The organism is Polaromonas sp. P3_B1 (assembly GCF_056402935.1).
This window is the reverse complement of sequence record NZ_JBFUGK010000040.1, coordinates 1-54,839: the sequence shown is the minus strand read 5'-3', so window position 1 is coordinate 54,839 and position 54,839 is coordinate 1. Positions and strand designations below refer to the sequence as shown.

At 64.1% G+C, this 54,839-nt stretch carries 55 protein-coding genes (1 of these 55 running past the window's edge); 38 read left to right on the top strand and 17 right to left on the bottom strand.

The features are described from left to right. Positions 1-954, bottom strand: the 5' portion of a protein-coding gene (locus AC1DXS_RS20375) for a type IV pili methyl-accepting chemotaxis transducer N-terminal domain-containing protein (RefSeq protein ID WP_477739277.1). 330 nt of this gene lie to the left of the window's left edge; only the first 954 of its 1,284 coding nucleotides appear in the window; it begins with the start codon at positions 952-954; its stop codon lies beyond the left edge, outside the window. A 390-nt stretch (positions 955-1,344) separates the two neighbouring features. Here AC1DXS_RS20375 and nirB point away from each other — a divergent pair, with 390 nt between their 5' ends. From nirB to AC1DXS_RS20335, 8 genes are all read left to right on the top strand, one after another. Next, a complete protein-coding gene (gene nirB, locus AC1DXS_RS20370) occupies positions 1,345-3,780 on the top strand; it encodes a nitrite reductase large subunit NirB (RefSeq protein WP_477739276.1) in 2,436 nt (811 codons plus the stop codon). A 14-nt stretch (positions 3,781-3,794) separates the two neighbouring features. Then, entirely contained in the window at positions 3,795-4,181 is a 387-nt protein-coding gene (gene nirD / locus AC1DXS_RS20365; protein WP_477739275.1) for a nitrite reductase small subunit NirD, read from the top strand. Between the two features lie 13 nt (positions 4,182-4,194). Next, complete coding sequence (locus AC1DXS_RS20360) at positions 4,195-7,104, top strand: nitrate reductase (RefSeq protein ID WP_477739274.1); 2,910 nt, start codon at positions 4,195-4,197, stop codon at positions 7,102-7,104. A gap of 55 nt (positions 7,105-7,159) precedes the next feature. Further along, positions 7,160-8,068 (top strand): DNA-binding protein YbiB, encoded by a 909-nt coding sequence (gene ybiB, locus AC1DXS_RS20355; RefSeq protein ID WP_477739273.1) that lies wholly within the window; start codon positions 7,160-7,162, stop codon positions 8,066-8,068. Between the two features lie 5 nt (positions 8,069-8,073). Then, on the top strand, positions 8,074-8,841 hold the full coding sequence (gene cobA, locus AC1DXS_RS20350; protein ID WP_477739272.1) for a uroporphyrinogen-III C-methyltransferase: 768 nt from the start codon (positions 8,074-8,076) through the stop codon (positions 8,839-8,841). A 68-nt stretch (positions 8,842-8,909) separates the two neighbouring features. After that, positions 8,910-9,902, top strand: coding sequence for a hypothetical protein (locus tag AC1DXS_RS20345; protein WP_477739271.1), 993 nt, complete (start codon positions 8,910-8,912; stop codon positions 9,900-9,902). A gap of 95 nt (positions 9,903-9,997) precedes the next feature. Further along, entirely contained in the window at positions 9,998-11,122 is a 1,125-nt protein-coding gene (locus AC1DXS_RS20340) for a sterol desaturase family protein (protein WP_477739270.1), read from the top strand. 32 nt (positions 11,123-11,154) lie between these two features. Further along, positions 11,155-12,411: a BaiN/RdsA family NAD(P)/FAD-dependent oxidoreductase gene (locus tag AC1DXS_RS20335; RefSeq protein ID WP_477739269.1), complete on the top strand. Its 1,257-nt coding sequence runs from the start codon at positions 11,155-11,157 to the stop codon at positions 12,409-12,411. Here AC1DXS_RS20335 and AC1DXS_RS20330 read toward each other — a convergent pair. Continuing rightward, positions 12,408-13,235: a cupin domain-containing protein gene (locus AC1DXS_RS20330; protein ID WP_477739268.1), complete on the bottom strand. Its 828-nt coding sequence runs from the start codon at positions 13,233-13,235 to the stop codon at positions 12,408-12,410. The genes AC1DXS_RS20335 and AC1DXS_RS20330 overlap by 4 nt on opposite strands. 124 nt (positions 13,236-13,359) lie before the next feature. Between AC1DXS_RS20330 and AC1DXS_RS20325 the strand changes: the two genes are divergently transcribed. The 3 genes from AC1DXS_RS20325 to AC1DXS_RS20315 all read left to right on the top strand — a co-directional run bounded on the left by AC1DXS_RS20325 (position 13,360) and on the right by AC1DXS_RS20315 (position 15,455). Then, on the top strand, positions 13,360-14,304 hold the full coding sequence (locus AC1DXS_RS20325) for an alpha/beta fold hydrolase (RefSeq protein ID WP_477739267.1): 945 nt from the start codon (positions 13,360-13,362) through the stop codon (positions 14,302-14,304). A gap of 360 nt (positions 14,305-14,664) precedes the next feature. Then, entirely contained in the window at positions 14,665-14,877 is a 213-nt protein-coding gene (gene rpsU, locus AC1DXS_RS20320; protein WP_007872347.1) for a 30S ribosomal protein S21, read from the top strand. A gap of 128 nt (positions 14,878-15,005) precedes the next feature. Then, positions 15,006-15,455, top strand: a complete 450-nt coding sequence (locus AC1DXS_RS20315; protein ID WP_477739266.1) for a GatB/YqeY domain-containing protein — start codon at positions 15,006-15,008, stop codon at positions 15,453-15,455. Between the two features lie 14 nt (positions 15,456-15,469). Here the strand turns inward: AC1DXS_RS20315 and AC1DXS_RS20310 are convergent, their stop codons facing one another. Both AC1DXS_RS20310 and pmbA read right to left on the bottom strand, forming a co-directional pair. Further along, positions 15,470-16,369, bottom strand: a complete 900-nt coding sequence (locus AC1DXS_RS20310) for a DMT family transporter (protein ID WP_477739265.1) — start codon at positions 16,367-16,369, stop codon at positions 15,470-15,472. Between the two features lie 8 nt (positions 16,370-16,377). Next, positions 16,378-17,793 (bottom strand): metalloprotease PmbA, encoded by a 1,416-nt coding sequence (gene pmbA, locus AC1DXS_RS20305; protein ID WP_477739264.1) that lies wholly within the window; start codon positions 17,791-17,793, stop codon positions 16,378-16,380. A gap of 25 nt (positions 17,794-17,818) precedes the next feature. On the opposite strand from pmbA, the gene yjgA reads away from it, so the two are divergent. The 3 genes from yjgA to AC1DXS_RS20290 all read left to right on the top strand — a co-directional run bounded on the left by yjgA (position 17,819) and on the right by AC1DXS_RS20290 (position 19,442). Beyond that, complete coding sequence (gene yjgA / locus AC1DXS_RS20300; protein WP_477739263.1) at positions 17,819-18,439, top strand: ribosome biogenesis factor YjgA; 621 nt, start codon at positions 17,819-17,821, stop codon at positions 18,437-18,439. Next, on the top strand, positions 18,436-19,029 hold the full coding sequence (gene mog / locus AC1DXS_RS20295; protein ID WP_477739262.1) for a molybdopterin adenylyltransferase: 594 nt from the start codon (positions 18,436-18,438) through the stop codon (positions 19,027-19,029). Before yjgA ends, mog begins: the two co-directional genes overlap by 4 nt. 74 nt (positions 19,030-19,103) lie before the next feature. Further along, the gene (locus AC1DXS_RS20290) at positions 19,104-19,442 is read left to right on the top strand and encodes a DUF4870 domain-containing protein (protein ID WP_477739261.1); all 339 of its coding nucleotides are present in this window, start codon (positions 19,104-19,106) and stop codon (positions 19,440-19,442) included. Between the two features lie 86 nt (positions 19,443-19,528). Here AC1DXS_RS20290 and cysE read toward each other — a convergent pair whose 3' ends face one another. Genes cysE through AC1DXS_RS20275 form a run of 3 tightly spaced genes read right to left on the bottom strand, consistent with a single transcriptional unit; the run spans position 19,529 to position 21,982 of the window. Then, the gene (cysE, locus tag AC1DXS_RS20285) at positions 19,529-20,305 is read right to left on the bottom strand and encodes a serine O-acetyltransferase (protein ID WP_477739260.1); all 777 of its coding nucleotides are present in this window, start codon (positions 20,303-20,305) and stop codon (positions 19,529-19,531) included. A gap of 10 nt (positions 20,306-20,315) precedes the next feature. After that, positions 20,316-21,107, bottom strand: coding sequence for an RNA methyltransferase (locus tag AC1DXS_RS20280; RefSeq protein ID WP_477739259.1), 792 nt, complete (start codon positions 21,105-21,107; stop codon positions 20,316-20,318). A gap of 14 nt (positions 21,108-21,121) precedes the next feature. Then, positions 21,122-21,982, bottom strand: coding sequence for a LysR substrate-binding domain-containing protein (locus AC1DXS_RS20275; RefSeq protein WP_477739258.1), 861 nt, complete (start codon positions 21,980-21,982; stop codon positions 21,122-21,124). 105 nt (positions 21,983-22,087) lie between these two features. Between AC1DXS_RS20275 and AC1DXS_RS20270 the strand changes: the two genes are divergently transcribed. From AC1DXS_RS20270 to AC1DXS_RS20245, 6 genes are all read left to right on the top strand, one after another. Next, a complete protein-coding gene (locus tag AC1DXS_RS20270; protein WP_413329420.1) occupies positions 22,088-22,375 on the top strand; it encodes a DUF1330 domain-containing protein in 288 nt (95 codons plus the stop codon). 129 nt (positions 22,376-22,504) lie between these two features. After that, the gene (locus AC1DXS_RS20265; protein ID WP_477739257.1) at positions 22,505-23,494 is read left to right on the top strand and encodes an inositol monophosphatase family protein; all 990 of its coding nucleotides are present in this window, start codon (positions 22,505-22,507) and stop codon (positions 23,492-23,494) included. Positions 23,495-23,567: 73 nt separating this feature from the next. After that, positions 23,568-25,886 (top strand): FUSC family protein, encoded by a 2,319-nt coding sequence (locus AC1DXS_RS20260; protein WP_477739256.1) that lies wholly within the window; start codon positions 23,568-23,570, stop codon positions 25,884-25,886. Positions 25,887-25,929: 43 nt separating this feature from the next. Beyond that, entirely contained in the window at positions 25,930-28,527 is a 2,598-nt protein-coding gene (mutS, locus tag AC1DXS_RS20255; protein ID WP_477739279.1) for a DNA mismatch repair protein MutS, read from the top strand. A gap of 50 nt (positions 28,528-28,577) precedes the next feature. After that, the gene (locus AC1DXS_RS20250; protein WP_477739255.1) at positions 28,578-29,405 is read left to right on the top strand and encodes a proteasome-type protease; all 828 of its coding nucleotides are present in this window, start codon (positions 28,578-28,580) and stop codon (positions 29,403-29,405) included. Positions 29,406-29,407: 2 nt separating this feature from the next. Continuing rightward, on the top strand, positions 29,408-30,250 hold the full coding sequence (locus AC1DXS_RS20245) for an alpha/beta fold hydrolase (protein WP_477739254.1): 843 nt from the start codon (positions 29,408-29,410) through the stop codon (positions 30,248-30,250). A gap of 104 nt (positions 30,251-30,354) precedes the next feature. Here AC1DXS_RS20245 and AC1DXS_RS20240 read toward each other — a convergent pair whose 3' ends face one another. Genes AC1DXS_RS20240 through AC1DXS_RS20230 form a run of 3 tightly spaced genes read right to left on the bottom strand, consistent with a single transcriptional unit; the run spans position 30,355 to position 32,428 of the window. Continuing rightward, positions 30,355-31,155, bottom strand: a complete 801-nt coding sequence (locus AC1DXS_RS20240) for an IclR family transcriptional regulator (protein WP_477739253.1) — start codon at positions 31,153-31,155, stop codon at positions 30,355-30,357. Then, a complete protein-coding gene (locus tag AC1DXS_RS20235; protein WP_477739252.1) occupies positions 31,155-31,874 on the bottom strand; it encodes an SDR family NAD(P)-dependent oxidoreductase in 720 nt (239 codons plus the stop codon). The genes AC1DXS_RS20240 and AC1DXS_RS20235 overlap by 1 nt, the downstream gene beginning before the upstream one ends. A 26-nt stretch (positions 31,875-31,900) precedes the next feature. Then, positions 31,901-32,428 carry a 2,4'-dihydroxyacetophenone dioxygenase family protein gene (locus AC1DXS_RS20230; protein ID WP_074577186.1) on the bottom strand — a complete coding sequence of 176 codons (528 nt, stop codon included), beginning with the start codon at positions 32,426-32,428 and terminating at the stop codon, positions 31,901-31,903. A 213-nt stretch (positions 32,429-32,641) separates the two neighbouring features. Here AC1DXS_RS20230 and AC1DXS_RS20225 point away from each other — a divergent pair, with 213 nt between their 5' ends. Together AC1DXS_RS20225 and AC1DXS_RS20220 are read left to right on the top strand one after the other, a co-directional pair. After that, positions 32,642-33,922: an MASE1 domain-containing protein gene (locus AC1DXS_RS20225; RefSeq protein ID WP_477739251.1), complete on the top strand. Its 1,281-nt coding sequence runs from the start codon at positions 32,642-32,644 to the stop codon at positions 33,920-33,922. A 1-nt stretch (position 33,923) separates the two neighbouring features. Next, positions 33,924-35,426, top strand: a complete 1,503-nt coding sequence (locus AC1DXS_RS20220; RefSeq protein ID WP_477739250.1) for an acyl-CoA-binding protein — start codon at positions 33,924-33,926, stop codon at positions 35,424-35,426. A gap of 55 nt (positions 35,427-35,481) precedes the next feature. Here AC1DXS_RS20220 and AC1DXS_RS20215 read toward each other — a convergent pair whose 3' ends face one another. The 3 genes from AC1DXS_RS20215 to AC1DXS_RS20205 all read right to left on the bottom strand — a co-directional run bounded on the left by AC1DXS_RS20215 (position 35,482) and on the right by AC1DXS_RS20205 (position 38,030). Continuing rightward, the gene (locus AC1DXS_RS20215) at positions 35,482-35,877 is read right to left on the bottom strand and encodes a DUF3597 domain-containing protein (protein WP_477739249.1); all 396 of its coding nucleotides are present in this window, start codon (positions 35,875-35,877) and stop codon (positions 35,482-35,484) included. Positions 35,878-35,976: 99 nt separating this feature from the next. Then, positions 35,977-37,200 (bottom strand): dienelactone hydrolase family protein, encoded by a 1,224-nt coding sequence (locus AC1DXS_RS20210; protein WP_477739248.1) that lies wholly within the window; start codon positions 37,198-37,200, stop codon positions 35,977-35,979. Continuing rightward, a complete protein-coding gene (locus AC1DXS_RS20205; RefSeq protein ID WP_477739247.1) occupies positions 37,197-38,030 on the bottom strand; it encodes an undecaprenyl-diphosphate phosphatase in 834 nt (277 codons plus the stop codon). Before AC1DXS_RS20205 ends, AC1DXS_RS20210 begins: the two co-directional genes overlap by 4 nt. Before the next feature lie 205 nt (positions 38,031-38,235). Here AC1DXS_RS20205 and AC1DXS_RS20200 point away from each other — a divergent pair, with 205 nt between their 5' ends. The 6 genes from AC1DXS_RS20200 to AC1DXS_RS20175 all read left to right on the top strand — a co-directional run bounded on the left by AC1DXS_RS20200 (position 38,236) and on the right by AC1DXS_RS20175 (position 43,033). Next, positions 38,236-38,646, top strand: a complete 411-nt coding sequence (locus AC1DXS_RS20200; RefSeq protein ID WP_477739246.1) for a DUF2306 domain-containing protein — start codon at positions 38,236-38,238, stop codon at positions 38,644-38,646. 51 nt (positions 38,647-38,697) lie between these two features. Next, positions 38,698-39,723 carry an alpha/beta hydrolase family protein gene (locus AC1DXS_RS20195; protein ID WP_477739245.1) on the top strand — a complete coding sequence of 342 codons (1,026 nt, stop codon included), beginning with the start codon at positions 38,698-38,700 and terminating at the stop codon, positions 39,721-39,723. A 39-nt stretch (positions 39,724-39,762) separates the two neighbouring features. After that, the gene (locus tag AC1DXS_RS20190) at positions 39,763-40,410 is read left to right on the top strand and encodes a DUF924 family protein (RefSeq protein WP_477739244.1); all 648 of its coding nucleotides are present in this window, start codon (positions 39,763-39,765) and stop codon (positions 40,408-40,410) included. A 209-nt stretch (positions 40,411-40,619) separates the two neighbouring features. Continuing rightward, complete coding sequence (locus AC1DXS_RS20185) at positions 40,620-41,171, top strand: DUF3455 domain-containing protein (protein ID WP_477739243.1); 552 nt, start codon at positions 40,620-40,622, stop codon at positions 41,169-41,171. A 455-nt stretch (positions 41,172-41,626) separates the two neighbouring features. After that, entirely contained in the window at positions 41,627-42,217 is a 591-nt protein-coding gene (locus AC1DXS_RS20180) for a DUF3455 domain-containing protein (protein WP_477739242.1), read from the top strand. Positions 42,218-42,451: 234 nt separating this feature from the next. Then, on the top strand, positions 42,452-43,033 hold the full coding sequence (locus AC1DXS_RS20175) for a DUF3455 domain-containing protein (RefSeq protein ID WP_477739241.1): 582 nt from the start codon (positions 42,452-42,454) through the stop codon (positions 43,031-43,033). Between the two features lie 75 nt (positions 43,034-43,108). On the opposite strand, the gene AC1DXS_RS20170 is transcribed toward AC1DXS_RS20175, so the two are convergent. Beyond that, complete coding sequence (locus tag AC1DXS_RS20170; protein WP_477739240.1) at positions 43,109-43,522, bottom strand: hypothetical protein; 414 nt, start codon at positions 43,520-43,522, stop codon at positions 43,109-43,111. A 119-nt stretch (positions 43,523-43,641) separates the two neighbouring features. Between AC1DXS_RS20170 and AC1DXS_RS20165 the strand changes: the two genes are divergently transcribed. From AC1DXS_RS20165 to AC1DXS_RS20130, 8 genes are all read left to right on the top strand, one after another. Then, positions 43,642-45,504 carry a glutamine--tRNA ligase/YqeY domain fusion protein gene (locus AC1DXS_RS20165; RefSeq protein WP_477739239.1) on the top strand — a complete coding sequence of 621 codons (1,863 nt, stop codon included), beginning with the start codon at positions 43,642-43,644 and terminating at the stop codon, positions 45,502-45,504. A gap of 55 nt (positions 45,505-45,559) precedes the next feature. Next, a complete protein-coding gene (locus tag AC1DXS_RS20160; protein ID WP_477739238.1) occupies positions 45,560-45,715 on the top strand; it encodes a hypothetical protein in 156 nt (51 codons plus the stop codon). Positions 45,716-45,718: 3 nt separating this feature from the next. Next, entirely contained in the window at positions 45,719-46,378 is a 660-nt protein-coding gene (locus AC1DXS_RS20155; protein WP_477739237.1) for an ABC-three component system protein, read from the top strand. Continuing rightward, entirely contained in the window at positions 46,372-46,875 is a 504-nt protein-coding gene (locus AC1DXS_RS20150) for an ABC-three component system middle component 5 (protein ID WP_477739236.1), read from the top strand. Before AC1DXS_RS20155 ends, AC1DXS_RS20150 begins: the two co-directional genes overlap by 7 nt. Further along, positions 46,862-48,766: an AAA family ATPase gene (locus tag AC1DXS_RS20145; RefSeq protein WP_477739235.1), complete on the top strand. Its 1,905-nt coding sequence runs from the start codon at positions 46,862-46,864 to the stop codon at positions 48,764-48,766. The genes AC1DXS_RS20150 and AC1DXS_RS20145 overlap by 14 nt, the downstream gene beginning before the upstream one ends. Positions 48,767-48,854: 88 nt before the next feature. After that, positions 48,855-49,442 (top strand): pseudouridine synthase, encoded by a 588-nt coding sequence (locus tag AC1DXS_RS20140; RefSeq protein WP_477739234.1) that lies wholly within the window; start codon positions 48,855-48,857, stop codon positions 49,440-49,442. A gap of 152 nt (positions 49,443-49,594) precedes the next feature. After that, positions 49,595-51,466 (top strand): M48 family metallopeptidase, encoded by a 1,872-nt coding sequence (locus tag AC1DXS_RS20135; protein ID WP_477739233.1) that lies wholly within the window; start codon positions 49,595-49,597, stop codon positions 51,464-51,466. Positions 51,467-51,553: 87 nt separating this feature from the next. Further along, positions 51,554-51,925 (top strand): universal stress protein, encoded by a 372-nt coding sequence (locus AC1DXS_RS20130; protein ID WP_477739232.1) that lies wholly within the window; start codon positions 51,554-51,556, stop codon positions 51,923-51,925. A gap of 73 nt (positions 51,926-51,998) precedes the next feature. On the opposite strand, the gene AC1DXS_RS20125 is transcribed toward AC1DXS_RS20130, so the two are convergent. The 3 genes from AC1DXS_RS20125 to AC1DXS_RS20115 are packed head-to-tail and all read right to left on the bottom strand — an operon-like array spanning position 51,999 to position 53,181. Next, positions 51,999-52,349, bottom strand: coding sequence for a DUF2200 domain-containing protein (locus AC1DXS_RS20125; protein ID WP_477739231.1), 351 nt, complete (start codon positions 52,347-52,349; stop codon positions 51,999-52,001). Positions 52,350-52,373: 24 nt separating this feature from the next. After that, a complete protein-coding gene (locus AC1DXS_RS20120) occupies positions 52,374-52,736 on the bottom strand; it encodes an ArsR/SmtB family transcription factor (protein WP_477739230.1) in 363 nt (120 codons plus the stop codon). Next, positions 52,720-53,181, bottom strand: coding sequence for an SRPBCC family protein (locus AC1DXS_RS20115; protein ID WP_477739229.1), 462 nt, complete (start codon positions 53,179-53,181; stop codon positions 52,720-52,722). The genes AC1DXS_RS20120 and AC1DXS_RS20115 overlap by 17 nt, the downstream gene beginning before the upstream one ends. A gap of 283 nt (positions 53,182-53,464) precedes the next feature. Between AC1DXS_RS20115 and AC1DXS_RS20110 the strand changes: the two genes are divergently transcribed. Both AC1DXS_RS20110 and AC1DXS_RS20105 read left to right on the top strand, forming a co-directional pair. Next, positions 53,465-53,683, top strand: coding sequence for a hypothetical protein (locus AC1DXS_RS20110; protein ID WP_074577239.1), 219 nt, complete (start codon positions 53,465-53,467; stop codon positions 53,681-53,683). Between the two features lie 7 nt (positions 53,684-53,690). Then, positions 53,691-54,575 (top strand): peptidoglycan DD-metalloendopeptidase family protein, encoded by an 885-nt coding sequence (locus AC1DXS_RS20105; RefSeq protein WP_477739228.1) that lies wholly within the window; start codon positions 53,691-53,693, stop codon positions 54,573-54,575. The last annotated feature ends 264 nt before the right edge of the window (positions 54,576-54,839 follow it).

Here is a 54,839-nt window from a genome sequence, read left to right as displayed (position 1 = left end):
CAGCATGCGCTGGCGGCCGGCCAGGTTGAGCACCTGCAGCGGCGGCATGGCGCCGGCGCTTTCAAGGATCGCGGTCATGCGCTCGGCTTCCTGCAGCAGCAGTTCGGCGAGTTCGTCAAGGTGCGCCATCTCGCCGGCGGCCCGGCTTTCCTCCAGGGCGGGCTTCAGGCGCGCCCAGGTCACGCTCACCTGCCCCAGCAAGTCGCCAAAAGTCGGCTTGGACAGGCTTTTACTGAGAGACGCGATATTGGCGTCTATGCGCTGCACCGATTCCGTGAGCAACTGCGCCACGCGCCCGGCCTGCACGCCCGCCAGCCGAAGCAGGGCCAGCTTGACCAGGCGCTGCGACAGCATGCGCAACTGGCCCGAACGGTTGACGTCCTCGGCGAAGCGGGCTGAATGGATGATGTGCTGCGACACCTGGCCCAGGCGCTGGTTGGTGTGCATGGAGGCGGTGCGCAGGATCTGGAAGGCGTCGTCGTCGGACATCTGGCGGGCGCGCATCAGGATCCCCTTGGCGCGGTCCACCACCTTGCGCTCTTCAAGCCGGCCGGCGATGTCCCGCATCTCACCGTGCAAGGCCTGCTCGCGCTTGAAGCGTGCCTGGGCCAGGTGGATCAGCGGCCGCAGGCGTAGCGGGCTGTAGCCGTTGACCACATAAGCGTGCACACCCACTTCGGTGGCGCGCGTGATTTTTTCCGCATCACTGTCGCTGGTGAACACCATGACCGGGCAAGGCGCGGTATCGCCCACCACCTGCAAGAGCTTGAACAAGGCCTCATCGGGCAGTGCATCGTGGCAAACCAGCACGTCGGGCGCCTGGCGCAGCACCTCCTGCACCAGTTTGCTGCGTTCATGGACCACGCCTAAGACCTGGATACCGGCCGCCTCAAGGTCGGAAACCAGCGGGTGAGCGCCGGCGGGGCCGTTCAGGTTTACCAGTGCGGAAGTCATACAAATCAATAGCTTGGGAGGGAAATAAGGCTGGGCAGGATGCAAGTCGCGCGCCATGCGCCGGCTGCGGATTCAGGTCGCAGCTTGCAGCCAATGATATGGCACAAGTTTTGCATCAGCTATCGCGGGCGTAACGACGCGCCCGACCTTAGCGAATGCACTGCGGGTCCTGCGCACAACGACGTGCGTAATGGTGTGCCTCATACCGGGTCTACAGCCCGGATCCCTGTTGACCGGGAGAGAGCATCATGAATTTCACCTTGTTTCCGCCAAGCCAGACCGGCTTGCACCCTCTGACAAGCCGCGTGGACGCGTGCATGCGCGACCTGCGCGGCACGGCCGTGGCATGACGTTTGCACCTGGACACATTGAATCCCCTGGAGTAGCCCCATGAAAAAATCAAAACTGGTAATGGTCGGAAACGGCATGGCCGGCGTGCGCACACTGGAAGAGCTGATCAAGGTCGCCCCCCACCTGTACGACATCACGGTCTTCGGCGCCGAGCCCCATCCCAACTACAACCGCATCCTGCTGTCGCCCGTGCTGGCCGGGGAGCAGACGCTGGACGAGATCGTGCTGAACTCCTGGGACTGGTACAAGGACAACCACATCACGCTGCATGCCGGCAAAAAGGTGGTGGAGGTCGACCGGGTCAAACGCATCGTGCGCGCCGAGGACGGCACCGAAGAGGAATATGACCGCCTGCTGATGTGCACCGGCTCCAACCCCTTCATCCTGCCGGTGCCGGGCAAGGACCTGCAGGGCGTGATCGCCTACCGCGACATCGCCGACACCAACGCGATGATCGAAGCCTCCGAGAAATACAAGAAAGCCGTCGTCATCGGCGGCGGCCTGCTGGGCCTGGAAGCGGCCAACGGCCTGATGCTGCGCGGCATGGAAGTCACCGTGGTGCACGTGATGCCCTGGCTGATGGAGCGCCAGCTCGACGACGTCGCGGGCAAGCTGCTGCAAAAATCGCTGGAAGACCGCGGCCTGAAGTTCCTGATCGGCGCGCAGACCCAGGAGCTCACCGGCAACGAAGAAGGCCGCGTGAAGTCCATCAAGTTCAAGGACGGCAGCGAAGTGGCCACCGACCTCGTAGTCATGGCGGTGGGCATACGCCCCAACACCCAGTTGGCCGAATCCATGCGCCTGCACTGCAACAAGGGCATCGTCGTCAACGACACCATGCAGACCGTGACCGACGCGCGTATCTACTCGGTGGGCGAGTGCGCGGCGCACCGCGGCATCGCTTACGGCCTGGTGGCGCCGCTGTTTGAGCAGGCCAAGGTCGCGGCCAACCACCTGGCGCAGTTCGGCATAGGCCGCTACTCGGGCTCGCTGACTTCCACCAAGCTCAAGGTCACGGGCATAGACCTGTTCAGCGCCGGTGAATTCATGGGTAGCGACGGGGCCGAGGAAATCGTGATGAGCGACCCTTTCGGCGGCGTCTACAAAAAGCTGGTGATCAAGGACGACAAGCTGGTCGGCGCCTGCCTTTACGGCGACACGGTGGACGGCAGCTACTACTTCAAGCTGCTGCGCGACGGCCGCAGCGTGGCCGACATCCGTGACAAGCTGATCTTCGGCGAATCCAACCTCGGTGACACAGGCCATGAAGGCCACAACAAGGCCGCCACCATGCCCGACGACGCCGAAGTCTGCGGCTGCAACGGCGTCAACAAGGGCACGATCTGCAAGGCCATCAAGGAAAAAGGCCTGTTCACGCTCGACGAGGTGAAGAAGCACACCAAGGCCAGCGCCTCCTGCGGCTCCTGCACCGGCCTGGTCGAGCAAATCCTGATGTTCACCGCCGGCGGCGACTACTCGGCCACGCCCAAGCTCAAGGCCATGTGCGGCTGCACCGACCACGGCCACCAGGCGGTGCGCGATGCGATACGCGCCAACAAGCTGCTGACGATCTCCGAGGTCTACAAGTTCATGGAATGGAAGACACCCAACGGCTGCGCGAGCTGCCGCCCGGCCGTCAACTACTACGTGACCAGCACCTGGCCAAAGGAAGCCAAGGACGACCCGCAAAGCCGCTTCATCAACGAACGCAGCCACGCCAACATCCAGAAGGACGGCACTTACAGCGTCATCCCGCGTATGTGGGGCGGTGAAACCACGGCCGACGAGCTGCGCCGCATCGCCGACGCGGTGGACAAATACAAGATCCCGACCGTCAAAGTCACCGGCGGCCAGCGCATCGATTTGCTGGGCGTCAAAAAAGAGGACCTGCAGAACGTCTGGAAAGACATCGGCATGCCCTCCGGCCACGCCTACGCCAAGGCCCTGCGCACGGTGAAGACCTGCGTGGGCAGCGAGTGGTGCCGCATGGGCACCCAGGACAGCACGCAGATGGGCAAGGACCTGGAACGCGCGATGTGGCGCATGTACGCACCGCACAAGGTGAAGTTCGCCGTCAGCGGCTGCCCGCGCAACTGCGCCGAAGCCGGCATCAAGGACGTCGGCATCATCGGCGTCGATTCGGGCTGGGAGATGTACATCGCCGGCAACGGCGGCATCAAGACCGAAGTGGCCCACTTCTTCACCAAGCTCAAGACCGCCGAGGAAGTGCTCGAATACACCGGCGCTTTCTGCGAGCTCTACCGCCAGGAAGGCTGGTACCTGGAGCGCACGGTGCACTACGTGAACCGTGTGGGCCTGGACTACGTCAAGAAAAAAATCCTGGAAGACCACGAAGGCCGCAAGGCGCTGTGGGAACGCCTGCAGTTCGCGCTCGACGGCGAGCCCGATCCCTGGTTCGACTTCAAGGAAGCCGCGGTCGACACCCGGCAGTTTGAAAAACTCACGCCCGCCTGAATTGAGAGACCACTATGTCTGAATGGAAAAAAATCTGCCTCGTCAAGGACATTCCGGTGCTGGGCTCGCGCCGCGTGGCGCGCGAGCGCGGCATCGACGTCGCCGTGTTCCGCAATGATGAAGACGGCGTGTTCGCGCTGCTGGACCGCTGCCCGCACAAGGGCGGCCCGCTGAGCCAGGGCATTGTGTTCGGCACCAGCGTGGCCTGCCCGCTGCACAACTGGACCATAGACCTGGAAGGCGGCTGCGCCAAGGCGCCCGACGAAGGTTGCACGCAGAAATTCAGCGTGCGCGTGGAGGACGGCGTGGTGCACCTCGATGCCACCGAGCTGGCGACGCTGGCACTGGACTTGCAACCCGTGGTGGCCGGCCCCGCGGCCAAAGAACTGACCAACGCCTGAACCTACCGACCCAATGACCCTTGTCGATGCAGCACTGAAAGAAACCCGTTCGACCTGCCCGTATTGCGGCGTCGGGTGTGGGGTGGTGATCGAATCGCAAGGCAACCAGATCACAGGCGTGCGCGGCGACCCCGATCACCCGGCCAACTTCGGCCGGCTCTGCACCAAGGGCTCGACGCTGGCGCTGACCGCCTCGGCGGCCGTCACGCGGCAGACGCGGCTGCTGCAACCGATGCGGCGCGAGCACCGCCATGAAGCGGCCAAACCGGTGTCCTGGGACAGCGCGCTGGGCTTTGCCAGCGAAAGTTTTGCGCAAATCATCCGCGACCATGGGCCCGATGCGGTGGGCTTCTATATTTCAGGCCAGTTGCTGACCGAGGACTATTACGTCTTCAACAAGCTTGCCAAGGGCCTGATAGGCACCAACAACGTCGACACCAATTCGCGCCTGTGCATGAGCAGCGCGGTAGCGGGCTACAAGCAGACGCTGGGCGCCGATGCGCCGCCCGCCTGCTATGACGACGTGAACCATGCGCAGTGCATCTTCATCGTCGGCAGCAACACAGCCTTCGCGCACCCCATCCTGTTCAGGCGCATCGAAGACGCCAAGGCCGCCAACCCGGCGCTCAAGATCATTTTTTGCGACCCGCGCCGCACCGACACGGCCGAGATCGCCGACCTCTACCTGGCGATACAGCCGGGCACCGATGTGTCGCTGTTCAACGGCATGCTGCACATCATGCTGTGGGAAGGCTGGACCAACGCCGCTTACATCGCCGCGCACACCACGGGTTTTGAGGCGCTCAAGGCCACGGTGCGCGACTACACGCCCGACCTGGTCGCCGAAACCTGCGGCATCAAAAAAGAAGACCTGCTGGCCGCGGCCAGGATGTTCGCGACATCAGCCGCGACGCTGAGCCTGTACTGCCAGGGCCTGAACCAGTCCAGCAGCGGCACCGCCAAGAACGCCGCCCTCATCAACCTGCACCTGGCCACCGGCCAGATCGGCAAGCCCGGCGCCGGGCCGTTTTCACTGACCGGCCAGCCCAACGCCATGGGCGGGCGCGAGGTCGGGGGCCTGGCCAACCTGCTGAGCGCGCACCGCGACCTCGCCAACGCCGAACATCGTGCGGAGATCGCCGCCTTGTGGGGCGTTCCCTCCGTGCCGGAGAAGCCCGGCAAAACCGCCGTCGAGATGTTCCAGGCCGCCGCCGACGGCGAAATCAAGGCCTTGTGGATTGCCTGCACCAACCCGGCCCAGTCCATGCCCGACCAAGCCACGGTGCGCCGCGCGCTGGAGCGCGCCGAACTGGTGATCGTGCAGGAAGCCTTTGCCACCACCTCGAGTTGCGATTACGCCGACCTGCTGCTGCCCGCCACCACCTGGGGCGAAAAAACCGGCACGGTGACCAACAGCGAGCGCCGCATCAGCCGCGTGCGCCCGGCCGTGGCCGCACCCGGGGAAACGCGCCATGACTGGGCGATCGTGGTGGACTTTGCGCAGCGGCTGGAGAAGCTGCTCCCCGCCCGCGCGGCAGCTGGTGCTAGCCTGTTCACCTACTCCCTGGCCGACGAAGCATCGGGCGCGGAAACCATCTGGAACGAACACCGCGAATCCACCCGCGGCCGCGACCTGGACATCACCGGCCTGAGCTACGAATTGCTGGAGGACGCGCCGCGGCAGTGGCCCTTCAAGCCAGGCGACAGCGCTGGCAAAGTCCGGCTGTATGAAGACGGCATCTTCCCCACCGCCGACGGCAAGGCGCGCTTTGCCAACACCGTCTACAAGCCGGTGGCCGAGCCGCGCGAATCGCGTTTTCCGTTTTCGCTGACCACCGGCCGCCTGCGCGACCAGTGGCACGGCATGAGTCGCACCGGCACCCTGGGCCGGCTGTTCGGCCATGTGGCCGAGCCGGCCGTGCAGATGAATGCCCAGGACATGGCGCGGCGGCTGCTCAAGGACGGCGACCTGGTGTATGTCACTTCCAAGCGTGGCTCCATCATCGTGCCGCTGCAGGCCTCGCCCGAGGTGGCTGTGAGCCAGGCTTTTATCGCCATGCACTGGGGCGAGGAATACCTGAGCGGACAGTCCACCAGCGGCGCTACGCTGGCCGGCGTCAATGCGATCACTACCTCCGCCTACTGCCCGACCTCCAAGCAGCCCGAACTCAAGCACGCCGCGGTCAAGATCCTCAAGGCCGACATGCCCTGGACGCTGCTGGCCATGGCCTGGCTGCCGGGCGACGAGGTGCTGGCCGCGCGCGAGCAGCTCAAGCCGCTGATGGCGGCCCTGCCCTTCACAAGCTGCGTGCCTTTTTCCAATAACACCGCGCTCACCGACCAGGGCCGCGAGCGCTCCGGCCTGCTGTTTCGCGCAGCCAGCCATGAAGCGCCGCCCGACGAATTGCTGGCAAAGCTCGAGGCCACATTGGGCCTGGGCGGCGCCGAGGTGCTGCGCTACGCCGATCGCAAAAAAGGCCAGCGGCGCACCATGCGGCTGGTACGCAAGGGCGACGCGGCCGAACTCGCCGGCTTTGTGCTGGCCGGTGACACCAGCGCCCAGGCCTGGATCAAAACGCTGCTGCAGGACGAGCTGCCGGCGCAGGCCTACGGCCGGCTGCTGCTGCTGCCAGGCGCCAAGCCGCCGGTGGCGGTGCAGTCGCGCGGCAAGCTGGTCTGCACCTGCCTGAACGTCAGCGACACGGCCATCGACGAACACCTGGCGCTCGTGGCCGGTGGCGGCGGTGCTGCCGGCCACCTGCACACCGACGAGGAGCGGCTGGCCTCGCTGCAGGCCACGCTCAAGTGCGGCACCAACTGCGGTTCCTGCGTGCCCGAACTCAAGCGCCGTGTGCGCTCGGCGCGCAGCGAAGCGCAGGCCAGCGCGCCGCGCGCCGTGATCCCGATCCGCCAGGTGGCCTAGGCCCAGGCTTAAGCTCATAAGAAGAAGTTATCTGCGTTCGCGGACAATCACCTCTATGGGTATTAGCCAATACATCAAGGAAATCGGCCGCGGCAAGGACGGCGCGCGTGCACTGACACGCGAGCAGGCCACCGACCTGCTGGGCCAGGTGCTGGACGGCACGGTGACGGATCTAGAGATCGGCGGCTTTTGCCTGGCCATGCGCATCAAGGGCGAAACCCCCGAAGAAATGGCGGGCTTCCTTGATGCGCTGCACCAGCGTCTGGCGCATTTCCCCGCCACCAAAACCCCCACCGTGGTGCTGCCCAGCTACAACGGCGCGCGCAAGCTGCCGGTGCTCACGCCCCTGCTGGCCCTGCTGCTGGCGCGCGAAGGCGTGCCGGTCCTGGTGCACGGCACACCCACCGAATCAAGCCGGGTGTTTGCTTCGGAAGTGCTGCAGGCGCTTGGCATCCATGCCTTGCAGGCTGTCCGCCCCATCGTCGAAGGCGAGACCGTGTTCGCGCCCACCGAGCTGTTGCTTCCGTCGCTCAAGCGCCTGCTCGACGTGCGCCGCGCCGTCGGCCTGCGCAACCCGGCGCACAGCCTGGTCAAGATCATGAGCCCCTGCCTGGGCAAAAGCCTGGTGGTGAGCAGTTACACGCATCCTGAATACGCCATCTCCATGGCGCAGACCTTCGAGCTGACCGGGGCCAACGCGATGCTGCTACGCGGCACCGAGGGCGAAGGCGTGGCCGACGCGCGCCGCATGCCGCAAATGGAAGCTTTCATTGGCGGAAAGCGCTCGCTGCTGCAGGAAACCCAGGCCGGCACGCTGGCTTCCCTGCCCGATCTTCCCAAGACGGTGGACGCCGCCGCCACCGCGGCCTATATTCAGTCAGTGCTGGCCGGCGACAAACCCGTGCCGGCTTCGATTGCGCGGCAGGTGGAACATATCTTGCAGTTGTTGCCCCATATCCAATGACCACCATGAACCACGGAAAAGTAACCCTCGTAGGCGCCGGCCCCGGCGATCCGGAACTGCTGACCCTCAAGGCCCTGAAAGCCATACAGCGCGCGACCGTGCTGCTGGTGGACGACCTCGTGAGCGACGAGATCGTGGCCTTCGCGCGGCCCGAGGCGCGCATCGTCTACGTGGGCAAACGCGGCGGCTGCAAGTCCACGCCCCAGGCCTTTATTGAAAAGCTCATGCTGATGGCCGCTCGCGAGGGCGAGGACGTGGTGCGACTCAAGGGCGGCGACCCCTTCATCTTCGGACGCGGCGGCGAAGAGGTCGAGCACCTGCGCGATGCCGGCATCACAGTGGAAGTCGTCAACGGCATTACCGCGGGCCTGGCCGCCGTCACCTCGCTGGGCGTGCCGCTCACGCACCGCGAGCATGCGCACGGCGTGGTCTTCGTCACCGGCCATGCCAAACCCGGCGACAGCGGCACCGACTGGAAAGCCCTGTCCGCGACCGCGCACAGCGCACGCCTCACGCTGGTGATTTACATGGGCGTCAGCGGTGCGGAGCGCATCCAGGACGAGCTGCTGTCGGGCCTGCCGGCCGCCACACCGGTCGCCGTGATCCAGAACGCCTCGCTGGCCACGCAGCGCCACATCACCACCACGCTGGGCGGCCTGGCGGCATCGGTTCGCGAGGCCGGCATGGCCAGCCCCTCGGTCATCGTCGTGGGTGATGTGATCAGCGGCGTGGCCCTCGCGACGGCACATCCCGACGCGGCCCGCGCGGCCTGAGCGCAAGCAGGCGTCATACCTCCGTCATACGGCCCGCCTAAGCTCCCGGTCTTTCGACTGGAGCAAAGATGTCTCACCGTTTTCTGGCCGGCGCGCTGCTGGCGCTTGGCATGGCCTGCGCGCAGGCGCAGGGTTTTTCATTCGGCCTGTGGGGCGACATGCCCTACCAAAAAGCCGGAGACGACCCAAAAATCCCCGCGCTCCTCAAAAGCATCAACCAGTCGGACATCGCCTTCTCGATCTACGACGGCGACATCAAGGACGGCAGTTCCAAATGCACCGAGGACATCTATGCCTCGGCGCTGGCCATGTTCGGCGAGCTGAAAAAACCCGTGGTCTACGTGCCCGGCGACAACGAATGGACGGACTGCCACCGCCTCAACAACGGCGGTTATGACGCCCTGGAGCGCCTGGCCTACCTGCGCAAAACCATGTTCCCCACTACCCGCAGCCTGGGCCAGCGCACCATGGCGCTGACGCACCAGGCCCCGCTGGGCGAAAAATTCGTCGAGAACACGCGTTTTACGCACCAAGGCATCGTGTTCGCGACGCTGAACGTGCCGGGCAGCAACAACAACAAAATCCTTGACGAAAAAGACTGCACGCAAAAAAGCGCGCGCACCGCGGCCCAATGTGAGGCCTCCAACGCCGAATACCTGGAGCGCGATGCGGCCAATGTGCGCTGGATGCAGGAGGCCTTCGCGGACGCCAAGGCTCGCAAGGCGCGCGGCGTCGTGCTGGTGATCCAGGCCGACCCGGGTTTTGACCTGCCGGAAACCGAGGGCATTGACGAAAGCCAGGCGCCGGGCGTCAGCGGCTACCGCAACTTCATCGGCCATGTCATCACCGAAACCGAGCAGTTCGCCGGCCAGGTGCTGCTGGTGCACGGCGACACGCATTTCTTCAAGGTCGACAAGCCGCTTTACAGCCCCACCAGGCTGCTGCCCAACCTCACCCGCCTGCAGACTTTCGGCAGCCCGCTGATCCATTGGGTACGCGTCACCGTGGAGCCGAAAAATCCCAATGTATTCGCAGTTCAGCCGGTCATCGTGAAACAGTGACGGAATCGTGGGCTGGCCGGCACAGGCCAGCCCCGGAATCCGGCGTGCGCGGCTACACTCCCAAAGTCAAAAACAACAGCAGAGGGAAAGACGCGATGCTCGACAAACTCAACGAACTGACGGAAAGCCACGGCGAACTGCGACGGGGCAGCGGCATCATGAGCGGCGTGATCGCGCTCAGTCTGGGCGTGCTGTGCTTCCTGGGGGTGCTGGCCTTTCATTTCCCCGAATACCTGACCACGCCGGAGCTGCGCAAGAGCTACAACGTCGACGTGATCCGCATCGTGATGTTCACCTCGCTGGTGATTGCCGGCGGCATCTCCCTGGTCAACATCATCTTCAACCGCTCGCGCTGGCTGGCCGGCGCCGCGTTTTTGCTGGTGGTGTCCACCGCGCTGCTGGGCGGCCACAAGGTGCCGGTGAATGATTTCGCCGACAACACGCCCTACATCGGCCTGGACTGGTTCATCCTGGACCTGCTGGGCTCCTCTCTGATCTTCATCTTCATTGAAAAGCTGTTCGCGCTGCGCAAAGACCAGCCGGTGTTTCGCGCCGAATGGCAGACCGACCTGCACCACTTCATCGTCAACCACATGATCGTGGGCTTCGTGCTGCTGGCCACCAACCTGCTGGTGCACAAGTTCTTCGGCTGGGCCGCCAACGACGGCATTCGCGGCTGGGTGCAGGGCCTGCCTTTCTGGGCCGGCGTGCTGCTCATCGTGCTGGTGGCCGACCTGGTGCAGTACTGGACGCACCGCGCCTACCATGAGGTGCCCGTGCTGTGGCGCCTGCACGCGGTGCACCACAGCGCCAAGAGCATGGACTGGCTGGCCGGCTCGCGCCAGCACATCCTGGAGCTGCTGCTCACCCGCACGCTGATCCTGGCGCCCATCTACGTGCTGGGATTTTCCAAGGAAGTGATTGACGCCTACATCGTGATCGTCGGCTTCCAGGCGGTGTTCAACCATGCCAACGTGAGCGTGCGCCTGGGCCCGCTGCGCTATGTCATCGTCACGCCCAACTTCCATCACTGGCACCACAGCCAGGACCAGGAAGCGCTGGACCGCAACTATTCGGCGCACTATGCCTTCATCGACTACATCTTCGGCACCGCCGTCAAAAGCACCAAGCTCTGGCCCGAACGCTATGGGGTGCTGGGCGACTACGTGCCCAATGGTTTCTTCAAGCAGCTCAAGTTCCCGTTCACCTGGAAACAGTGAGCGCGATGCAATGGCATTGATCAGGGACCGGTTTGACCCATCACTTTGACGCCGTAGTGATTGGCGCGGGCGCCGCCGGGCTGTTCTGCGCGGCCCAGGCGGGCCAGCGCGGCCTCAAGGTGCTGCTGCTGGACCACAGCGAAAAAGTCGCCGAAAAAATCCGCATCTCGGGCGGCGGCCGCTGCAACTTCACGAATCGCGACACCACGCCCGCGCAGTTCCTGAGCGAGAACCCGCATTTTTGCCGCTCGGCGCTGTCGCGCTACACGCCGCAGGACTTCATCGCCCTGCTGCAGCGCCACAACATCCCTTTCCACGAAAAGCACAAGGGCCAGCTGTTCTGCGACCGCTCGGCCGAAGACGTGATCAACATGCTGCTGGCCGAATGCCAGGCCGGCCAGGTGACACGCTGGCAGCCCTGCGGCATCCAGAGCCTGAAAGGCCCCCAGGAAGCGGGTGAAAACTACGAGCTTCAGAGCGACCGGGGCCTCATCACGGCGCCGCAGGTGGTGATCGCCACCGGCGGCCTGTCGATTCCCAAGATTGGCGCCACCGATTTCGGCTACCGCATCGCCAGACAATTCGGCCTGCGCCTGGTGGAGCCACGCGCCGCGCTGGTGCCGCTGACGTTTGATGGTGAAGCCTGGGCGCCCTATGCCCAGCTGTCCGGCCTGGCGCTGCCGGTGCTGATAGAAACCAGCCCAGCGGATGCCACGCCCAAGCAACGCAAAAAAGCCGTGGTGTTTTCAGAAGACCTGCTGTTCACCCACCGGGGCCTGAGCGGCCCGGCCGTGCTGCAGATCTCCAGCTTCTGGCGCGAAGGACAGCCGATACGCATCAACCTCGCCCCTGGCGTGGACCTGCCTAACCTGCTACTGCGCGCCAAGGCCACGTCCAGAAAACTGATCGCTAACGAACTAGCGACCCTGGTGCCCAGCCGCCTGGCCGACGCCTGGGTCAGCCAAGACCCTGCTCTGCAGCGCCCCATCAGCGAAGCCACCGACAAGGCCCTGCTGGCCCTGGCCCAGCGCCTGGCCGGCTGGGAACTCACACCCAACGGCTCCGAAGGCTACAAAAAAGCCGAAGTCACCGTGGGCGGCGTAGACACCCGCGACCTGTCCTCCCAGACCCTGGAATCCAGGCAGCCGGGCCTCTATTTCATAGGCGAAGTCGTCGACGTCACCGGCTGGCTGGGCGGTTACAACTTCCAATGGGCGTGGGCTTCGGCGCATGCCTGTGCCGAGGCGCTCAGTGCAGCGCACCAGCCCGCTCGCCAGGAAGCGCACTAGCCCGGCTGGGCCAGCTTCCACTCGCGCGGTGTCTGGCCGCATTGCGCCTTGAAGGCGCGCGAAAGCGCCGCTTCGCTGCCGTAGCCGACGTCTGCGGCGATGAGCTTGAGCGGCTGTCCCCGCCGCAATGCCTGCTGCGCCAGGCCCACCCGCCAGCGTTGCAAATACACCCCCGGCGTACAGCCGACCGCGTCGCGAAACTGATTGGCAAATACGCTGCGAGACATGCCCGCGCGATCAGCCAGGGCCTCCAGGCTCCATTCCTGCGCGGGGTGCTGGTGCATCGCGACAATGGCGTTGCGAAGGCGCGGATGCGAAAGCCCCGCCAGCATGCCGGAGCGCGTTTCGCCGTTTTCCATGAGGTGGCGCAACACCTGGATCAGCACCACGTCAAACAGCCGGTCCAGCAGCGCCTGCCGCCCGCAGCGCTGCTCGAATGCCTCTTCGAACAGCAGTTGCAGCACGCCGGCGGCGCCTTCGACCTGCGCCAGCGGCAGATGCACAAAGGCCGGTAAAGCGGCCGCGATCGGATTGGCCGCCCCGCCCTCAAAGCGCAAGTGTGCGCAGACGAAATCAGCGCCATGGGCCGCATCGGTGATAAACCGGTGCGCCAACGGCCTGGGGTAAAGCAACAGGCAGGGGCCGCTGACGCGCACGACTTCGGCGCCGCCATGGCTGACGCCAACTTCCCCGCTGCGCACCAGGTGCAGTTGCCCAGCGCCCTCCTCCTCGCCGAGTTCGTTCACGCCGCAGAGCGCGCCCGAATGAAAAACGTTCGCGCTCACCGAGAAATGCCTCAACAAAGTCTCAAGTCGATCAACCAATGAAATTCTCCATTTGATACTTACGATCAATTTTTTAAGATTATTAAATACTTATCGTATTTTTCAAAGCGTAAAGTTCGTACTGTCGATTCCGACTTGACTTCAACCACCGCAAAGGACAGACATGAACGCTCTTACCCGCATCGCCGCCGCAGCAGCATTGGCCACCGCCGCCCTCACCGCCAGCCCGGCCATGGCCGCTGGCGAACCGCAGCAGCCCGCTTCCGCGGCGCGCAGCGCCAGCTACATCACCACCTCCGACGGCGTGCAGATTTATTACAAGGACTGGGGCCCGAAGAATGGCCCCGTGGTGAGCTTCAGCCACGGCTGGCCGCTCAACTCGGACAGCTGGGAATCGCAGATGATTTTCCTGGCCTCCAAGGGCTTTCGCGTGATCGCCCATGACCGGCGCGGCCACGGCCGTTCCAGCCAGCCCTGGGACGGCAACGACATGGACCACTACGCGGCCGACCTGGCGGCGGTGATCGACTCGCTGGGCGTCAAGGACGTGACCCTGGTTGGCTTCTCGACCGGCGGCGGTGAAGTTGCCCGCTATATCGGGCGCTACGGCACGGCAAAGGTCAAAAAAGCAGTGCTGGTCAGCGCCGTCCCGCCCCTCATGCTGAAAACCGCGGCCAACCCGGGCGGCCTGCCGATCGAGGTGTTCGACGGCATCCGCCAGGGTGAACTGGCCAACCGTTCGCAGCTCTACCTCGACATCGCCTCGGGCCCCTTCTTCGGCTTTAACCGTCCCGGCGCCAAGGTCTCACAAGGCCTGATCCAGTCTTTCTGGGTGCAGGGCATGCAGGCCGGCCACAAGAACACCTATGACTCCATCGCCGCGTTCTCCGCGACCGACTTCACTGAGGACCTCAAGCGCTTTAACGTGCCGACCCTGGTGATCCACGGCGACGACGACCAGATCGTGCCCATAGACGCCTCCGGCCGCGCCGCCGCGAAACTCGTGAAAAACGCCAAACTGATCGTCTATCCCGGCGCGCCGCACGGCCTGACCGATACCCACAAAGACCGGCTCAACCAGGATTTGCTGAATTTCATCAGTAAATAGGCCCACCCCCGTCCAGGCTCACTGCGTGTAGCCTGCTCCCCCAAGAATTGGTACACCCCTGTCCAAGCTCACTGCGTGTAGCTTGTTCCCCCCTCAAGGGGGCGGCGCCTGCGGTCTGGCAAAGCCAGTCCCGCGGCCCCCGCTGGTTGTTGTGCCCCTCTTTTCAGGCCAGCATGAGCCGCGGAACCGGCTTTGCCGGGCCGGAGGGCGGGCGGCCCCCTCGGGGGGCAGGGAGCTACAAGCAGTGAGCGACCGTGGGGGCCACGTCCAGTGCTATAATCTCAGGCTTTGCTAGCAAACCCGCGCCTGGCCTGATCCTGATCAGATCAATTAGGGCGCACCTTTTGGATCAACTGAACAATGACCACCATCCGTGTAAAAGACAATGAGCCCTTCGACGTGGCTCTGCGCCGTTTCAAGCGCACCATTGAAAAACTCGGCCTGCTGACCGACCTGCGCGCCCGCGAGTTTTACGAAAAGCCAACGGCAGAGCGCAAGCGCAAGAAGGCAGCCGCCGTCAAGCGCAACTACAAGCGCATCCGCTCGATGCAGCTGCCCAAGAAGCTGTACTAATCCCTTAGTACCGCCTCACGGCAACAAAAAGCCCGCACGAGGACGCTCTGCGGGCTTTTGTGCTTTTGGCGCCCGCCCCGCGCCATCTTCCTCTATCCCGCCCTATTCCCGCCCTTCAGGAGCCTCGAATGTCAGCCCTCAAAGAAAAAATCACCGAAGACATGAAGATCGCCATGCGCGCCAAGGACAGCGAGCGCCTGGGCACCATACGCCTGCTGCTGGCGGCCCTCAAGCAAAAAGAGGTCGATGAGCGCGTGGTACTCGATGACGCGGCCGTGGTCGCCATCGTCGACAAGCTGATCAAGCAGCGCAAGGATTCGCTGGAAGCCTTCCAGAAGGCCGAACGCAAGGACCTGGCCGACAAGGAAGCCGCCGAACTGACCGTGCTGCAGGCCTACCTGCCCGCACGCCTGAGCGCCGATGAAGTCACCGCCGCCATCAAAGCCATCGTGGCCGAGCTGGGCGCCAGCGGCCCCGGCGACATGGGCAAGGTCATGGGTGCGGCCAAGGCCAAGCTGGCGGGCAAGGCCGACATGGGCCAGGTCTCGGCCGCCGTCAAGGCCGCGCTGGCCGGTTAAGTCCTGTTTGCGCCTCAGTGGCGCAGCAGGATCAATACGCAACCCGCGACGGTCAGCAGCGCGCCGCACCAGCCGCCCAGGGCCGGCCGGCGGCGGTACACCCACCACAGCAGCGGTAGCAGCAGCACCGGCGTCACGGACGACAGCATGCCCACCATGCCGGCGCTGCCCTTGTGCAGCGCCTTCAGGATCAGCGTCATGCCCAAAGTCATGCCCAGCGCGGCGCTGGCGAAGGTGTAGCCCAGGTCCACCCAGCGCGGCGACTGCGTGGCCTGCACCACGCGCCAACCCGAAAACAGCAAAACGGCGTGAGCGGCCAGGCCGCTGCTCATGCGCACCGCCGAGGCCGCCACCGGGTCCATGCCGGTCTGCATCAGCGGCTTGAGCATGAGGGTGGCCACCGACTGGCCCAGCGCAGCCACCAAACCTAACGCAATGCCGACGGCCAGCCGCCCTTTGGTCGACTCCCAGTGGTGCAGCTCGGTCTCGCGCCGGCCGAAGGCAATCGCCGTCATCACGCCCGCCACCAGCAAGGCGCTGCCCAGCAGGCCCCATCCCGAGAGTGTTTCACCCAGGAACAGCCAGGCCAGTACGGCAGAAAACAGCGCATGGGTGGCAAACAGAATGCCGGAGCGCCTAGGCCCCAGGCGCCCCATGCAGGCGAACAGCGCGGTGTCGCCGACAAAAATGCCGATCACGCCCGACAGGGCCAGCACGCCCGTGCCGTCCCATTGCAGGCCGCGCCAGCTGCCGGTGGCAAAGGCCAGGGCCCACAACATCGCACAGGCAAACGCCAGGCGCCAGCGGCTGAAGGCAAAAGCGCCCATGCGGGCCACGGCGGAGGCCGACAGCAGGCTGGAGCAGGCCCAGGTGGCCGCTGCGGCCAGCGCCAGGGTCTCGGCGGGCAGGATCATCGGGAAGGCTAGCTGCCCGCCACCTTCATGCGGTTGACCAGGATGGAGCCCACGGTTTTGGCGCCGTAGTTGTAGGCATCAGCCCCCACGGCATCAATGCCCATCAACATGTCTTTCAGGTTGCCGGCAATCGTGATTTCCTCGACCGGGAAGGCGATGCGGCCGTTTTCGACCCAGAAGCCCGAGGCGCCGCGCGAATAATCGCCGGTCACGTAGTTCACGCCCTGGCCCATCAGTTCGGTCACAAAGAGGCCGCGGCCCAGTTTGCGCAGCATGGCGTCCAAGTCGTCCCCGGGGCGCGTGTTGCGGCTGGACAAGGTGAGGTTGTGCGAGCCGCCGGCATTGCCGGTGGTGCGCATGCCTAGCTTGCGGGCCGAATAGGTGCTCAAAAAATAGCCCTCAACGCGGCCGCCGGCCACCACCTTGCGCGCCTGGGTCTTCACGCCTTCTTCGTCAAAAGGCGCACTGCCCTTGCCTTTGCGCTGGTGCGGGTCTTCGTCGATGTCGATGTGCCTGGGAAAAGCCGCCTTGCCCAGGCTGTCGGCCAGGAAGGTGCTTTTGCGGTACAGCGCGCCGCCGCTCACGGCTTGCACAAAACCACCCAGCAGGCCCGCGGCCAGCGGCGACTCGAACAGCACCGGGCACTGCGTGGTCGGTATCTTGCGGCTTTTCAGGCGCGCCAGCGCGCGCTCGGCGGCGTAGCGTCCCACGGCCTCGGGGCTGGCCAGTTCACGCGCGTCGCGCATAGAGCTGTACCAGGCATCACGCTGCATCTGGTCGCCCTTGCCGGCAATCGGCGCCACCGAGATGCTATGGCGCGAACTGGCATAGCCGCCGCGAAAGCCCTTGGTGTGGGCGCTGAAAAAATGGCTTTGCTGGGCCGACACGCCCGCGCCTTCGCTGTTGGTGATGAGGCGGCTGGTGCCCAGCGCGGCGGCCTCGCACTTCAGGGCCAGCTGCGCGGCCTGTTCGGAGTCTATGGACCAGGGGTGGAAGAGATCCAGCTCCGGGTGCACGCGCGCGATGTCCTGCTCGTCGGGCAGGCCCGAGGTTTCGTCTTCGGCCGTGAAACGCGCGATGTCGTAGGCCGCTTTCACGGTCTGCTCTATGGCCGCCTTGGAGAAATCGCTGGTCGCGGCATTGCCGCGTTTTTTGCCGATGTAGACGGTGATGCCCAGGGACTTGTCGCGGTTGCGTTCCACGTTTTCCAGCTCGCCCTTGCGCACGCTGACCGACAGGCCGCAGCCTTCGGAAGCTTCGGCCGCGGCATCCGTGGCGCCCAGTTTTCTGGCGTGGCCGAGGGCGGTGTCAACGAGGTCTTCGAAAAAATCGCGGTGGTAGCTGAAGCCGCTTTGGGGCTGGTGGGAAGCACGGGAAGCGCCGCGGTTTGCGCCGCTGGCGCGAGAGGAAGCTTTTTGGGTCATATGGGTAGCTATGATACTGACTGCCATGAACAACAAGACTCCCAAGGCCATCAAGGGCTACTGGTCCAACGGCCGCTTCGTCAAACCCGAGGAAATCGCACTCGAGGAAGCCGGCCCGCCCAGCAAAACCCAGCTCAAGGCCGAGGCCGACGAAAAACAGGCGCTCGGTGAAGCGCTGCTGACCCTGCGCGCCGACCTGATGGCGCGACTGGACCTGCCCGACAAGCTGCGCGACGCCATCGCCGACGCGAAGAAGATCACCAACTTCGAAGGCAGGCGCCGCCAGATGCAGTTCATCGGCAAGCTGATGCGCCCGCTGGACCCGGAACCCATCCGCGAGGCCATCAACGAGCAGCTCAACGGCTCGGCCGACCTGACGCTGGCCCTGCACCAGGCCGAGCAGTGGCGCGACAAGCTGATCGGCGACGACGCCGCGCTGGGCGACTGGCTGCAGGAATACCCCGGCACCGATTCGCAACAGCTGCGTGCGCTGGTGCGCCAGGCCCGCAAGGACGCCAAGCCGGAAAAGCCCGGCGAAGCGCCGCGCCACGGCAAGGCCTACCGCGAAATTTTCCAGCTGGTGCGGCAAGCCATGGCCGAGGGCCCGGGTGCGGCTGATGAGGCCGATGAGGAATCCCAATCGTGAGCGAGGTTTTTGAGGCCGTCAAAATCGGCATCGTCTCGGTCAGCGACCGGGCCTCCACCGGTGTCTATGTCGACAAAGGCTTGCCGGCGCTCAAGGAATGGCTCACGCGCGCCCTGCGCAACCCCATCACCTTTGAAGAGCGACTGATTCCCGACGAGCAGGCGGGCATCAGCGCCGCGCTGATCGCTTTGGTGGATGCCGGCTGCTCGCTGGTGCTGACCACCGGCGGCACCGGCCCCGCGCCGCGCGACGTGACGCCCGAAGCCACGCTCGCCGTGGCCCACAAGGAAATGCCCGGTTTCGGCGAACAGATGCGGCAGATCAGCCTGAAATTCGTACCCACGGCCATCCTGTCGCGCCAGTGCGCGGTGATACGCGACAAAAGCCTGATCCTCAACCTGCCCGGCCAGCCCAAATCGATCGCCGAAACGCTGGAAGGGTTGAAAAACCCCGACGGCTCGCAGGCCGTGGCGGGCATCTTCGCCGCCGTGCCCTATTGCATAGACCTGATAGGCGGCCCCTACCTCGAAACCGACCCGGCCGTGTGCCAGGCCTTCAGGCCCAAAAGCGCCCAGCGCCCGCCGCGCTGAGCCTTTGCCATGTGCTGGTTGGGCAGACCGGGTTTCTCACGTAGTATTCGGGCTTTACAACACGAGGAGCTGAGATGGACGAGTTGATCGAAACGCCTAGCAAAGAATCGAAAAACACCGCTGTGCTGATCTGGATAGGCACCCTGTTTCTGGGCTTCATCCCGGGCCTGATCGTTTACCTGGTGAAAAAGGATGACGCCTACATCCTGGACCAGTCCAAGGAAGCGCTGAACTGGTCCATCACCGCGGCCATCGGTTATGTGGCGGCGATGATTCTGACCTTTGTGCTGATCGGCTTCCTGGTGTTCGTGGCGCTGGGCATTTGCCACCTGGTGTTCTGCGTACTGGGCGCAATCGGCGCATCCAGCGGCAAGGCCTTCCGCGTGCCCTTCGCGCTTCGCCTGATCAACTGAAGCAGCAGGCAACCCACAAAAAAGGAAGGGCTCGCCCTTCCTTTTTTATTGCCTGCCGCCCGCCGCCTGCCATCCTGCCGTACGACTTACTTGCCCACCAGCTGGTTGAGCTTGTCGGCTTCGAAGGTTTCCGTCAGCGCCGCATCCTTGGGCACGCAGTCCTTGCTCATGGCCGTCTGCGGGCCTGAGAGCTTTTCAATCGCCTGCCAGAGCAGCGCAATCTGGTGCTCCTGCGATGAGGCGTTATCGATCAGCCCCTTCATGGCCTGCCCGAGCGGGTCGTCGTCCAGCGTGATGCCGTAGGCGGAGAACTTGGGCGATGTGGTGACGTCGGCGCTCTCCCCCACCTTGGACGGGATGATGCGCGCCGGAATGCCGACCGCGGTGGCCCCGGCCGGGACCGGCTTGATGACGACCGCATTGCTGCCAATCTTGGCCCCATCGCCCACCAGAAAGCCGCCCAGCACCTTGGCGCCGGCGCTCACCACCACATCACGGCCCAGGGTGGGATGGCGCTTTTCGCCCTTGTAGAGCGAGGTGCCGCCCAGCGTCACGCCCTGGTAAATCGTGCAGCCGTCGCCGATCTCGGCGGTTTCGCCGACGACAACGCCCATGGCATGGTCGAAAAACACCCGCTCGCCGATTTTGGCGCCGGGGTGGATCTCAATGCCCGTCATCCAGCGCGAAACATGCGAGATAAACCGGCCCAGCCACTTGAGGCCGTGGTTCCAGCACCAGTGGGCCCGACGGTGCAAAACCAGGGCGTGCAGGCCCGGGTAGCAGGTCAGCGCTTCCCAGGCCGTACGGGCGGCGGGATCGCGGTCGAGGATGCACTGGATGTCGGAGCGGAGTCGGGAAAACATGGGGGGAAGTTTAGTGGCCGTCCGCCGACCCTGCTGGCGTGCTGTCTTTAGGCGGCATTTGGGCGGCTGTGTGCAGCATGGCCTTGGCCACGCCACGCAGGATGTGGATTTCCTCGGGGCTCAGCTGGGCGCGATTGAACAGCTGGTTGAGCCGCGGCATCAGTTTTTTAGGCGAAGCCGGGTCCAGAAAGCCTATGCCGGTGAGCGCTTCTTCCCAGTGCTTGAGCATGCCGGCCACCGCCGCCGCGTCGGCCTGCGCGGGTTCGGCCGTCGCCGGCTGCACGCTGAAGCCGCCCAGCGCCTGGCGCCAGTCATAGGCGATCAGCTGCACCGCCGCGCCCAGGTTGAGCGAGCCGAACTTCGGGTCGGTCGGGATGCTGAGCGCCACATGGCAGCGGTAAACGTCCTCGTTTTGCATGCCAAAGCGTTCGGAGCCGAACAAAAAAGCCACCGATTCGGGCCTGGCGACTCCTTCCACGGCTGCTGGCCCCTGACCCAGCAAGGCGGAAAAATGCTCGCGCGGCGCCCGCGTAGGCGGGCCGAAGTCGCGCGGCGTCATGGCCGTGGCGCACAGGTGGGCCATGCCGTCCAGGGCCTCGTCCAGCGTGGCGACGATACGGGCGTTCTTGAGCACGTCCAGCGCGCCGCTGGCCCGCTGTATGGTTTCCTCGCGGTTCAGCACATTGGCCCAGCGCGGCGCGACCAGCACCAGGTCGTCAAAACCCATGGTTTTCATGGCGCGGGCGGTGGCGCCGACATTGCCCGCATGGCTGGTGTTGATCAGGATGAATCGCGTATGCATGGGAAAGGATTGTCCTATGCGGATGGTTTCAGGACCTGGATCAGGGCCCTGATCTTGGGCGACATCGCGCCTTTGCGCCAGATCAGCTCGGTTTGCGCCCGGTCGCTTCCGGGCGGCAGCGCATGCACGCTCAGGCGCGCGCGCTCGGGAAACGTCGCCAGCACGCTGAGCGGCACCAGCGAAATACCCATGCCCACCACCACGCAGCCCAGCATCGCGTGATAAGACGTGATTTCTATGGTCTGCACCGGCATGCTGTTTTTGCCGGCGTACCATTGCTCGAGCCGGGCCCGGTGCGGGCAGCCCTGTTCAAAGGCGACTATGCTGCGCGGGGGCTCGGCGCCTGCGGAGGTGATGGCGGCGTGCCCTGCGCTTGCCACGATCACCAGTTCCTCGCTGAACACCGGTTCGCGCTCGAAAGGCCCCTCGACGATGGGGCCGGTCACCAGCGCGGCGTCCATGGCGCCGGCCAGCACTGCCGCCGCCAGCTGCTGTGGATTACCGGTCTTGAGCGCCAGCTTCACTTCCGGGTAAAGGCGCACAAAGTCACTGAGTGGGCCGGGCAGGCGCACGGCCGAGGTGCTTTCCATAGCGCCGAGCGCCAGGGCGCCGCGCGGGCTGCCGTCGCGCACCGCATCGCGCGCCTCGTCGGCCAGGTCCAGCAGGCGCTGGGCATAGTCCAGCAACACCTGCCCGGCCGGCGACAAATGCAGGCGCTTGCCCTCGCGGATAAACAGCGGCGTTCCGAGTTTCTCCTCCAACTGCCGTATGCGCGTCGTGATGTTGGACTGCACCCGGTGCAGCCGCTCGGCCGCGCGTGTCACGCCGCCGGCCTCCACCACCGCCCGAAAAATCGCCAGGTCGCTGAGCTCCATGCATCTCCATTAAAGATATAAATTATCTTTATTATTCATTTTTCAGAATACATTGTCACGCGTATCGTCCAGCCCTTGACCACTTCACAACACCCAAGGAACAACATGCCAAAGGCTTACTGGATCGTGCGCGTCTCGGTGCGCAACATCGACGAATATCCCCGTTATCTCACGGCGGCGCGGCCCGCCTTCGAGAAGTTCGGGGCCAACTTCCTGGTGCGCGGCGGCGCTTACGAGAGCATGGAGGGCAGCTCGCGCGAGCGCAACGTCGTTGTGGAGTTCGCCGACATGGCGACCGCCCAGGCCTGTTACGCCAGCCCCGAATACCAGGCGGCGCGGGCCATACGCCAGCAGTACGCGGACGCGGATTTCCTGATCGCGCAAGGCGCTTAGGCCTGTTCAGGTGCGATATAGCCCTCAGGAGACCTCAGGAGGGGGCCGTATCGCGTTTATGGGAAAATACCGCCATTGCCCGCCGCCCGCATCGCCGGCGCCGGTTTATCCCGTTCTTCCCTACAAGTTATGTCCAGCAATCTCCATCCCATGCTCAACGTGGCCATCAAGGCTGCGCGCGCTGCCGGCGCCATCATCAACCGCGCGGCGCTTGACGTCGAAGCGGTCCGCGTGTCGGTCAAGCAGACCAACGATTTCGTCACCGAAGTCGACCAGGCCGCCGAAGCCGCAATCATCGAAACCCTGCTGAGCGCCTACCCCGGCCACGGCATCCTGGCCGAAGAATCGGGCAGCGAGCATGGCGCCAAGGACTCCGACTACGTCTGGATCATCGATCCGCTGGACGGCACCACCAACTTCATCCACGGCTTCCCTGTCTATTGCGTCAGCATCGCGCTGGCCGTCAAAGGCAAGGTCGAGCAGGCCGTGGTCTACGACCCCACCCGCAACGACATCTTCTGCGCCACCAAAGGCCGCGGCGCCTACATGAACGACCGCCGCATCCGCGTGGCCAAGCGCACACGCCTGCAGGAATGCCTGATCTCCACCGGCTTCCCCTACCGCCCCGGCGACAAGCTCAAGGCCTACCTCAACATGCTGGGCGAAGTCATGAGCCAGTGCGCCGGCGTGCGCCGCCCCGGCGCCGCGGCGCTGGACCTGGCCTATGTGGCCGCCGGTTTCAGCGACGGCTTTTTTGAATCCAACCTCAAGCCCTGGGACGTGGCGGCCGGCTCGCTGCTGGTGACCGAGGCCGGCGGCCTGATCGGCAACTTCACGGGCGAGGCCGACTTCATGGACCACGGCGAATGCGTGGCCGGCAACCCGCGCGTCTACGGCCAGCTGGTGGCCACCCTGGGCAAATACAGCAAATTCGCGGGCGCCGGCGACAAGGCCGTGGTGCGCCAGGCCCTGCAGGACACGCCCGCCGCGGAGGAGCCTGAAGAAGGCGCCGAAGAAAACGCGGCACCCACCGCCCCGGCCGAAAAGCCCACGCTCAAAGCCAAGCGCATCAAGGCCGGCGAGAGCGCGGCCCCCAAGGCGCCCGACGCGCCCTTCTAAGCAAAGCCCGCCTCGCGGGCTTTTTCTTTTGGGAAAGGTTCATGCGTTTCGTTAAAGTGTGCTCTGGCACACCATGAACCGGCCCGACCTTACCCCCCCAGCCGCGCTGACGACCCGCCTGCAGCGCCGGGCGCGGGACTGGCTGCACAAAAGCCTGCACGTGCTGCTGAGCCAGTACGTCACCAACGGCCTGACGGTGTCGCTGGGCCTGGTGCTCATCATGCTGGCCATCTTCGAGGCCGCCGGGCTCGCTGCAGCTTCCACCGCCGCGGTCGGCGTGATGATCACCAGCCTGCCCGACGTACCGGCGCCTCGCAGGCGCAAGATCATGCAGATGCTGCCCGCGCCGCTGCTGGGCGCGCCGCTCTTCATGCTGGTGCAGCTGGTGCGTCACGACGAGCTACTGCTGGGCATCGTCGTCGCGGCCGCCACCTTCCTGGCCGTGATGATGATGGCCTGGGGCAAGCGCGGCGGACCCATCTGTTTTTCGCTGCTGTTTTCCACGCTGTTTTCCATGGCCGCGCCGCCGGTCGCCTCGCTGGGGCAGATCGCGCTGCACGGCGCCTGGTTCATGGCCGGCGCCGGGCTGTACCTGCTGTGGGCCGTGTTCACCACCCATTTGCTCAACCAGCGCTTTCGCGCGCAGCTGCTGGCCGAATGCCTGCACAGCTTCGCGCAGATTTTGCGCACCCAGTCCCAGCGCTTCGGGCCCCAGCCCGACCACAACGCACTGCTGGCGCGCATGCTGCAGCAGCAGGCCGCGTTGGCCGACCATTTGCAGAACACCCGCGACGTAGTGCTGGAGTCACCCACCACACCGGAACGCCAGCGCCTGGCGGCCATGCTGCTGAGCCTGCTGGAGGCGCGCGACCACCAGCTCGCCTGCGACCTGGATCTGGATTTTTTGCTGGAGCACAGCACCACAGTGGCCGTGCTGCCCGCCCTGCAGCTCGCGCTGGACAGCACCGCCGCGCGGCTCGAAGCCCTGGGCATGGATTTGCTGCTGGGCCGGCGCGGCGCGGCGATTACCGCCATCACCGACCTGCGGCCGGAACTCGCCGGCGCCCTGCCGCCGCGCACAAAGCGCGCCGATCCACTGGCGCCCGACCCGCTGCTCGTCGACACCACGGATCCGCTGGCGCTGCTGCACAACATGGCCGACCGCATAGGCCATATCAACGACGAGGCCGTGAAGATGGCGGCGCTGGCGCGCGGCGACATCCCGCCCGGGCTGTCTGCCGTGCGCACCCAGTGGCAGCTCTTCGTCAGCAGCGTCCACTGGTCGTGGAAGCCGCTGCTGGGCCAGTTGAGCTGGAGCGCCCCCATCCTGCGCTATGCCCTGCGCTGCACGCTGGCCGTGGCCACCGGCTATGCCGTGTCGCTGCGGCTGCCCTGGGTGGCGCACGAGTACTGGATATTGCTGACCATCGTGGTCGTGATGCGCGGCAACCTGGCGCAAACCGTGCAGCGGCGCAATGCCCGCGTCGCCGGCACGCTGCTGGGCTGTGCGCTGGTCATGGCCATCCTGGCCCCGCACCCGGGGGCCCGCACCATCTTCGGCGTGATCGCGCTCAGCATGGGCCTGGCGCACGCCTTTGCATTGCGGCGCTACCTCTACACCTCCATCGCGGCCACCGTGGCCGGCCTGCTGCAGGCGCATCTGTTGCTGGCCGGCGTGCAGCCCGGCTTCGCCATGGCCGAGCGCCTGGCCGACACCCTGCTGGGCGCGCTGATCGCCTGGCTGTTCAGCTATGTGCTGCCGGCCTGGGAACGCAAGCAGCTTCCGGCGCTGGTGCGGCGCAGCGCCGACGCCCAGGCCAGGCATGCGGAGCTGGCACTCGCGCTGCTCGACGAGGCCCGCGCTTCCGACCTGCCCTGGCGGTTGGCGCGGCGCGAGGCCTACAACAGCCTCTCGGACCTCACCCTGGCCGCCCAGCGCAGCCTGGCCGAGCCCCACAAGGTGCGCCCGCCCCTGGAGCCGCTCGAGGCCCTGCAGGCGCGCAGCTACCAGTTGCTGGCCCAGCTCACGGCCGTCAAATCATTGCTCTCGCTGCACCGCGCCCAGCTGAACCTTGAGGTGGTCAGACCCGCGCTGGCAAGGGCCCGCGGCTGCATAGACGCAGAGCTGTCAGGGGCCGGGGGCGCCGCACCCGCGGCCGGCCCTGTGATTGCAGGCCAGCCCTTCCAGCCCCGGCCCGACCCGCTGATGACCCTGGACCTCACACCCTGGCTGCTGCGCCGGCTGGACCTGGCTTGCGCCATGGCCCGCGAGCTGCGCTTGAGCCAGGCGCGCGTGCTGGCCGAACCCCTTAAACCCGATCAACCGGCCGCCATTGATAATGCTGGATTGGCCCCGGCGCCCGCCGCCCCTTCCCACCCAACGCATGAGTGAAAACGCCACCGTGAGACCCGAACTCGCCAGTCCCGCCAGCCCCATGAGCCCCGTCAGCCCCGCCATGTCGCTGGCAGGCCACACGCCCATGATGCAGCAGTACCTGGGCATCAAGGCCCAGTACCCCGACACGCTGGTGTTCTACCGCATGGGCGATTTTTATGAAGTCTTTTTCGCCGATGCCGAGAAAGCCGCGCGCCTGCTCGACATCACGCTGACGCGGCGCGGCCAGTCGGCCGGCGAGCCGGTGGTCATGGCCGGTGTGCCCTTCCATGCGCTGGAAGGCTACCTGGCCAAGCTCATCAAGCTCGGCGAATCGGTGGCGATCTGCGAGCAGGTCGGCGACGTCGCCACCAGCAAGGGCCCTGTCGAGCGCAAGGTGGTGCGCGTGGTCACGCCCGGCACGCTGACCGACACCGAGCTGCTCAACGACAAGAACGAATCCATTTTGCTGGCCGTGCACCAGGGCGCGCGCAACACCTGCGGCCTGGCCTGGCTCAGCGTGACCCAGGGCGAGATCCACCTGGCGCATTGCGCCGGCGACGAACTCGAGGCCTGGCTGGCGCGCGTGGCGCCCAGCGAGCTGCTGTACAACATCGACGTGACGCCGGCCTTCGAGCAGCGGCTCAAGACCCAGCGCTGCGCCTCCACCGCGCGCCCGGCCTGGCAGTTTGACGCCGCCTTGGGCGCGCGCCGCCTGCTGGACCAGCTCAAGGTCGCCTCGCTGGCCTCGTGGAACGCCGAAGCCTTGAACGAAGCCCATGCCGCAGCCTCCGCGCTGCTCGGGTACGCTGAACACACGCAGGGCCGGGCGCTGTCGCATGTGCAGGGCCTGCAGGTAGTGCGCTCCGGCGAGCTGATCGAGCTGCCGCAAACCACGCGCCGCAACCTGGAACTCACTCAGACCCTGCGCGGCGAGGATTCGCCCACGCTGTTTTCGCTGCTGGACACCTGCACCACCGGCATGGGCAGCCGGGCGCTCAAGAGCTGGCTGCTCAGCCCGCGCCGCGACCGCGCCCAGGCCGCCGCCCGGCTGGACGCGATCACGCATTTGCGCGGCGGCTCGCAGCAAAGCCTGCGCGCCAAGCTCAAAGGCTGCAGCGACGTGGAGCGCATCACCGCCCGCATCGCGCTGCGCCAGGTACGGCCGCGCGAGCTGGTAGCCCTCAAAGACACCTTGCAAAAAGCCGAGCTGGCCGCGCCCACGGGCAGCGATTTTCCGGAACTGCTGACCCGCATCTTTGAAGACCTGCAGCCGCCCGCCGGCTGCGCCGCGCTGCTGGGCCGCTATGTGCTCGACGAGCCGGCCGCGCTGATACGCGACGGCGGCGTCATCAACCACGGCTGCGACGCCGACCTGGACGAGCTGCGCGCCATCCAGACCAATTGCGACAGCTTTTTGCTGGACCTGGAGGTCCGCGAAAAAGCCCGCACCGGCATTGCCAACCTGCGCGTGCAGTTCAACAAGGTGCACGGCTTTTACATCGAAGTGACGCAGGGCCAGGTCGACAAGGTGCCCGACGACTACCGCCGCCGCCAGACGCTGAAGAACGCCGAACGCTACATCACGCCCGAACTCAAGGCCTTTGAAGACAAGGCCCTGTCGGCGCAGGAGCGCGCCCTCGCACGCGAGAAATGGCTGTACGAGCAACTGCTGGACCAGCTGCAGGATTTCATTCCCGCGCTGAGCCGCCTGGCGCGTGCCCTGGCCTCGCTGGATGCGCTGTGCGCGCTGGCCGAGCGATCGCTCACGCTGAACTGGGCCGCGCCGGTGTTTGTGCGCGAGCCCTGCATAGACATCGTCCAGGGCCGGCACCCGGTGGTGGAGGCGCGCCTGGCCGAAACCGGCGGTGGCTCCTTCATCGCCAACGATTGCGTCATGAGCGGCAAGCACCGCATGCAGGTCATCACCGGCCCCAACATGGGCGGTAAATCGACCTATATGCGCCAGGTGGCCCTCATCGTGTTGCTGGCCAGCGTGGGCTCCTACGTGCCGGCGGCCAGTTGCCGGCTCGGGCCCATAGACGCGATCCACACCCGCATAGGCGCGGCCGACGACGTGGCCAATGCGCAATCGACCTTCATGCTCGAGATGACCGAGGCCGCGCAAATCCTGCACGCCGCCACGCCTCATTCTCTGGTGCTGATGGACGAAATCGGCCGCGGCACCTCCACCTTCGACGGCCTGGCGCTGGCCGGCGGCATTGCCGCCTACCTGCACAACAAGACGCAGGCCTTCACACTGTTCGCCACGCACTACTTCGAGCTCACCGAATTCCCGGCCCAGCACCACGGCGCCATCAATGTGCACGTCAGCGCGGTCGAGTCCGGCGCCGACATCGTGTTCCTGCACCACATCGAGCCCGGCCCCGCCAGCAAAAGCTACGGGATTGCCGTTGCCAAGCTGGCCGGCGTACCCGCCGCCGTGGTCAACCACGCGCGCCACGCGCTCAATGCGCTCGAAGCCCACCAGAACGAAGCGCGCGCCCAGGTCGACCTGTTCGCCGCGCCGCCCGAAGCGGCCGCACCCGAACAAAGCGCGGTGGACAAGGCATTGGGTACCATAGACCCTGATGCACTGACGCCGCGCGAGGCGCTGGACGCCCTGTACCGCCTCAAAAAGATGTCTGCCTCGCCGTGAACCAGCGCAACCCGACCTCCCCCAATATCCCCACTTCCCCAAAGCAGCTCATGACCTACTGCGTCGCCGCCAAACTCAACGCCGGGCTGGTGTTTTTGTCAGACTCCCGCACCAACGCGGGCTTGGACCACATCAGCACCTTCCGCAAGATGATCGTCTATGAAAAAGCGGGCGACCGCTTCATGGTGCTGCTGTCGGCCGGCAACCTCTCGATCTCCCAGTCGATACGCGAGATCCTGCAGGTCGAGCAGCTCAAGGACCACGAAGGCGGCGAGCCCATCACCATCTGGAACGCCAAAAGCATGTTCGATGCCGCGCGCGTGCTCGGTTCGGCCATCCGCCGCGTCTACGACCGCGACGCCGAGGCGCTCAAGAATGCCGATGTGGACTTCAACGTCTCGCTGGTTTTCGGCGGCCAGATTCGCGGCGAGAACATGCGCCTGTTCCAGATGTACTCGGCCGGCAACTTCATTGAAGCCACCGACGAAACGCCCTACTTCCAGGTCGGCGAGTCCAAGTACGGCAAGCCCGTGCTGGACCGCGTGCTGACCCCCGCCACGCCACTGGCCGAAGCCGCCAAATGCGTGCTGGTGTCCATGGACTCGACCATGAAGTCCAACCTTTCGGTGGGCCTGCCGCTGGACCTGGTGGTCTATGAGGCCGACACCTTCAAGAGCGACAAGATCGTCTGCATCGACAACGACAACCCTTATTACCGCATGATGCACAGCAGCTGGGGCCAGAAGCTGCGCGAAGTTTTCGACAGCATCGAAGACCCGGTCTGGGACGACGCGCACACCGACATTCCGCTGAAGATGCCGGCCACGCGGCATGAACCCCTGAAGAAGATCAGCACGCCCGACGAGAAACTAATCTGACCGTGCCCTCTTCTGCCAAACCCCTGGTTATTTTTTCCCACGGCAACAGCTTTCCCGCCAGCACCTACAACGCGGTATTCCAGAGCCTCAGGGCTCGCGGTTTCCAGGTCAAGGCCGTCGAAAAATTCGGCCACGACCCGCGCTACCCCGTCACCAGCAACTGGCCCCACCTGGTGCAGCAGCTGGCCGACTTCACGACCCGCGAGGTTGAAAAAGCCGGCCAGCCGGCATTCCTTGTCGGCCATTCACTGGGCGGGTTTTTAAGCCTGATGTGCGCCGCCCGCCATCCGCAGCTGGGCGGCCAGCCCGTCAAAGGTGTGGTGCTGGTCGACTCGCCCATCCTGGGCGGCTGGCGCGCCCACGCCGTCAACGTCGCCAAACGCGCCCAACTGGTCGGCGCCATCTCACCCGGCGCCATCAGCCGCAAACGCAAAAACCAGTGGCCGGGCAAGGACGAGGTGTTCGAACATTTCCGAAGCAAAAAAGCCTTTGCCGCCTGGGACGAACAGGTGCTGCGCGACTACATCGCGCACGGCACCTATGAAGGCACGGGCGAGGACGAAGGCAAACAACTATTGAGCTTCGATCGCGACGTCGAAACCGCGATCTACAACACCCTGCCTGACAACCTTGAAGGACTGCTCAAGCGCCATCCCTTGAAATGCCCTGTTGCGTTTATCGGTGGACGGCAGTCGGTGGAGATGAAGCAGGTTGGGATGGCCATGACTGAAAAGGTGACCAAGGGGCGCATCATGATGCTGGACGGCAGCCATCTGTTTCCGATGGAGAAGCCTTTGATGACGGCGGCTGCCGTCGAGGCGGCTTTAAGGAATTTTCTTGATTAACTTTTTCTTGTTCCAGCGGAGTGCTTTCTTCTGAGTTTTGCTGGCCGGGGGTTGCCCGGCCAGCGGGATTAAGAGAAGGGCGCACCGCCGGAGTAAGAACCCGGCTAAAAGACATCAGTTCCAATCACCCCTTCCCCAACCCTCTCAGAAATCACCCGGCAAGCCTCCAGCAGCGGCGCCACATAGGCCTGCTCAGGATCAGCCTTCTGCCGGAACATCAGCGTGCTGACACTGATGGCGGCAACAGGCGCGCCACGGCCGCCGCGTATCACTGCGCCATAACAATAAATCCCTGCCTCATTTTCCTCGCCATCCACAGACCACCCCCGCTCCCGCGTGATCTGCAACTGCTTGCGCAAGTCGGCCAACTTCACCAAAGTGTTGCCGGTGTAGCGCTGCAAGGGCAGCCCCTGCAGCAGCGGCTCCAGCACGGCAGGCTCCAGCGCCGCCATATAAGCCTTGCCGACCGCCGTCGCATGCAAGGCCACGCTGGTGCCAATGCGCGAGGCCATGCGCACAGCACTCGGGCTTTCGAGTTTTTCGATGTAGACCATGGTGCTGCCGTTGGGCACGGCCAGGTGCACGGTTTCGCCGGTGATGTCGCGCAGGCGCTTGAGTTCGTCGACCGCCGCCAGGCGCAGGTCCGAGCGGCCCCAGCTGCAGCTGGCCAGCTGGATCAGGCGCGGGCCCAAAGCCAGCAGCGCGCCGCGCTCGTTCTCGACCAGCAGGCGCTCGGCCACCAGGGCCGCGACGATGCGGTGCACCGTGGGCCTGGGGTAGCCGCTGGCCTTGACCAGCGCGCCGACGTTGGGCGGCTGCTCCGCGTCGGCCACCAGTTGCAGCACGTGCATGAATTTCGAGAACGCGGCCGTGCCGGCCACCTGCGATGCGGCGGGCTGGACCATCACGACACCATGTAGCCGCCATCCACCGGCAGGATCACGCCGGTCATGAAAGCGGCTGCGGGGGTGCAGAGAAACATCGCGGCCTCGGCCACGTCCTTGGGTGTGCCCCAGCGGCCCATGGGGGTGCGCGCCAGGATGGGGCCGGCGCGCGCCGGGTCGTCCTGCAGGGGCTTAGTGAGCGGCGTGGCGATCCAGCCGGGCGCGATGGCGTTCACGCGTATGCCGTCGGGCGCATAGGCAATCGCCAGCGATTTGGTGAGCTGGGCAACGCCACCCTTGCTGGCCGCATAGCCGGGCACCAGGCCGCCGCCGAAAAAGCTCAGCATGGAAGCCGTGTTGACGATGCAGCCTCGGCTGGCTTTGAGGCGCTCGCGTGTGGCGGTGCATACGCGCATGGTGCCGGTGAGGTTGACGGCCAGCACTTTTTCAAACACCTCGATGTCGTGCTCGGCGCCGCGCTGGATGATGCCGGCGCAGTTGAAAACAATGTCCAGCGTGTCGATACCCGCCAGCGCAGCGTCAAGGCTTTGGGTGGATGTCACGTCGGCCTGGCGCACTTTCACCGCTGCATCCAGTGTGCCGTCGCCGCTTCCGAGCCCCAGTGCCGTCACCTCGGCGCCCAGCGCCGCGAGGTGGTTGGCGATGACGGCGCCTATGCCCTGGGTGGCGCCGGCGACCAGCGCGCGTTTGCCTTTGAAGAGTCCGGCCTGGTAAGTCATCAATGGTTCCTTCAATAAAACCGCGATCAGCGGATAAATTGTTTTGTGTAGTCGGCGCCCAGGCCAACCGCCTCGAAGTGTTTGTTGCACATCTCAATCTTGGTGAACACGTCCTCATAGCCCATGCCCTTGCCATAGGGGTCGGTGTAGTACATGACGCCATTGACCTGGAAGTAGGTGATCATTTCCTCGACGTCCTCGGGCACGTAGAGCGTGTGGGTTTCGCCGGGCGGCTCGAACACATAGCTGCCCTCGGTGGCTTCCCAGTCGTGCTCCAGGTAGCGCCAGCGGCCCTTGAGCACAAAGCCGTGCACCGCCTGCGGATGGCGATGCCGGCTCAGCACGCCGGACTTGCGCACGCGCAGCAGATTCATCCAGTAGCCCTGGCTGGCATTGAGGCACAGCGGCCGGAACCAGACGTTCTCGGCCTGCGGCACCCAGAGCCGCTCATCGGTCGGGATGGCATGCTGCACCACGATTTCCGGCCTGGCATCGGGCGGGTTGGGGTACTGGTAGGGCATCAGCGGCGTCTGGTCGGGGGTGTCTACGGGCATGGGGTTTGTCCATATTGTGGATATACGTCCATATTATAGATCTCAAGGCCACGCAGGGGCCGCGGGACTGGCTTTGCCAGACCGCAGGCGCCGCCCCCTTGAGGGGGGAACGGGCTACACGAAGTGAGCCCGGACGGGGGTGTTTTAATTAAACTAGCCCAGACCATCCGGCCCCGTGCCGAGCAATAACACGACTTCCCGAGGAGCACTCCCATGGCCCTGCCCTTTATCGTCACCCTCGCCGTGACCTTTCTCGCCTGGGCCGTCGCGGCCATCGTGTCCCAGAGCATGGGCGATGCGATGACGCTGAGCGCCTCGGTCTGGCTGGCCACCGGGGTGACCTTCGGCGCGCTGCTGGTGGTCAAGCCCATCAAGCGGCCCGCCGTGCTGGCCGGCGCCGCGCTGGCGGCCGTCGTGCTGTCGCTGCTGGACGGCCTGGCGCTGTTGCCCGCGCTGGCCTTCGGCGCCAACGAGGCACTGGCGGCCAGCCTGGGCGCCTGGGTGGCTCGCCTCTTGCGCGCACCCCGCCCCGACGGCCGCGTCGAACCCGGCAAGGCTTACGCGGGCTTCCTTCTCGGCGCGCTGCTCACTTCAGCGCTCGGCGCCAGCATCGCCATCGTGCTCTGGAGCTGGGCCCTGCCCCAGCCCATCCCCCTGCTGACCGAGTGGCGCGTCTGGGCCTGCACGACCTTTGTCGGCATCCTGCTGATTGCGCCGCTCATCACTTCCTTCGCGGGCTTCAAGGTCAAGCGCTCGGGCGGCATGGCCAGCAGCCAGTTCCTCGCGGGCGCCGGCACCTTTGTGCTGTTCTTTGTGGTGGCCGCGCTGATTTTCTCAAGCGATGTGTCCGACCGCTTCGGCGCCTCGCTGGGCCCCACGCTCGCCTACCTGCCGCTGCCCTTCATGGTCGTTACCGCCATCCTCTGGAAGGAGCGCGGCGCCACCGTGGCCACGCTGCTGGGCGCGCTGGCCCTGATCGCCTGGACCAACGCGGGCGGCGGCCCTTTCGCCGAGGTGGAAGGCTTCCCCGGCGAGGCCGTGATCGAAGTCCAGGGTTATGTGGCCGTAATGGCTCTGCTGGTGGGCGTGGTCAATGCGCTGGGCGCCACCGCCGCGCAGGCGCTAGCGCTGGCGCAGGACTGGCGTACCCGCTACCGCCAGGTGCTGGAATCCAACCGCACGGTGGTTGCCAACTTCGACGCCAAAACCGGCGCGGCCGAATGGGGCGAAGGCGCCAGCGAGTTGCTGCGCACCCATGCCGCGCTGCTGCTGAATGTGCAGGACTTCATCACCCATGCCGACCCCCAGGAGCAGCCCGCGCTGCAGGCCGACTGGCGCGACCTGGCCCAGGGCCAGCGCGAGCATGTGCTGTGGAAGAACACCCTGCGCTGGGGCGACGGCCGCGTGGCCGCCGTGAACGCCCGCCTCTCGGGTGTGCGCGGCGCCGACGGCCAGGTCGAACAGGTGGCCGTGCTGCTGGAAGTCGAGGCCTGAGGTGGCAGCGGACACCGCACTCCAACCCGCCGCTGCGGCGGGGCCCGCCGTGGACAAGAGCACGCCCGCCGTCTTCCTGATCCACGGCCTGGGCGGCACGCAGTATGACCTGGGCTCCATGCACAAGCGGCTCAAAAACGCCGGCTTCGTCACGCACTCGCTGACCCTGCCCGGCCACGGCACCACACCCGAAGACCTGGTCCACGTGACGGCCGAGCAATGGATGGAAGCCGTCACCGCCAAGTACCACGAGGTGGCCGCGCAGCACGACAACTTCCACATCATGGGCATGTGCATGGGCGCGCTGCTGGCCACCGAGCTGGCCAAGCGCCAGAAGCACACACGCGGCAAGTTGATCGCGCTGGCGCCGCCCATCTACATCGACGGCTGGGCCACCGCCTGGTACACACCGGCGCGCCACCTGATGTATTACGTGCCCGGCGTTCCGGCGCGCATGCGGGTCGAGGAAGAAGACCCCTTCGGCATCAAGAACGAGCAGCTGCGCGCCATCGTCAAGGCCAAGTTCGCGCGCGGCGAGAACTTTCACTACCGCTGGGTGCCGCTGGCCTGCGTGCGCCAGGTCGACCGCCTGCGCCGCTGGGTCATGACGGGCCTGAAAAACATGGCCAGCGAAACCCTGGTCATCCACGCGCGCGAAGACGAGCTCACCAGCCTGGCCTCGGCCAACTACCTGGTCGAGCAGATCGGTGGCGCCAAGGCGCGCATGATCGTGCTGGAGAACAGCTACCACATGATCTGCGTCGACAACGACCGCGAGCAGGTGGCGCGCGCCGTGCTTGAGTTCTTTGGCGCCAGCAGCGCCGCCTCGCTGGGCATGGCGGTGGACGACCCCAAGATGAGCCCCGAGGCCCTGCAGGCTTTTGCGCAATCGCTGCGCGCGGCGCTGGAGGCCGGCGACTTCAGCGGCGTCTTCGCCCGGGGCGCGTCCGACATGGGCTGGTTCCAGCCCGGCAACAACCGCGCCAGCGGGATTTACCGCGGCAACAAAGGCCTGCAGGCCATGCTGCCCTGGGCCGCTGGTGTGAAGTTCACCGCCTTCGGCCAGCCGGTGTTCAACGCCGGCATCGCGGTGCTGCCCGCCACCCTCACCGCCGCGGGCCTGATGTCGCAAGGCGTGCTGGCCTTTGCCGTGCGCTCGGGCCGGCTGCTGGACGCGCGCTGGTTCCCCGACGACGTGGCGCTGGAAGACGCGCACTTCGGCGCGCCCGTGGCGCCCGCCGGCCCCAGCGCGGCCGAACGCGCCTTCGAAGCCGCCGGCGTTGCCGTCAAGACACTCAGCAAACCGCCCGGCAATGACGAGTTGCTGGCGCTGTACGCCCTCTACAAGCAAGCCACGGTAGGCGACGCGACGGGCGAGCGCCCCGGCATGATGGACGTGACCGGCCGCGCCAAATACGACGCCTGGGCCGGGCGCAAGGGCATGGGTCGCGAGGAAGCCATGGCGGGCTACGCGGCCCTGGTGGAAAAGCTCAGGTCCGCCTGAGCTTTTTCCCGCAGGCCGGCCCCCTCAAGACCTGGGTTGGCGACCCGCTACAGCCTTAGTCCATCAGGTCGGCTGGCACCTTGCCGCCGTTGGCGGCCAGCTTGTTCATGACCTGCTTGTGCAGCCAGATGTTCATGGCCGCGCTGTCATTCATGTCGCCGGTGTAACCCAGCTCCTTCGCCAGCTCCTTGCGTTCGCCCAGGCTGCTGTCCAGGTGCAAGAGTTTCATCAGGTCGACGATGGACGTCCTCCAGTTGAGTTTTTCCGGATTTTTGCTGGCCATGCCGTTGAGCAGGGCTTCAACATCCACCTGCTGCATGGGCGGCGCGGCGGGTGCCGGGGCAGGCGCTGCGGGCGCTGCGCCCGCCGGACCGGCTGCAACCGGCGGTGCGGCCTCAGGCGTCTGCAAGGAGGGAAATATCTTGCCGAAAATTTTGCCGAGAATACTCATGGTGGGCCCCTGTGTGGATGAAAGAAAACCCAGCCTAACACCGGCACATGACAACGCTTGTCGGACGCGACGCCAATCGCCGGCATTGCAGCGCGGCGCTCAGCGGGCCGGCATTCCCACGCGCTTGAGTCCCGCTTCGCCGGCCCGGGCTGCCACGTCGGCCTGCCACACCACCTGGTCGTCCACTGCGTAAAGCCAGCATTTTGATTTCGCCCTCGCGCACTGCTGGAAGGTGGTGGCCATGGCCTCGGGTTCGCCCGCGTTGAAATACCAGCCGCCTTTTTCCGTCACCGCAAAGGCCTTGGGAGACGGCAGGCTGCGAAAGTGGGCATAACGCGCCTTGCCGGCCTCGCTGAGCGGCACGGCGTTCATATCATCGGCAGCCGCAAAGCCTGAAGCCGGCGGAACCACATAGTGATGGCCCTTGAAGCGCTGCGCATGCGACAGCAGCAAGGGCTGGCCCAGCTGCGCCGACAGGAACTCGAACATGCGCGCATGCGAGGCCTCACGCGCCGCCGGGTTGCCGCCCACCATGGCCGTGCCGCTCTTGGTGTTGCCCAGGCCTACCATCTGCTTGACGGGGCCGGGGCCGTCAAAGCCATGGTAGCTGCCTGGGTAGACCTCCAGCTCCACCGTCGCGTTGGCCTTGTTCTTGCGCAGCCGCTCCTGCAGCGTGACGCATTCATGCGCCAGCGTCCAGTCGTCGAGCTCGCCGATCATGATCAGCAGCGGCTGGTGGACTTCATAGTTCCACATCTTGTTGTTCACCAGGCAGCCGGGATAGAACGCCACGGCGGCCCGCGGCTGCACCTTCTGCGCCTGCACATAGGGATCGGTGGCATCCACCGTGCTGAGCACGGTCTGCGCGCCGTGCGACCAACCCATGACCACGATGCGTGATGGGTCCACCGAAGGCTGCTTCAGCAGCCAGGCGATGGCCGCGAATACGTCTTCGCGGCGGTCGGCTTCGTGGATGGTGCGAAGTTTGTTGGGCGTTTCGCAGATCGACTTCTGGCCGCGCGGCGTGAAGCTGTCCAGCGGCAGGAAGTGGATGCGTTCGGCGTTGAAATAACCCGCGTAACGGAAAAAGCGCTCGGCAAAATTGCCCTTGCTGTCGAGCCCACCGCCGCAGCCGTGCAGCCCGATGATGGCCGGCTTGGGCTCGCTGCCTTCCGCTTCAAACCAATAGCCCGGGATCTGCAGCTTGCCATCCAGCGAGGGGATGCTGACCGGGCCGGCCGCGTACGACAGCGAAGCCGCCAGCACCAGGCCGCCCAGCGCGCAGAAGCGCGCCATCCATCGCACCACTGCTAGCCCCCTCATTCCGCCCAGACCACCAAGCCGCTCCAGGCCGTGGCCAGCACCACGATGCCGAAGGCGATGCGGTACCAGGCAAAGGGCACAAAGCTGTTGGTCGAGATATAGCGCAGCAGCCAGCGCACGCACAGCCAGGCGCTCAGGAAAGAAAACACCAGGCCCACCCCGAACAGCGGCAGGTCCGCCATGGACAGCAGCGCGCGCTCCTTGTAGAGGCTGTAGACGCCGGCGCCTATCAGCGTGGGCATGGCCAGGAAGAAAGAAAAATCGGTGGCCGCCTTGCGCGACAGCCCCAGCAGCATGCCGCCAATAATCGTCGCGCCGCTGCGGCTGGTGCCCGGGATCATCGCCAGGCACTGCACCAGGCCCACCTTGAGCGCATCCATCACCGTCATGGCTTCGACCTCCTGGATGCGCGCTACGGCCGGGTTGTTCTGCTGGCGCTTTTCAGCCCAGAGGATGATGAAGCCGCCGATGATGAAGGTGCTGGCCACCACGACCGGCGTGAACAAATGCGCCTTGATGGCCTTGCCGAACAGCAGGCCCAGAACCACGGCCGGCACAAAAGCCACCAGCACATTGAGCACAAACTGTTGCGCCTGTTTCTCGGTCGGCAGCGCCACCACCGTCGCGCGTATCTTTTGCCAGTAGACCAGGATCACCGCGAAGATGGCGCCGGTCTGGATCGCGATGTCGAACACCTTGGCCTTGTCGTCGTCAAAACCGAGCAAGGCGCCGGCAAGGATGAGGTGGCCTGTCGAGGAGATCGGAAGGAATTCCGTCAGGCCCTCGACGATGCCCATGATGGCGGCTTTGATCAACAGTGCGATATCCAATGCTGGCTCCAAAAAAATGTAGTGGAGATTATGGCCTCCGCTGGCTTGGGCCACGGAGACTCGTTATCCAAGCAGGGGCCGCGGGACTGGCTTTGCCAGACCGCAGGCGCCGCCCCCTTGAGGGGGGAACAGGCTACACGCAGTGAGCCTGGACAGGGGTGTTTATCTTGATCACAATTCGTTACCTGCATCGTCCGCCACCACCATGCAACTGACCCCACTGATCGCCATTCACCTGTTTGCCGCCAGTGCCGCCATCGTCATCGGGCCGGTCGCGCTGTGGGCGCGCAAGGGACGCATCCAGCGGCCCAAGCTGCACCGGGCTTTTGGCTATGCCTTTGTGACGATGATGCTGGTCACCGCCGCGACGGCGATTTTCATCCGTGACTACGACTATCCCAACATCGCCGGCTACACCCCCATCCACCTGCTGGTGCCTTTCACGCTGTTCAGCCTGTTTGGCGCGTTCCGGCATTTGAGCCGCGGCAACATCGCGGGCCACCGGGGCGCCATGCAGGCGCTCTATATTGGCGCATGCCTGATCGCAGGCGTGTTCACGCTGATGCCCGACCGCTACCTGGGCAAGATGCTGTGGGGACAGCTCGGCCTGCTCTGACTCGGTCTGCTCTAATCAAGGGAGGACAAAAAAGGGAAACAGGGATAGCCCATGAAGAAATATTTCCTGAGCAGCCTGCTGCTGCTCGCCGCAGGCGCACACGCCGGCATGGGCTTTACCCAGGTGCCGGGCCTGCAGGACGACAGCGCCATCAGCGTTTTTTATCCTTCGGCCGGCGAAGACCGCCCCCTGCAGGTCGGCTCCTATTCCCTCAAAGCCGATAAAGACGGCCAGCCGGTGCGCGGCAACACCCGCCTGGTCGTCATCTCGCACGGCTCGGGCGGCTCGCCCTGGACGTATACCGACCTGGCGCGCCGCCTGGTTGAAGACGGCTTTGTCGTCGCCTTTCCCCTGCACCGCGGCGACAACGCCAGGGACCCTTCTTCTCCCGGCCCCGACAGCTGGAAGCAGCGGCCCGCCGAGGTGTCGCGCGCCATCGATGCCGTCGCGCGCGATCCGCGCTTTGCGGCGCTGCTGTCGCTCGACAAGGTCGGCATGTACGGCATGTCGGCCGGCGGGCATACGGCGCTGACATTGGCCGGCGGACGCTGGTCGCCGGCCCTGCTCACCCGGCACTGCGAGGCCCATATCGCCGAGGACTTCCAGACCTGCGCCGGGCTGACCACCCGGCTCACCGGCGGCATGCTGGACGGCCTGAAAAAAACCGTGGTGCTGGCGATCATCCGCCAGAGGTTCAGCGACGCCATCTGGCAAAGCCATCACGATGCGCGCATCCAGGCCGTGGTTGCCGGTGTGCCGCTGGCCGCCGATTTCGACATGGACTCGCTGGCTTCGCCGGCGGTGCCGCTGGGCCTCGTCACGGCGCGGCAAGACCGCTGGCTGGTGCCGCGTTTTCACAGCGACGTGGTGCTCGCGGCCTGCAAGCCGCGCTGCGAGCTGCTGGCCGACCTGCCCGACGGCGGCCACGGCGCGCTGCTGTCACCGCCGCCGCCGGCCGAGGGCATGTCGGACCTGGCCAAAGACCTGCTGCTGGACCCGCCCGGCTTTGACCGCGGCCAGCTCCCGGCCCTGGACCGCAAGATCAGCGCCTTTCTGCGCAAGCACCTGCTGCCCTGAACCCCCTGCCAAATCCACCTGGCCAAGCTCACCATCCACATGACTGAATCCGCCCCTTCTTCTATTTCCACGGCCACTTCCAGCCCCACCACGCCCGACCAGGTCCTTGATTACTGGCTGGGCGACGGCATTGAAAAAGACTGGCCCACGCAGGACCTCGGCAAACGCTGGTTCGGCGGTGGCGCCGAGCTTGACGCCGAGATCAGCGCGCGCTTCGGCGCCGCCGTGGAGGAAGCCCTGGCCGGCGGCCTGCAGAGCTGGGAACAACCGCCCCTGCACCGCCTGGCGCTGATCATCCTGCTCGACCAGTTCACCCGCAATGTGTTTCGCGGCGACGCCAGGGCCTTTGCCGGCGATGCCCGCGCCCAGCAGCTGGTGCGCCAGACCATTGCCGCCGGTGAAGACCTGCAACTGCCCTGGGCCGCGCGGATATTCCTCTACATGCCGCTCATGCATGCCGAAAGCCCGCCGCTGCAGGACGAATGCGTGGCACGCTTTACCCGCCTGGTCGACGACGCCCCCGAAGCCCTGAAGCAGCGCCTGCAGGGCAACCTCGACTACGCCCACCAGCACCGCGACATCATCAGCCGCTACGGCCGCTTTCCTTACCGCAATGCGGTCCTGGGGCGGGCCGATACGCCCGAGGAAAAAAACTTCCTCGAAAAAGGCCCTCGCTTCGGGCAGTGAGAATCACCCCTGTCCAGGCTCACTGCGTGTAGCCTGTTCTCCCCTCAAGGGGACGGCGCCTGTGGCCCGGCAAAGCCGGTTCCACGGCCCCCGCTGGTGGAATGCCCTCCAGTGGTTAGCCACTTTTTTGAATCCAGCCTCCTACCTGCTGCGTACCAGCAGCAGGACGCGCCGCGCCGGCCGGTCCACAACCACCGAGGAGTTCAACCATGCCCCGTTCCTTCACCGCTTTCGCCCCCCTGCTTGCCGTCTCCCTGCTCACCGCCTGCGGCAGCATGTCGCCCATGAAGCCCATGTATTCGCAGGCCGGCCTGCCTGCCGCCGTGCAGGTGCCGGCCGGCAACAAGGTCGCCATGGAAACCGTGGGCGTGGGCGAAATCACCTACCAGTGCAGCCCCAAAAAAGACATGGCAGGCCAGTTTGAATGGGTGTTTGTCGGGCCCGACGCCAAGCTGAACGACCGCAGCGGCAAGCAGATCGGCAAGTACTACGGCCCGCCCGCTACCTGGGAGAGCATGGACGGCTCCAAACTCACCGCCACCCAGGTCGCCGTCGCCCCCAACGGCACGGGCAACATCCCCACCCAGCTCGTCAAGGGCAACCCGGCCATGGGAAGCGGCGCCATGAGCGGCGTGACCTACATCCAGCGCGTCGACACGCGCGGCGGCGTCGCCCCCGCCATGCCCTGCGCCGCCGGTAATGCGGGCGCGAAACAGGTCGTGCAATACCAGGCGGACTACATCTTCTACAAGGCGATGTAAGGCGCGGTAGCCACCGCCCGTTCGCCGCTGTCCCTGCGAAGGTGAGCGACCGGCCCCGGACAGTCAGGCGGGCCCGGTTTTCAGGCCCGCAGGCGTGCCCTGTGGGCTTTTTTGCGCTTGGCCCGCCTTCTTTAGAGCAAACGAAGAACTGGTAGTCACGAACAAAGGTGAGTTGTTTTGAGGCCGTTGGCCCCCACCCCCGCCCTCCCCCAGCGGGGGAGGGGCAAGAGCGGCGCGAAGAGGAGCGCCAGATGACTCCTTCCCCCGCTGGGGGAAGGTTGGGATGGGGGCTGGCAGCGATTGATCTGAGTCCGCGCGTAGAGAGGCGCTGGCAGCAAGCCTGCGCGGCGTCCTACAGCGCTTTTCCACCGCCCGCGTTTTACTGGCATGCAACAACAGCAGGAAGCCTGACAAGGCAACCACACAAGGCTTCAGGGCCAGAACCGGGGGTTTCAATGAAAAGCACGCACAACGTCATTTGGGCTTACAGCAAAAGCGCTGCCGTCACCGTGGCCATGGTCACCGGCACCGCCGCGCTCATGGTCGCATGCTCCGGCGTCGCGCCCCTGCCCAAGGAATACACCCAGGACCAGCTTGACGCCACCATCACGGTGCCGCCCGGCAACGTCGTCGCGCTGGAAACCACCGCCAGCGGCCTGCTGCACTACGAGTGCAAGGCCAATGCCACCACTGCCGGCACCATAGGCTGGGTGCTGGTGCGGCCCGAAGCCGAGCTGGTGGACCGCACCGGCAAGACCGTCGCCCGCTACGCCGGCCCGCCCGCCACCTGGACGCATATCGACGGCTCCAGCGTCGTCGGCACCCAGGTCGCGCTGGCCCCGCGCGTGGGCGCCACCAACCTGCCGCAGCAGCTGTCCACCGGCGCCTTCAGCGCCACCCCCGGCGTGCTGCAGAACATCACCTACATCCAGCGCATCAAGACCAAGGGCGGCCAGGACCTCAGCAAGGCCTGCACCCAGGCCGATATCGGCGACAAGCTGACCACCTCTTACCAGGCTGACTACATTTTCTGGAAACCCGCTTAAGGCGGGCTTCCGGCGCGCCTTGAAAGCGCGCCAGTCCATGGTTGTTCAGCAGCCATGGAAACAAAGCCCGCAGGCGTGGCCTGCGGGCTTTTTCTTTTTCTGCAGTGGCCTGCACAGGCCTGCCGATGTTTGCCCGCACTTGATCCCTCCGGCCACCTACAGACGGCCTTCCGTGTCAGGGATTTACTGGTTGTGACACTATGACCCCACCGCCCGTCGCCATTGGAGCCCTTTGTGAACATCCAGACCCAAGCCTTTTGCGCCTTCCCCGGCCTGCTGCGACGCACGCTGCTACTGGTAACCGTGGCTGGGCTAGGCGCCTGCGGCTCACGCCTGCCCAACCTTCAGCCATCGCAGCTAAGCCTGCCCGAATCCCTGCGCGTTCCCGCAGGCCACACGGTGGTGCTCGAAGCGCAAGGCCGGGGCGACCTGCTCTACGAATGCCAGGCCGTCAAACGCGCCCCCTATGAATACGCCTGGCTGATGCTGTCCCCCGGCATCAGGCTTACGGACGGCGCGGGCAACGCCGTGACCTACTATCCCGGCGCACGTGCACGCTGGACGCACAGCGACGGCTCCAAAGTCAGCGCAAAGGAACTCATTGAGGTACCCGGCGACGGCAAAAACCTGCCCCTGCTGCGCGCCTTGGCAAGTCCCTCAGACACCCCAGGCATGCTCGCCAACATCAGCTACATCCAGGCCCGCCGTACCGTGGCCGGCATCGTGGCCAACCCGCCTTGCACCTCCGCCACCCTGGGCATGCGCGTCTCCGTGCCCTACGAGGCCGACTACGTCTTCTGGCGGCCGGCGGCCTGACTTTTTCGCCGCCCACAAAAAAGCCCGCAAGATGCGGGCTTTTTGCTGCCTGGGCTGGTTTAACAGCTTGGCGGCTTAGCGCTGGTAGTACACCGGTGCCGCACGGTAGCCGGGGCCGTAGCCATAGCCTGGGCGTGGCGCCTGCACGTAGTACCCGCCATGGTGCCTGTGGCCGTGGCGCGGGCCGTAATACACGGGCTGCGGATAGTAAACCGGGGCCGGCCTCACATACACAGGGCGCGGTTGGTAATAGACCGGAGCGGGCTGGTAGTAAACAGGCGCGGGCTGGACATACACCGGTTGCTGGTACACCGGGTAGGCGTTGGTGACACCTACCGCCACACCCGGGGCGGCGATGCCCACGGAAAACGACACGTTGTCGCGGGCCTGGGCAGCACCTGCAAAGCCCAGCGAGGCCACGGCCAGCGTGGCGGCGGCGCCTGCCAGAGCGAGGGAGCGGGAGCGGTTTGCTTTGATGGCTGTCTTCATATGGTTCTCCTTAACAGGGCAGGAAATGCCCATGTGCTTATTAAACGCAGGCAAGCTGTAATGGCATACCGCACGCCCCGTGAAGAGCGTAGCCAAACGTAACCCCCTAAAATCAGCCAATGACCTCTCCCGCCCCCGCCTCAGCCCCCGCCGACAAAGAAACCCACAAGCCCAGCAACTTCCTGCGCCAGATCATCGAAAAAGACTTGGCCGAAGGCACTTATGCCAGCCGCCGCTGGGGCGGCAGCCCCGGGGACGCCGCCCACCACGCCGCCGGCCAGCCCGACCCCGCCAAGGTGCGCCTGCGTTTTCCGCCCGAACCCAATGGTTACTTACATGTGGGCCACGCCAAAAGCATCTGCCTGAACTTCGGCCTCGCGCGCGACTACGGCGGCGTCTGCCACCTGCGTTTTGACGACACCAACCCCGAAAAAGAAGACACCGAATACGTCGACAGCATCATCGACGCCGTCAAATGGCTGGGCTACGACTGGGCGCAGATCGGCAGCGCAAAAGGTAACGACAAGCCCTACCAGGCCAGCGACTACTTCGACTTCATGTACCGCGCCGCCGAGTATTTAATCGAAAGCGGCAACGCCTACGTCGACGAACAAAGCGCCGAAGAAATGCGCCACAACCGCGGCGACTTCGGCCACCCCGGCACCAACAGCCCCTTCCGCGGCCGCACGCCGGCAGAGAACCTGGCCCGCTTTCGCGAAATGGCGGGCGGCAAGCTCGCCGACGGCGCCGCCGTGCTGCGCGCCAAGATCGACATGGCCTCGCCCAACATCAACATGCGCGACCCGGCGATCTACCGCATACGCCGCGCCCACCACCACAACACCGGCGACAAATGGTGCATCTACCCCATGTACACCTTCGCCCACCCGGTCGAAGACGCGCTGGAGCAGATCACCCACAGCATCTGCACCCTGGAGTTTGAAGACCAGCGCCCCTTTTACGACTGGCTGCTCGACCGCCTGGCCGAAGGCAAGCTCATCGCCACGCCGCACCCGCGCCAGTACGAATTCGCTCGCCTTAACCTCAGCTACGTGCTCACCAGCAAACGCAAGCTAGCCCAGCTCGTCAATGAAAAGCGCGTCAGCGGCTGGGACGACCCCCGCATGCCGACAATAGTCGGCCTGCGCCGCCGCGGCTACACGCCCGAAGCGCTGCAGCTGTTTGCCGAACGCATAGGCGTCACCAAAAGCGACAGCTGGATCGACTACAGCACCCTCGAAGGCGCACTGCGCGACACGCTCGATCCCATCGCCCCACGCGCCATGGCCGTGCTCGACCCCGTCAAGCTCGTGCTCACCAACTGGGATGAAGTCATGGGCGCCGGCAAGCTCGACGACTGCAGCGCCCCCGTGCATCCGCACCACGAAGACATGGGAAAACGCCAGTTCAAGATCGGCAAGGAAGTGTGGATTGAACGCACCGACTACGAAGAGACGCCTCCCAAAGGTTTCTTCCGCCTGTTCCCGCCCCACACCAACGCCAGCAAACAGGCCATTGCCGGCAGCAAGGTCCGCCTCAAATACGGCCACGTCATCGAATGCACAGGCGCGGTGAAAGATGCCAACGGAAAGGTCACCGAAGTCCGCGCCACCCTGATCCCCGACACCAAGAGCGGCACCCCCGGCTCCGACAACATCAAGGTCAAGGGCGTGATCACCTGGGTGGGCGTGAACGACGCCGTTGAAGCCGAAGTGCGCCTTTATGACCGCTTGTTCACCGTTGAGCATCCCGGCACTGGGGACAAGGATTTTCTGGATGAACTGAACCCCAACAGCCTCAAGACCGTGACGGCTTATGTCGAGCCTTCACTGGCCAAGGTGCCTGCCGGTACGCGCTTTCAGTTTGAGCGGCATGGGTACTTCGTGACGGACTCGAAAGATCATGCACCCCCTCTAAATGGAGGAGAGGGTAAGCCCGTGTTTAATCGAGTCGTAGGGATGAAGGATAGTTGGGCAAAATAGCACAACCAAGCAGAGGTTGGCGACCTTCACGGATTTTCTAAACCAAGAGGCTCAGATGGACATTTTTACGCACTTAATTTCATTCTTGGTAGGACTCGGCGCCGGCTGGACTCTTAAGATCTACATAAGCACCAAGGCGACGAACATTCGCCAAACGGAAAATGTTGTCGGCGGCGATATGGCCGGCGGCAACATACAAAAGCGCAAATAAACGATGGCCACGGGCACAGACCTCATATTGACGTCTGAATCGCCGTTGGACAAGAAGGCAAAACTATCCGCTTTGTCGATCGATTTGCACCAAAAAATAGACGCCGAGCAAACTGGAAACTACGTCACAGGTGACCTCGCTGCGGGAAATATTGACAAGCGCGTCACATACGTCAGCACGGCGGTTCAGCTGACAGCGATGACTCGGGTAATTCAAGAGTTTGCACTTGAGAGAGCTCAAGATGCGCGTCTGAATTCAGTCATCGCCAATCTCGAGCATTACCTCAATGCAACGACAAATGGTGACATCCGTGGATTGGATGAAAAACTGAATTCGGCAGGGCGAGCATCTCAACTGCAGAACGCCCGAATACGTAAACATGAAGCTACGCAATTCATCCTAAGGTATCAATCCTCAGTCGCCGCCCAAAAAATCATAAGCTTTCTTTTAGGGAAACTTTTAACCGCATTTGAAAATCACGTTTCCCCTCTCATCAACGCAAGTGCCCCGTCGACCCAGATTGATCACGCGATTCAAATTCATGTGCTCGACGCAGCTTGGACTTTCTTGGAATCAAATCCACTGGAAATAGATCATCGGTTGCTCACTGGGTTACTCTATTTTCTCGGTGGGAACTGTCATATTAGGTGGGACCCGTGCTGATCTACGATCCGTCCCGGGATCCATATCATGCAGCTGTACGCGTGCTGTCGATCTTGCACATAGTGAACAAACCACTGGAACTCGAAGCAGCACAAATCTTTGATCTGTTGCTTCTCTATCCCGGTCTTGTCGTTACATCAAAGCTCCCGCGGAGTGCTACTCGCTTAAAGAAATTGGCAGCAGAGCGCCAATCTCCCTTTCGCCAGGCGCCGTTGGGCCGCGGGATGCTAGACGCAATTAAAGCCATTCAACAAGCTGCTGCCGCGACGCTAGCGTCCGTGGATGTGCTTAGTGCAGATTCCTTGAAGAAGAGAGTGCTTATGCGTACAACGTTAGCATTGCCTCTTGCGCTCGCTTCAGCCGTCGAGATGTTTTTAACAAAGGACTCAGAATATACGAAGCTTCTTGTTCACGAGTTGAGCGAGATACAACTTACCGGAAAAGATGGCCTGAAAGCCAGAACAGGCCTCGCGGAGTATCGCTATGACTCGATTTGATCCCAGTTTATTCATTCGAAGACTTGTAGTTTTGCGTGATGGAAATATCGTTGCAGATCTAAAATTTAAACTCGGACTGAACGTAATAGCGGGAGAGAATTCTTCAGGTAAGACCACGCTAATTCGCTTCTTAGCGTTCGCACTTGGCGCAGAGAACATTAAATTCAATTCAACGGCCCTTCTGTGTGACGCGACCTTGTGTGAGGCCGAGTTGAACGGCGCCGTAATAACGCTGCGTCGCGCAATATCCGATAGAACTCAATCGGCCCTCTCTATCTTCTGGGGACTTATGGAGGCTGCGCTCTCTGGAAGTGTGACCGAATGGCAAACGTTTAGTTTCCGTAGAACCGAGAGCAAGCCGAGTTTTTCCCAAGTTCTGTTTCAAGCTCTTTCGCTACCTGAACTACGTGGCGAAGCCGGAAACAATATAACAATGCATCAAGTCATGCGGCTTGTGTATTCCGATCAAGAGACACCAGGCGCAGATCTATTTCGGACTGAGCGATTTGATTCGCCGATAACCCGTCAGGCCGTTGGGGATTACTTGCTTGGAATCGATGACAACGATTTGTACGACCTTCAGCTACGTGCCGTGACGTTGGAGAAAGAAGAAAGTGCCCTAGGAACTGCACTGAAGGCTGTGTACAGCGCGCTGGGAAAGGCGGGAACCAATATTTCTATGGACTTTATAGAAACTCGGCTCCGTAGTTTAGGTCTTGAATTACAGCAGTCGCGCGATCAGCTTCACGGCGATGAGATCGCTAGTACGCCAATTCAAGGCGATGGAGCTCAAGAGAATGATCGCATTCGGACTGCTCTAACTCAAACACACCGAGATCTTTCCGCACTCAAGGATCGCCGGTTGAGAGTTGAACAACGAATATCTGACGCGGAGCTGCTAGTCGTTGAATTGACAATTCGCAGCCAGGAAATTGAAGAATCAATTTCCGCAGCTGACTACTTAGGCGCAGTTCGATTTTCTGTCTGCCCTTGCTGCTTGAGCGATATCGGAGGTCGTCCACCGACATCGGGGATCTGCAATTTGTGCAACTCCCCTATTGAGGAATCGGCAGCCAAAACACAACTTGTTCGGATGAAAAATGAGCTTGCGCTGCAAGCTCTCGAATCGAATCAGATTAAGCGTGATCTGCACGATGAACGGAATGAACTCTACCGAGAAGTTGAAGCAGCTCAGGAAAAACTTCAGCTTCTGGAAAGTCAATTCGCCACGTCTTCAGCTAACTGGAGAAGCAGCTTCGATATTCGCAGAGACCAACTTCTGACTGCCGTTGGTCGCATTGAAGAGGAGATCCGGCAACTGCTGGATTACCGAAAGCTCGCCCAAAGCCTAGATGAGCAAAGTGCTACGCGTGCGAATATTGCCTCCGAACTGAAACGGATACGCGATACTATTTTTTCCTTAAGGCAACTTCAAGTAAATCGAAAGGAACACGCATACGAGGCAGTCGCCCGGAATTTGCAGATGATTCTCAAGGGTGATATCCCGCGTGCAAAAGAGTTTTCCAATCCAAGAGAAATTTCATTTGAATTCGCATCAAATAGTATTTCTATTGATGGAGAACGACAGTTCTCTGCGAGCTCTATGGTTTATTTGCGGCACTCTTTTCGGCTTGCGCTTTTATTTGCCAGTTTAGAGAAGGCGTATTTCCGTTTCCCACGATTGCTAATAATTGACGGCGTTGAGGACGGCGGAATGGAACTCGAAAGAAGTCACAATTTCCAAAATCTCATTTCCAGGAGCTCCATAGCAAGTTCCGTAGATCACCAGATAATCTTTGCGACCTCTTCAATTTCTGCTGAAGTAGATGGTCCAAGCACCGTTGTGGGCCGAAAGTTCAGTCACCAAGAGCGCTCGCTCCAAATTCTTTGAGCATTGATCTCGCGCAAGCGCCAAGAGGGCGAGGTGGAAATCGCCGCAATCGCGATGCACCACGAGTGCAGCCCCACGCAATCACGACATGCACCACCAGCCTACCTCCACCGACGCAACACCCCGCCTCATCTGCTTCAACAAACCCTACGGCGTGTTAAGCCAGTTCACGCCCGAAGGCCGCTGGCGCGGGCTCAAGGACTTCATCGCCCTGCCCAGCGTCTATGTGGCCGGGCGGTTGGATGCCGACAGTGAGGGCTTGCTGCTGCTGACCAGCGATGGCCAATTGCAGGCGCGCATCAGCGACCCGCGCTTCAAGATGCTCAAAACCTACTGGGTGCAGGTGGAGGGCGAACCGAGCGATTCGGCGATGGCCGCGCTGCGCGGCGGCGTGCAACTGAACGACGGCCCCACACGGCCCGCCAGCGCTGAGCGTATGGACGCCCCGCCAGGCCTGTGGGAGCGTGAACCGCCTGTGCGGGTGCGCAAGGCCATCCCGACCTTCTGGATCGCGCTGGGCATACGCGAAGGCCGCAACCGCCAGGTGCGGCGCATGACGGCGGCCGTGGGTCACCCGACCTTGCGGTTAATTCGCTCCTCCATCGGCCCCTATGCGCTGGATGGCATGGCTCAGGGCGTCTGGCGTGAAACCGCAGAGCTGGCAGACGCCGACTGAGCATTCAGCGAATTCGAACGCCGGCGAGGTCTTCGAAACAAACTGCAACAGCACCCGTTTTGGTGAATTGTTGCCTGCCAAGTCATCGGCCAAACGCATGGCCGCCCGTATGATCGGCCGGTTCAAATTTAAAACTCAAAAGGACGTTCCCCATGGCTGCTGCGCGCACGATCCACGCCGACCTCTGGCGGGTGTTTTTGCTGACCCTGGCCTCGCTCTTTCTCATTCCGGCGGTCACGCTGGTTTTCACGCACTACGCGCTGCAGTCTGAAGACAAGGACTTCATTCAGCGCGTCAGTTCCCAGATCAATGCCGCCACCAACCTGACGCCGGCGCAGAAGGCGGACGAGATTGCGTTTTACGACACGCACAGGCTGTCGATGGCCTGCGCCGCCACCGGGCCGGAGAACCAGGTCTTTCACGACAAGGTGTGCAGCCCGTATTCCATGCACTGGTGGTTTCACTGGGCCGAGCGCACCGCCTTCTGGACCTTGATCCTTGGAGCCGCGATGCTGGTGGCGGCCGGCGTGCTGGGCGCGCTGGCCTTTGTCAACCGCGGCTTGCGTTATGCGAGCTTCGTGGCGGGTTGGCGGCTGATGACCATTTCAAGCGCGGTTGAGGTCACCTTGCAAAGCGCCATGCTGGTGTGGCTTTCCTTCTGGCTCACGGCTTATTTCTGGCACAGCTACTACATCAAGCTGGTGGGCCTGGCCGGCATCATGGCGGCCCTGGCGGTTTTCTATGCCATCTACACGCTGTTCAAAAAATTGCCATCGGGCAACACCATTGAAGGCGAGTTGCTGCTTGAGGCCGACGCCCCGCGCCTGTGGGACCGCATTCGCCAACTGGCGGGCCGCGTCAAGACATCCCCGCCGGACCAGATTATTGCGGGCATTGACAACAACTTTTTCGTGACCGAAGCACCCTGCACGGTGGCCGGCCAGACCGTGACGGGCCGCACGCTGTTTGTGAGCATTCCGCTGCTGCGGGTGCTGGACACCGCCGAGGCCGATGCCGTGCTGGCGCACGAGCTGGCCCACCTGGGCGGCGGCGACACGCGCAGCAGCGCCGCGCTGGGCCCCAAGCTCAACCAGTTCGACCTCTACACCTGGCAAATGCGCAGCGGCGGGCTGACCATCGTGGCGCACTACCTGCTGCGCCTGTACCGCATGGTGTTTGAATTTGCGCTGGCACGCGACAGCCGTGAACGCGAATACACCGCCGACCGCGTGGCCGCGAAGCTGACGGCGCCGCAGTCCATCGTGCAGTCGCTGATCAAGATCTCGGCCTATTCGAGCTACCGCAACACGGTGGAGCGCAAGCTGTTCCAGCAGGAGCAGCAGCACACCGGCGCACTGGGCATTGCCGGCTTTGTGGCGGAAGGCCTGCACCCGTATGCCCGCTCCGGCGAATTTGTGACGGCGATGAAAACCGCCGCCGTGCCGCACCCCTACGACACGCACCCGCCGCTGGCCGAGCGCATGCGCAATGTGAAGCACAAGGTGGATGAAAGCAGCTACGCCGCCATCGTCACCACCGTGCCGCAAGCCACCTGGGCCGATGAAATATCGACCGCCGCCGCCATCGAGCAACGGCTGTGGACTGACTACGAGCAGCGCTTTGCCGCCGCGCATGAGCAAAGCCTGGCCTACCGCTACGAGCCGGCCACCGAAGAAGAACGCGCCATCGTGCTGCGCTACTTTCCGCCGGTGTCGTTTGACCTGGGCAATGGCAAGCGCATTGACATCACCTACGAAGGCCTGCATGCCACGGCGGACGACGGGGTGCCGGTGTCGTGGGACGAGGTCAAGGGCATGACCTTCAACAACAGCAGTTTTGGCAACACGCTCACCATCACCCACTTTGACAAGGGTGTGATCGGCGCGCGCACCAGCAAGGTCAAGCTCAAGGGCCTGGCCAAACAGGAAGAGCGCTTCAAGGCGGTGCTGGGCCACTACTGGGAGCGCCACCAGATCATGCGGGCGCAGCAAAAAGCCCGGGCCGCTGAAGCCGAAACGGCCTGAAGCACGCCGTTGCGGCAGGCTGAAGTCCCGGACCGCGACATCAGGGTCTACCGCGCGCAGTGTCTGCGCCACGCACAGGACCGGATGGTGCGGCTTACCGATTCCTACGACACAAGGCGCAACCGCGTGCAGACGGCCTTCGGGCGCGGAGACCCTTCCTTGCAGGCGCTGGTGCAACAGCAACGCAGCGGCGCTGACTTGATCGTTGTGGGCAAGCACCCCGCCTCCGCCTTCTCGGACCTGATGTTCGAGAGCGTCGCAGCCCGCATCGTGAGCTTCTCGGCCGGCGACGACGCGCGCAGCGATGTGTTGATCGTGCCGCACAACTGGCAACCGGCGCCGGACCCATCGCCCGCCTCTCGGCAGGCGACCGGACGAACCGGCGTGCGGCGGATACGGGCCGGCGCACCGAGGCCACCGGCCGGGCCCAACCCGGCGGCGCTTCCGGCCGGCGCCTGACAACCCGCACCGGCGGTGGCCGGTGTGGGGCAAGGCCCAAGCCCTTCGACAGGTTGTCGGCGAAGGGATGGGCCTACTGCCGCAGGATTTTCTCCATCGCCTTGCCTTTTGCCAGCTCATCGATCAGCTTGTCCAGCCAGCGTATTTTTTGCATCAGCGGGTCTTCGATCTCTTCGACACGAATACCGCAGACGACGCCCTTGATGAGCGAGGCATTCGGGTGCATGGCCGGGGCCTGGGCAAAGAAGGTGGCGAAATCGTTTTGCTGTTCGAGTTGCCGGCTTAAGCCCGTCGCGTCATAACCCGTCAGCCAGAAGATGATCTGGTCGACTTCTGCTTTGGTGCGATGTTTGCGTTCCGCCTTTTGTACATACAGCGGATACACCTTGGCAAACGCCATGGTGAAGATGCTTTGCCTGGGCATGGTTGTTTCTCCCGCGGGGTCGGCCTAAACTTCCAGTGAAGCCTTCAGCCGGCCCAGGGCCTGGTCCCACTGCTGGGCGATCAGATCCAGCGAGCGGCGGGCTTCGTCAAGCTGTTGCGGGTCAAACTGCCACAGCCGCTCTCGCCCCACCTTGACGTGATGCACCAGGCCCGCGTCGGCCAGCACGTGCAGGTGTTTGGTCACGGCTTGGCGGGTGATATCGGTGGTGGCGGTGAGCTGGGCAATCGATACCGCGCCGCCCACACAAAGCACCGCCACCAGGCGCAAGCGGGTTTCGTCGCCCAGGGCGGCGAACACGCCCGCGGGGCCGGGCTGTGGCAGAAGGGCCTGGGGGGCCTTGGCAGCGCTTTTATCGCGAAGTGACATATTTCTCGATGTTAGCCATCTGCCCTTGCCAGCCGCCATCGTTCATGCGGAAGGCTTCAGCGCGGCGGGCCACGGGTATCTTGTCAAAGCCTGACTCGACCACCGTCAGCAGCGTGCCGCTTCCGCTGGGCTTGAGTGTGAATTCCACCAGCGTGGTGGGTTCTTTGGAATAGTCGGCTGCCGGGTCGACCGCATAGGGATGCCAGCGGTAGGAGAACAGCGTCTCGGGCTCCACGCGTTCAATCAGCACGTCAAACAGCACGTGTTCATAACCTGCAATAGTGATGTGGCCCTGCACCTGCTGGCCGGCGGTAAAACTTTTGCCTTTGAGCGCCACACCAAACCAGCCGCCGAATTCTTCGGCATTGGTGAGCGCCTTCCAGACCCTGGAAGGCGCGGCATTGATGAGGACGCTGCGTTCGATACGGTCGGTGGATGAAGTCATATATGCAATCTCCTGGTTGCATTTATTCTGCACCGGGAATTCTCTTTATGCAACATATTGGTTGCATGATCTAAGCGCCAAATTGCAAGCAATTGCAGCGGCTGCGCCCTGCCCGCCGAATTTTCCTGTGCGAGCCACTGCGCGAAGTGGCTGTTCGCCTACACGGCGCGAGGATGATCGGGTTTCAAATAGGAGGGCACGGGTTTGGTGTTGCTTTGGTGTTGCTTGTTTGGCGGTTTGCTTGTTACACCAACCCGCTTATCAACACATCCAGGAGAAAGCCATGCCCCAGTTCGCCATGATTACCGGTGACGTGACCTACACACCGGGTGACGGTGCCCCGATTGAAATCCCGCGCGTGCGCATTGAAGTCGCGCTGGAACCCGACAGCGCCACGCTGAGCTGGGATGCCGGCGACGGCGTGGCAGCCGTCACGGCGATTCCGCGCATCCAGTTTGACGACTATGTACGCGAGGGAAAAATCACCATGACGCCGCAATAATGGCGCCATGTATTTCCTTCGTTCACACAACACGACTCCCTCGTCCCTGACTCGCCGTTCGCTGCTGCTGGCCGCTGTGGCCGGCAGTGCCCTGCCCGCCTCCTTGCTGGCCCAGGCGGCGCCCTCGCCCACCGGCATCTGGCCGCGCGCCTCGCAGGTACCCGGCGGCGTGGCGCTGCTGTCCCTGGGCCCGGCTGCGCAGCGGCCTCTGGCCTTTGCGGGCGAGGTTCCTTTGCTGGTGCTGGGCGATGCGAAAGAATGGACCGCGCTGGTGGGCATTGCACTGTCGGCCGCACCGGGCGAGGCCAGCATCACCGTGCAGGCCGCCGACGGCAACCGGCGCGACATCGCCTACACCATAGCCCCCAAGCGCTACAGCGAGCAGCAGCTCAAGGTGGAGCCGCGCACGGTGGATTTGTCGGCCGAAGATTTGGCGCGCTACGAGCGCGAGCGCGCGCACCAGGAAGGTGTGATGGCCACCTTCACCGAGCCCCTGCCGCAAGGCCCGTTGCGCATGCGGGTGCCGGTGCCGGGGCGGCGCTCCAGCTCCTTCGGCCTGCGCCGCGTCTTCAACGGCCAGCCGCGCAACCCGCACAGCGGCATGGACATCGCGGCGGCTACCGGCACACCGGTGCTGGCGCCGTTGCCGGCGAAGGTGATAGATACGGGCGATTATTTCTTTAACGGCAACACCGTGTGGCTGGACCATGGAGGTGGCTTGCTGTGCATGATGTGCCACTTGAGCGCGATTGATGTGAAGGTGGGGGATGTCCTCAAGGCGGGTGAGCGGCTTGGGGCTGTGGGGGCGACCGGCCGGGTGACGGGGCCGCATTTGCATTGGGGTGTGATGCTGAACCGGGCCATGGTGGATCCGGCGTTGTTCCTGGCTTAGCCGGGTCTTGTGCCGGCTTGCACGCCTGCCCCTCTGCTGAGGCTTGCTGGCCGGGGTTGCCCGGCGGCAACTCACTTTTCTTTGCTTCGCCAAAGAAAAGTAAGCAAAAGAAAGGCGACCCGCAGTCTGGGTCCCTACGCTTCGCTTCGGGCAACCTGCGGTGCTCGAGCCAAGCGGGGTCAAAAACAACTCGCTTCGCTCAAACACGTTTTTGCCCTGATCCGCTTGTCTCTGCGCTCCTCGGCCCAGCCAGGACGGGGCAAT

What these genes read in the sequence shown, in the direction of transcription:
- AC1DXS_RS20215 (WP_477739249.1), bottom strand. Translation starts at nt 35,877, where the DNA reads ATGAGTATTCTCGGCAAAATTTTCGGCAAGATATTTCCCTCCTTGCAG.
- rpsU (WP_007872347.1), top strand. Translation starts at nt 14,665, where the DNA reads ATGACCACCATCCGTGTAAAAGACAATGAGCCCTTCGACGTGGCTCTG.
- pmbA (WP_477739264.1), bottom strand. Translation starts at nt 17,793, where the DNA reads ATGACCCAAAAAGCTTCCTCTCGCGCCAGCGGCGCAAACCGCGGCGCT.
- AC1DXS_RS20165 (WP_477739239.1), top strand. Translation starts at nt 43,642, where the DNA reads ATGACCTCTCCCGCCCCCGCCTCAGCCCCCGCCGACAAAGAAACCCAC.
- AC1DXS_RS20125 (WP_477739231.1), bottom strand. Translation starts at nt 52,349, where the DNA reads ATGCCCAGGCAAAGCATCTTCACCATGGCGTTTGCCAAGGTGTATCCG.
- AC1DXS_RS20190 (WP_477739244.1), top strand. Translation starts at nt 39,763, where the DNA reads ATGACTGAATCCGCCCCTTCTTCTATTTCCACGGCCACTTCCAGCCCC.
- AC1DXS_RS20270 (WP_413329420.1), top strand. Translation starts at nt 22,088, where the DNA reads ATGCCAAAGGCTTACTGGATCGTGCGCGTCTCGGTGCGCAACATCGAC.
- AC1DXS_RS20310 (WP_477739265.1), bottom strand. Translation starts at nt 16,369, where the DNA reads ATGATCCTGCCCGCCGAGACCCTGGCGCTGGCCGCAGCGGCCACCTGG.
- AC1DXS_RS20110 (WP_074577239.1), top strand. Translation starts at nt 53,465, where the DNA reads ATGCCCCAGTTCGCCATGATTACCGGTGACGTGACCTACACACCGGGT.
- AC1DXS_RS20225 (WP_477739251.1), top strand. Translation starts at nt 32,642, where the DNA reads ATGGCCCTGCCCTTTATCGTCACCCTCGCCGTGACCTTTCTCGCCTGG.
- AC1DXS_RS20200 (WP_477739246.1), top strand. Translation starts at nt 38,236, where the DNA reads ATGCAACTGACCCCACTGATCGCCATTCACCTGTTTGCCGCCAGTGCC.
- AC1DXS_RS20290 (WP_477739261.1), top strand. Translation starts at nt 19,104, where the DNA reads ATGGACGAGTTGATCGAAACGCCTAGCAAAGAATCGAAAAACACCGCT.
- ybiB (WP_477739273.1), top strand. Translation starts at nt 7,160, where the DNA reads ATGGGTATTAGCCAATACATCAAGGAAATCGGCCGCGGCAAGGACGGC.
- cobA (WP_477739272.1), top strand. Translation starts at nt 8,074, where the DNA reads ATGAACCACGGAAAAGTAACCCTCGTAGGCGCCGGCCCCGGCGATCCG.
- AC1DXS_RS20195 (WP_477739245.1), top strand. Translation starts at nt 38,698, where the DNA reads ATGAAGAAATATTTCCTGAGCAGCCTGCTGCTGCTCGCCGCAGGCGCA.
- nirB (WP_477739276.1), top strand. Translation starts at nt 1,345, where the DNA reads ATGAAAAAATCAAAACTGGTAATGGTCGGAAACGGCATGGCCGGCGTG.
- nirD (WP_477739275.1), top strand. Translation starts at nt 3,795, where the DNA reads ATGTCTGAATGGAAAAAAATCTGCCTCGTCAAGGACATTCCGGTGCTG.
- AC1DXS_RS20170 (WP_477739240.1), bottom strand. Translation starts at nt 43,522, where the DNA reads ATGAAGACAGCCATCAAAGCAAACCGCTCCCGCTCCCTCGCTCTGGCA.
- AC1DXS_RS20160 (WP_477739238.1), top strand. Translation starts at nt 45,560, where the DNA reads ATGGACATTTTTACGCACTTAATTTCATTCTTGGTAGGACTCGGCGCC.
- AC1DXS_RS20240 (WP_477739253.1), bottom strand. Translation starts at nt 31,155, where the DNA reads ATGGTCCAGCCCGCCGCATCGCAGGTGGCCGGCACGGCCGCGTTCTCG.
- AC1DXS_RS20250 (WP_477739255.1), top strand. Translation starts at nt 28,578, where the DNA reads ATGACCTACTGCGTCGCCGCCAAACTCAACGCCGGGCTGGTGTTTTTG.
- AC1DXS_RS20260 (WP_477739256.1), top strand. Translation starts at nt 23,568, where the DNA reads ATGAACCGGCCCGACCTTACCCCCCCAGCCGCGCTGACGACCCGCCTG.
- AC1DXS_RS20275 (WP_477739258.1), bottom strand. Translation starts at nt 21,982, where the DNA reads ATGGAGCTCAGCGACCTGGCGATTTTTCGGGCGGTGGTGGAGGCCGGC.
- AC1DXS_RS20360 (WP_477739274.1), top strand. Translation starts at nt 4,195, where the DNA reads ATGACCCTTGTCGATGCAGCACTGAAAGAAACCCGTTCGACCTGCCCG.
- AC1DXS_RS20180 (WP_477739242.1), top strand. Translation starts at nt 41,627, where the DNA reads ATGAAAAGCACGCACAACGTCATTTGGGCTTACAGCAAAAGCGCTGCC.
- AC1DXS_RS20145 (WP_477739235.1), top strand. Translation starts at nt 46,862, where the DNA reads ATGACTCGATTTGATCCCAGTTTATTCATTCGAAGACTTGTAGTTTTG.
- AC1DXS_RS20315 (WP_477739266.1), top strand. Translation starts at nt 15,006, where the DNA reads ATGTCAGCCCTCAAAGAAAAAATCACCGAAGACATGAAGATCGCCATG.
- AC1DXS_RS20265 (WP_477739257.1), top strand. Translation starts at nt 22,505, where the DNA reads ATGTCCAGCAATCTCCATCCCATGCTCAACGTGGCCATCAAGGCTGCG.
- AC1DXS_RS20115 (WP_477739229.1), bottom strand. Translation starts at nt 53,181, where the DNA reads ATGACTTCATCCACCGACCGTATCGAACGCAGCGTCCTCATCAATGCC.
- AC1DXS_RS20210 (WP_477739248.1), bottom strand. Translation starts at nt 37,200, where the DNA reads ATGAGGGGGCTAGCAGTGGTGCGATGGATGGCGCGCTTCTGCGCGCTG.
- AC1DXS_RS20135 (WP_477739233.1), top strand. Translation starts at nt 49,595, where the DNA reads ATGGCTGCTGCGCGCACGATCCACGCCGACCTCTGGCGGGTGTTTTTG.
- AC1DXS_RS20120 (WP_477739230.1), bottom strand. Translation starts at nt 52,736, where the DNA reads ATGTCACTTCGCGATAAAAGCGCTGCCAAGGCCCCCCAGGCCCTTCTG.
- mutS (WP_477739279.1), top strand. Translation starts at nt 25,930, where the DNA reads ATGAGCCCCGTCAGCCCCGCCATGTCGCTGGCAGGCCACACGCCCATG.
- AC1DXS_RS20185 (WP_477739243.1), top strand. Translation starts at nt 40,620, where the DNA reads ATGCCCCGTTCCTTCACCGCTTTCGCCCCCCTGCTTGCCGTCTCCCTG.
- AC1DXS_RS20105 (WP_477739228.1), top strand. Translation starts at nt 53,691, where the DNA reads ATGTATTTCCTTCGTTCACACAACACGACTCCCTCGTCCCTGACTCGC.
- yjgA (WP_477739263.1), top strand. Translation starts at nt 17,819, where the DNA reads ATGAACAACAAGACTCCCAAGGCCATCAAGGGCTACTGGTCCAACGGC.
- AC1DXS_RS20340 (WP_477739270.1), top strand. Translation starts at nt 9,998, where the DNA reads ATGCTCGACAAACTCAACGAACTGACGGAAAGCCACGGCGAACTGCGA.
- AC1DXS_RS20345 (WP_477739271.1), top strand. Translation starts at nt 8,910, where the DNA reads ATGTCTCACCGTTTTCTGGCCGGCGCGCTGCTGGCGCTTGGCATGGCC.
- cysE (WP_477739260.1), bottom strand. Translation starts at nt 20,305, where the DNA reads ATGTTTTCCCGACTCCGCTCCGACATCCAGTGCATCCTCGACCGCGAT.
- AC1DXS_RS20235 (WP_477739252.1), bottom strand. Translation starts at nt 31,874, where the DNA reads ATGACTTACCAGGCCGGACTCTTCAAAGGCAAACGCGCGCTGGTCGCC.
- AC1DXS_RS20155 (WP_477739237.1), top strand. Translation starts at nt 45,719, where the DNA reads ATGGCCACGGGCACAGACCTCATATTGACGTCTGAATCGCCGTTGGAC.
- AC1DXS_RS20280 (WP_477739259.1), bottom strand. Translation starts at nt 21,107, where the DNA reads ATGCATACGCGATTCATCCTGATCAACACCAGCCATGCGGGCAATGTC.
- AC1DXS_RS20140 (WP_477739234.1), top strand. Translation starts at nt 48,855, where the DNA reads ATGCACCACCAGCCTACCTCCACCGACGCAACACCCCGCCTCATCTGC.
- AC1DXS_RS20230 (WP_074577186.1), bottom strand. Translation starts at nt 32,428, where the DNA reads ATGCCCGTAGACACCCCCGACCAGACGCCGCTGATGCCCTACCAGTAC.
- AC1DXS_RS20325 (WP_477739267.1), top strand. Translation starts at nt 13,360, where the DNA reads ATGAACGCTCTTACCCGCATCGCCGCCGCAGCAGCATTGGCCACCGCC.